Source organism: Alcanivorax sp., assembly GCF_019431375.1.
Taxonomy (GTDB): Bacteria; Pseudomonadota; Gammaproteobacteria; order Pseudomonadales; family Alcanivoracaceae; genus Alcanivorax; species Alcanivorax jadensis_A.
The window spans coordinates 3,464,068-3,521,252 of sequence record NZ_CP080267.1 but is presented as its reverse complement, the minus strand read 5'-3'; the positions used below and the strand labels follow the sequence as shown (position 1 = coordinate 3,521,252).

Below are 57,185 nucleotides of genomic sequence, written 5' to 3'. Positions count from 1 at the left end.
CCATCGCCCGCTCTCCGCTACTGTTCATTGCCCAGGCCGGGCAGGCCCAGCTGGCGGAACGCCTCAACGGCACCGCCAGCAAAGCAGCCTGGGAGGATGTCCCCATGATTCTTTCCGAGGAGGGGCTGGCCCGAGAAAGGGTGGACCGCTGGTTCCGACAACTGGGCGTCAAGCCGCATATCTACGCCCAAGTCGGCGGCAACGAAGCCATCGTCAGCATGGTCAGCCTGGGATTCGGGGTGGGTATCGTGCCGAAAATCGTGCTGGACAACAGTCCGCTGGCCGGCCGTACCCGCCCCCTGGATGTGCAGCCAGCACTGGCGCCCTATGAGGTGGGTCTGTTCACGCAGGAAAGGCGGCAGGAAGAGCCATTGATTCAGGCTTTCTGGTCGCAGTTGCCGGAATAGTTATTTCTGCAGGAGCGGAGCAACGACCACAGTCGGCCCGAAGGGTGAGCGAAGCGAATAATGCCGCCTGCGGCGCTCCTACAGATAAACCGGAGGCACAAAAAAGCCGCTCCGAAGAGCGGCTTTTCATATGGCGTCAGACATCGAGCGTTCTTACAGGCTCAACACCTTCTCGCCCCGGGAGATCCCGGACACGCCGGAACGCACCACTTCCAGTACCTGGGTTTCCCCGATGGCACCGATAAAGGCATCCAGCTTGTCGGAAGCACCGGTGAGCTGAACGGTATAGACGGTGCTGGTCACATCCACGATCTGGCCGCGGAAGATGTCCACACTGCGCTTCACCTCGGCACGCTGGGCACCGGTGGCTTTCACCTTGATCAGCATCAGCTCGCGCTCGATGTGCGCCCCCTCGGTGAGATCCACCAGCTTGACCACCTCGATCAGCTTGTTCAGGTGCTTGGTGATCTGCTCGATCTTCAGATCATTACCAAAAGTGGTCAGGGTCAGGCGCGACAGGGTGCTGTCTTCGGTGGGCGCCACCGACAGGCTTTCGATGTTGTAGCCCCGCTGGGAGAACAGACCGATCACCCGGCTCAGTGCGCCCGGCTCGTTTTCCATCAGAATAGAGATAATACGACGCATCAGGTCCGCTCCGTCTTGCTCAGCCACATATCGCGCATGGAACCGTCTGCAATCTGCATCGGGTACACGTGCTCGGTGGGGTCCACATAGATATCCATGAATACCAGGCGATCTTTCAGGGCAAAGGCTTCGTTCATGGCCCCTTCCAGGTCCTCAAACTTGGTCACCTTCATGCCCACATGACCGTAGGCTTCCGCCAGGGCCACAAAGTCCGGCAAGGACTCCATGTAGGACTGGCTGTGGCGGCCACCGTATTGCATGTCCTGCCACTGACGCACCATGCCCAGGGCCTGGTTATTGATGTTGATGATCTTCACCGGCAGGCCGTACTGCAGGCAGGTGGAGAGCTCCTGAATGTTCATCTGGATGGAGCCTTCACCAGTGACACAGGCCACGGTGGCGTCCGGGAACGCGAACTGCACGCCCATGGCCGCAGGCAAACCGAAGCCCATGGTCCCCAGGCCACCGGAGTTGATCCAGCGACGGGGCTTGTCGTACTTGTAGTACTGGGCGGCAAACATCTGGTGCTGGCCCACATCCGAGGTCACATAGGCGTCACCACCGGTGGCCTTGTAAAGGGCTTCCACCACCTGCTGGGGCTTCATGGGACCATTTTCATTGGTCTCATAGCGCATGCCGTGAACCTTGCGCCAGCCTTCGATCTCTTCCCACCAGCGCTCCAGCGCCTTCTGGTCCGGCTCGCCACCGTGCTCATCCAGAGCCGACAACATCTCTTCCAGCACCTGGTGCACCGGCCCCACGATGGGGATATGCGCCATAATGTTCTTGGAGATAGTCGCCGGGTCGATATCAATGTGGATGATCTTGGCACCCGGACAGAATTTCTTCACGTTGTTGGTCACCCGGTCGTCCAGGCGAGCCCCCACCGCGAGAATCACATCGGAGCTGTGCATAGTCATGTTGGCTTCATAGGTGCCATGCATGCCCAGCATGCCCACATTCTGCGGATCCGTACCCGGGAAACAGCCCAGCCCCATCAGGGTATTGGTTACCGGGAAGTTCAAGCGATGGGCCAGCTTGGTCAGCAGTTCGCTACCCTCGCCCTGGATCACGCCGCCACCCGCATAGATCACCGGGCGCTTGGCTTTCATCAGCTCTTCCACTGCCTTGCGGATCTGGCCAGAGTGGCCACGGCTGACCGGCGCATAGGAACGCATCTTGACCTTTTTCGGATACTCGTAAGGGTTCTTCACGTTCGGCGCGGTCTGATCCTTGGGAATATCGATCAGTACCGGGCCGGGACGGCCGGTGGTGGCAATGTAGAACGCCTTTTTCATGATCTCCGGAATGTCCTTGGCATCGCGGACCATGAAGCTGTGCTTCACCACCGGACGGGACACGCCGATCATGTCGGTTTCCTGGAAGGCGTCATCGCCAATCCAGTCGGAGCGCACCTGACCAGACAGAACGATCATGGGGATGGAATCCATGAACGCCGTCGCCAGACCGGTAATGGCATTGGTGGCACCGGGACCCGAGGTCACCATCACCACGCCGGGCTTGCCGGTGGCACGGGCATAACCGTCCGCCGCATGGGTGGCCGCCTGCTCGTGACGAACCAGAATGTGGCTGACCGTGTCCTGCTGGAACAATGCATCGTAAATGTGCAGTACGGACCCCCCGGGATACCCGAAGATGTACTCCACTCCCTCGTCTTGCAGCGCACGGACCACCATCTCCGCGCCGGATAACATTTCCACGGTTGCTACCTCAAATCAGAATGCATACAACCCACTGCCGTGCAGCGGGACGGGCTTTACAACTTGCTGCCTGCGGGTAAAACACCGTATTTGGGTGCTCTTGGGCCCTGTCGGAGGTGGCCGACACGAACGCAGGCTGGGAGGGCGACACGGAGGCACTGCAAACCTGAAGAGGGATTACTCCCGCTAAATAGGAATGAGAAACCTCCGGAGGCTCCCACAGCGGGACGAGAGTGCAGTGATACTGCTGGCAGGACATCGCGGTAACGGTGCCCCGGGTCCCGGCCTCACATTTACCGGTAAGCAAATGCGGGTCCCGATCTCCGGAAAGGCCCAATTTTGTCAGAAATGTGCGTCGATTCAAAGCCCTTGGTCGGGTTTGGGTTGCAGAAAATCCCCCTCAACAGTCATGCTAAAGTACGAGCCGAAAAGACAACCCGAAAAGAAGACCAACATTATGAACAAATTCAGCCTGTTGCTTGGCAGCGCTCTGCTCATCCTCGCCAGCGCCAGCTCGGCGGCCAAGTTCTACAAATGGGTCGACGATAATGGCGTCACCCACTATGGGGCCAACCCACCGCAGGGAGTGGTCTCCACGGAAGTGAATACTCGCGCCAATGCCAGCTCGGACCAGAACAAGGCACTCGAGTCCCTGCAGGAGAAACGGGACCAGGCCACCAAAGAGCGCGAACAGGCCGAACAGGCTGCGGAAGAGGCACGGCGGGAAAAAACCGACCCGGAGGCCGTCCAGCAGGAGCGTTGCGAGCAGTATCGCAAGAACCTGGACATCCTCATCAACAAGCCGACGGTTCGCCAGAAGAACCCGGAAACCGGCGAGATGGAAGTGATTGACCAGGACAAGCGGGAGGAAATTCTGGAAAAAACCCGCAAGGCGCTGGAGCAATGCGAAGCGTCCTAGCCCCATTCAGGTAAACACAAAAAAGCCGCAGATCACTCTGCGGCTTTTTTGTGGTAATGACAGCGGATCAACGATCAAACGTGAACCGGTCCTCGTTCACCCCGATCGAGATAGTGTCACCCTGCCCGAACTCTCCTCTGAGCAAGGACTGGGCCAACGGGTTTTCCAGCTGTTGCTGGATGGCCCGCTTCAGGGGCCGGGCACCATAGACCGGGTCGAAGCCAGCTTCCACCAGTTTATCCAGCGCCGCATCGCTAAGCTCGAGGCGGATATCCCGCTCAGCCAGCCGCTTGCGCAAGTAGTCCAGCTGAATACCGGCAATGCCCTTAAGCTGATCCTTGGCCAGCGGATGAAACACCACCGTTTCGTCCACCCGGTTGATGAATTCCGGGCGAAAATGGTTACCCACAACCTCCATGACCGCCGCTTTCATGGCCTCATAATCGTTCTCTCCGGCCAGTTTCTGGATCAGGTCGGAGCCCAGATTGGAGGTCATCACCACCACGGTGTTGCGGAAGTCCACAGTACGGCCCTGGCCATCGGTCAGGCGGCCATCGTCCAGCACCTGCAACAGGATGTTGAACACATCCGGATGCGCCTTTTCCACTTCATCCAGCAGCACCACGGAGTATGGCTTGCGGCGCACGGCTTCGGTCAGATAGCCACCTTCTTCGTAACCTACGTAGCCCGGAGGCGCACCCACCAGCCGCGCCACGGAGTGCTTCTCCATGAACTCGGACATGTCGATACGCACCATGGCCTCTTCGGTATCGAACAGGAAATTGGCCAGCGCCTTACACAGCTCGGTCTTACCCACCCCGGTCGGGCCGAGGAACAGGAAGCTGCCATTGGGACGGTTCGGATCGGACAACCCGGCCCGGGAACGCCGCACCGCGTTGGCCACCGCTTCCACCGCTTCTGCCTGGCCGACTACCCGCTGGTGCAAGGCCTCTTCCATTCGCAGCAGCTTGTCTTTCTCGCCTTCCAGCATCTTGGCGACGGGAATCCCGGTCCACTTGGACACCACCTCGGCGATTTCCTCGTCGGTCACCTTGTTGCGCAGCAACTGGTTTTCCGTCTGGGACTGCTGCTCTTCCTGGTCCTGGGCCGCCTGTACCTTTTTCTCCAGTTCCGGGATGACCCCATACTGTAGCTCGGACATACGGTTCAGGTCCCCGGCGCGGCGGGCCTGCTCCAGCTCAACTCGAGCCTGCTCCAGTTCAGCCTTGTATTCCTGGGCGCCCTGCAACGCGGCTTTTTCGGCTTGCCAGATTTCTTCCAGATCCGCGTACTGCTTTTCCAGCTCGTCGATATCCGCTTCCAGTTTTTCCAGCCGCTTTCTGCTGGCCTCGTCCTCTTCCTTGCGCAGCGCCTGACGCTCCATCTTCAGCTGGATCAGGCGACGGTCAAGACGGTCCATTTCTTCCGGCATGGAATCAATTTCCATGCGGATACGGCTACCGGCCTCATCAATCAGGTCAATAGCCTTGTCTGGCAACTGACGATCGGTGATATAGCGATGACTGAGCCTGGCCGCGGCAATGATGGCGCTGTCGGTGATATCCACACCATGATGCACCTCGTAACGCTCTTTCAGGCCGCGCAGAATGGCGATGGTGTCTTCCACCGTAGGCTCGTCCACCTGCACTTTCTGGAAGCGACGTTCCAGGGCCGCATCCTTTTCGATGTACTGGCGATATTCATCGAGCGTGGTGGCGCCGACACAGTGCAGCTCACCCCGGGCCAAGGCCGGTTTCAGCATGTTGCCGGCATCCATGGAACCTTCGCCCTTGCCGGCGCCGACCATGGTGTGCAACTCATCGATGAAGAGGATGATGCGCCCTTCCTGCTTGGCCAACTCATTGAGTACCGCCTTGAGACGCTCCTCGAACTCGCCGCGATACTTGGCACCAGCAATCAGGGCAGCCATATCCAGGGACAGTACCTGTTTGTCCTTCAGCCCTTCCGGAACTTCGCCGTTGACGATGCGCTGGGCCAGTCCTTCCACAATGGCAGTCTTGCCTACCCCGGGTTCGCCGATGAGAACGGGGTTGTTCTTGGTGCGACGCTGCAATACTTGAATGGTGCGCCGGATTTCATCGTCACGACCGATCACCGGGTCCAGCTTGCCGGACTCGGCTCGTTCGGTCAGGTTCACCGTGTACTTGTCCAGCGCTTCACGCTTGTCTTCCGCATTGGGATCGTTCACCGCTTCTCCCCCCCGCACCTGGGCAATCTTCTCTGCCAGCGTCTTCTTGGTGACACCGGCATTCTTCATCAGTTTGCCAAGCTCACCGTTATCGTCACAGGCCGCCAGCAACACCACCTCGGTGGACAGGTATTGATCACCACGTTGCTGGGCTTCCCGATCCGCCATGTTCAGTAAACGACCAGTGGCCTGCCCCATCTGCACATCGCCGGTGAAGTTGCTGACCGTGGGCAGCTTGTCCACCGCCATATTCAGGGCAGTAATCACATCCGCAACGTTGGCGCCGGCTTTCTCCAGCAACGGCTTGGCCGCCCCACCCTGCTGCTGCATCAGCGCCAGCATCAGGTGAACCGGCTCAATGGTGCTGTTGCCCTGCCCCACGGCCAGGGATTGCGCGTCTGACAGGGCTTCCTGCAGGCGTGCGGTGAGTTTGTCCATTCGCATTTGGGCTCTCCTTTCCGGTTGTGATCCGCGCTCCAGCTCCCTGTCGGCAAGCCAGCCACGATCACCGGTTATCAATCATCTGTCCCTTTAATGGGTCCGATTGAGCCAGATTCAAGAGCAGTGAATAGTTAATAGTGAACAGTTAACAGCGACGCGAGGCCGCTTGTCTGTTTCTGAAACGCAAGAAGCCGCGCCCAAACCATGAGCGCGGCCTCTTGCGTTTCAAAATCGATTCACCCCGGACGCGAACTATTCACTGTTCACTATTAACTATTCACTGCTCTTTTATTGGTCTAGCCAGATCATTGACGCAAACCGACCCGTGTCGCCTTCTTTTCGGTATGAATAGAAGCGCTTTAGGTCGCAAGCGGTGCAAAGCTCCCCCCCCTGGACGTCCTCCACGCCCAGACGAGCCAGCTCAATGATCGCGGCCTGGGCGACGGAAAATCGCCAATGATGAGGGGTGGCATCGGCGTGAAAGGCGGCTTTGAAATCTGCATGGGCATCCACAAAGGCCCGGTAGACCTCATCGCCGACCTGGTAGCATTTACCGCAGATCGCCGGACCCAGCCAGGCACTGACTGGCTCACCATTTGGAGCAATCCTGCTCACCCCTTCTGCAACGATGCCCGCTTGCAGACCACGCCAGCCCGCATGCACAGCTGCCACCGCACTGCCATCAGTTCGCGCCAGCAACACAGGCAAGCAGTCGGCGGTAAGCACCACACAGGGCCAGCGCTGCTGGTCGGTCCAGACCCCATCTGCCTCATTGTCAGAATCATCTGCCCGGATCACCCGTTTGCCGTGGACCTGCCGCAGCCAGGCCACCGGGTGGTCTGCTTGCAGCAGCTTCTCTACATGATGACGGGCCTGCTCCACCCGGGCGGGTTGGTCGCCGCAGTTCATGCCCAGATTGAAGCCATTCCAGGGTGGCGGGGAGTGACTACCGGCACGGGTTGTGACGGCCACACGCACAGACGGGTGCGGCTGCCACGCTGGCCAGATCCATTGGGAACGACTGGGTAAGGTCATGGGAGCAGCCCTGATTGGGTAACGCGGAAACCCCTTCTGCATCTCCGCCATTCACTGGTTCTGGCGGAGGTGCTATGCAGCTATTTCCACCCTACGAGTTGGCGTCTTCTTCCAGCACCTGAATCAACGCCTGCATATCTTCAGGCAGCGGCGCTTCGAATTCACAGTATTCACCCGTGGCAGGATGAATCAAGCCGAGTTTGCGTGCATGCAGGGCCTGACGAGGGAAACGTCGCAGGGCTTCACGCAAGGCCTCACTGGCACCGGCAGGCTGCTTGAGGCGCCCCCCGTAAAGCGGATCGCCCACCAGTGGGTAATTGCGATGGGCCATGTGTACGCGTATCTGGTGGGTACGTCCGGTTTCCAGCTGCACCTTGATGCGGGTGTGGGCTCGATAACGATCCAGAACACGGTAGTGAGTCACCGCTTCCTTGCCGCCGTGTTTCACCACCGCCTGCTTTTTACGATCCACCGGGTGACGCCCGATAGGGGCATCCACCTTGCCACCACCGGTCATCACCCCCACGGCAATGGCCTCGTACTGGCGAAACAGGCTCTTGTCCTGCAACTGCGCCACCAGGCTCTGGTGGGCTTCCAGCGAGCGAGCCACCACCATCAGGCCGGTGGTATCCCGATCCAACCGGTGGACGATGCCGGCCCGAGGCAGACTGTTCAGCCGTTCATCCAGGTGCAGCAGGCCATTGAGCAAGGTGCCATCCGCATGGCCCGCTGCCGGGTGTACCACCAGACCGGTGGGCTTGTTGATCACGATCAGATCGTCATCCTGATAGACCACATCCAGCTCAATGGACTGGGGCAGGTCATCCAGTTCCGGGGCGATTTCCACTTCCAGTGTCAGGCATTCATTGCCGATCAGTTTGTCCTTGGGCTTGGCTTTGCCGCCGTTGACGGTCAACACCCCATCCTTGATCCAGCCCTGCAGCCGTGATCGGGAAAACCCCTCGAACAGCTCGGCAGCAGCCTGGTCTACCCGCTGCCCCGCCTGATCTGCGCGCACCTGTTCGCTACGCTGAATTTTCTCGCCGCCAAGATGTCCCATAGTCCAACCTGTGTTTAAATGCCGTGTCTGAATTATTCAAAGGCTCGCCAGCCCGTCATTGTAACCGTTTAACGAGGGAAGAATGCCACGTATTTTATGGCCACTGCTGGGCCTGCTGCTGCTAGCTGGCTGCGCCAGCAACAAGGACCGCCCGGAATTGACCGAGGCAGACCAGTATCGGGAAGCCAGCGAGTCCCTGGAGTCCAAGAACTACCTGACCGCCATTGACCAGCTCAAGGAGCTGGAAGCTCGCTTCCCCTATGGGGATTTTGCCGAGCAGGCAGCTCTGGATCTGATCTACGCCCAGTATCGGGCGGTGGATTACCCGGCCACGGTGGTAGCCGCACAGCGCTTCATGCGCAATTATCCGGCCCATCCGCGCATGGACTACGCGCTGTATATGCGCGGGCTGGCCAACTTCAATATGGAGAAGGGCCTGTTCGACAACATGGTGAGCTCCGACAAGTCCAGCAAGGACATGGGAGCAGCCAAGGACGCGTTCCGGGATTTCGAGCGCCTGGTGAACCGCTTCCCGGACAGCGAGTACGCGCCGGATGCCCGGTCTCGGATGGTCCACATCCGTAACCAGCTGGCCCGCCAGGAACTCCATGTGGCCCGCTACTACGCTCGCCGCGGCGCCATCATCGCCTCCATTAATCGGGCTCAGTATGTGGTCAAGCATTTCCAGCAGACCCCTGCCGTCCCCGAGGCACTGGCTATCATGACCAAAGGCTACCAGCGCCTGAAGCAACCGGAACTGGCAGAGAAAAGCCGCAACGTACTGGCCCTGAACTGGCCGGACAGCAAGTTTCTGGACGATGACAAACAGGTCGCCCTGGCCTGGTGGCCGGACGAGGATGACGGGCTGCTGAGCCTGCTGACGTTTGACCTTCTGTAGCAGCTTCTAGCTTCTAGCTTCTAGCTTCTAGCTTCTAGCTTCTAGCTTCTAGCTTAAAAAGGTGGCATCGGATCTGTTCTGATGCCACCTTTTTTGTCTTCGCGCTTCCAACTTCTTATCGAGCCCTGTCTTGGAATAACTAGCAGCTAGTCGCTACCTCTAGTCCCCCGGCCGCCAGCCGTTAGTGATCGGGTAGCGGCGGTCCTTACCGAAGGCGCGGCGGCTGACGCGGGGGCCGACGGCGGCCTGGCGGCGTTTGTACTCGTTACGATCAGTGAGTTTTACTACCCGGTAGACGTTGTCACGGTCGAAGCCATCACGGATAACCGCTTCGGCGCTCATGTCCTGCTCTACATAGCGCTCGAGAATCGCATCCAGCTCGTCGTAATCCGGCAATGAATCACTGTCGACCTGGTCCGGGGCCAGCTCGGCCGACGGTGGGCGGGTAATGACTCGCTCCGGAATAATTTCCACACCCGCCTGCTGGTTTCGCCAATTGGCCAGACGGTAAACCATGGTCTTGAACACATCCTTGAGCACCGAGAAACCACCGGCCATATCCCCATAAAGAGTGGCATACCCCACGGCCATCTCACTCTTGTTACCGGTGGTCAGTACCACCGAGCCATTCTTGTTGGAGAGCGCCATGAGCAAGACGCCGCGACAACGGGCCTGCAGGTTTTCTTCGGTGGTGTCTTTCTCCTGCCCGGCAAATGCCTCGCTGAGAATATCCATAAAACCATTGAAGGCGGGCTCGATGGGCAGTACACGGTAATGCACCCGCAGGGTTTTGGCCTGCTTCTCTGCGTCCTCCAGGCTCATAGCAGAGGTATAGCGGAACGGCATCATCACCGCTTCGACCCGCTCCGGCCCCAGGGCATCCACCGCCACCGCCAGGGTCAGGGCCGAATCAATGCCTCCTGACAGACCCAGAAGCGCCCCCTTGAAGCCATTCTTGTTCACGTAATCCCGGGTTGCCAGCACCAGGGCCTGATAGAGGCTTTCTTCCAGGCCAGGCAGCGGAAGCTGCTCGCCCATGGGCTCGCAGTGTCCATCAGTACACTGCAGGTCTACCGGGATTAGCGCCTCGGTAAAGCTGGCGGCCTGGATACAGCGGTGTCCCTGGCTGTCGCAGACAAAGGACGCACCATCAAAAACCAGTTCATCCTGGCCGCCTACCAGGTTGCAATAAAGAATTGGCAAACCGGTTTCACGGCTGCGGGCTTGAACCTGTTCCAGGCGCTCCTGGAATTTGTTGGCCCGGAAGGGGGAGGCATTCAGATTCAACACCAGATCCACATCCTGCTGCTGCAGCTGGGCTGCCGGCCCGCTATGCCAGATGTCCTCGCAGATGGTCAGCCCCAGCATCCAGCCATCCAGTTCGAACGTGCAAGCCTCGGAACCGGGCTGAAAGTAACGTTTTTCGTCAAACACCCGGTAATTGGGCAAATGCTGCTTGAAATATTCATGGCGAGGGCGGCTTTCGCCGGGGAACATCACCCCGGCGGCATTGCGACGCTGGCCATTGCGCACCGCAGGATAGCCGATCACCACCGGCACACTAACCTGCTGGCCGATCATCGCCAGAGCCGCATCCACACGGCTGTTGAGACTGGGCCGCAACAGCAGATCCTCCGGTGGATAGCCGGTCAGCATCAATTCCGGGAACAGCACCAGATCCGCCCCCAGCAGACGGCGAGCCTCGTCCGCCGCATCAATCACCCGCTGGGCATTACCCTCAATGTCACCCACCAGCGCATTCTGCTGGGCCATAATAATCCGCATGGTTAACCGGCCTTTCCTCAAGTGAGCGCTGATTGTACTCTTTAGCCGGCGATCGATGAACGCATCCCGGCAAACAAGGAGAACAAGATGGGCCTGATTCGCCTGCTGATTATTGCCGCCCTGATCTATCTGGCCTGGCGAGTGGTGAAAAACCTGCTGTCACAGGCAAGCGGCCGCGACAACTCCAGCCCCGACCGCAGCAGTCAGGACGCCCAGGCCATGCTCAAATGCGCCCAGTGTGGCGTGCATGTTCCGGCCCCGGAAGCCTTCACTCATAACGGCCATCACTTCTGCTGCCAGGAGCACCAACGCCTGTATCTGGAGCACCATGACCGCTAGCCAGGGGTGGACGCCTGCCCGCATCTACAATGTCTACCGGATTGCCATCGCCTGCAGCCTGATGCTGCTGCACTTCGGCCCGGAACAAGCCCTGATCGGCAATCACTTACCGTTATTGTTTGAAACCACACTCTTTGTCTATCTGGGTCTGACGCTGGCATCCGTCACCCTGGACTTTCGGGCCGAGAAACGTGCCTATCCGGCCTGGGCACAGCCTGCCTCGCTGATTACCGATCTGACCATGCTGTCGCTCGTTGTCCATTCCAACGGGGGTCTGGAGGGCGGCCTGGCAGTACTGCTTCTGGTTACCGTGGCCGCCGGCAACATTCTGTTGCGCGGGCGCCTGGGCTTCCTGATTGCTGCTATGGCCACACTGGTCATGATGTTTGAGCAGTTTTACTTTTCCATGCAGTCCCTGTCGGACTCCTCTTTCCTGCTGACAGAATCCGGCCTGCTGGGCATCGCCTTTTTCATGGTATCGCTGATCATTCAGCAGATAACCCAGCGACTGCAGCAAACCGAGCGGATTGCACAGCGCCAGCGGGTGGCGATCGAGCGCCTGGAAGCCCTGAACCAGCAGATTGTGCAGCGCATGCGGACCGGCGTTGTGGTATTCGACGAATCCTTCCGCATTCTGATGGCCAACCAGGCAGCCAACAGCCTGTTTGGCACACCCATGCTCGGCAACCAGTTGCCCCAGCAACTGGTCAGCCGTTATCAACGCTGGCAGGACAATCCGTTACTGCCACTGGCCACCCTGAGAACCTCGGAACAATCACCGGTACTCAACCCCCGGTTTGCCCCCCTGGAAACCGACCACGAGCTGCTCACACTACTGTTTCTGGAAGACAGCGCCAGGGTCGCCCAGGAAGCCCAGCAGATGAATCTCGCCTCGCTGGGGCGCCTTTCCGCAACCCTGGCTCATGAGATACGCAACCCGTTAAGCGCCATCAATCATGCCACCGAGCTGTTGCTGGACGGCGATGCCAGCGAGGAAGACCAACATTTGCTTGGCATCATTCGCAACCATGTGGGCCGGGTGAATGGCATCATTCATGATGTTCTGGATCTGTCACGTCGAGGCAAAGGGCAAGCAGAACGCTTTGGTTTGGCGCCGTTTCTCAACGAGCTTTGTGAACAATGGAGCCTGCGAGGCTACTCCAGCGAGCGCCTTGGCAAGGCATGTCAATCGGACGTGGAAGTACGCTTTGATCGCAATCAACTGACCCAGGTGGTCGACAATCTGATTCGCAATGCCTTCCAGCATGGCGGGGAGAACTGCCGGGTTACACTGGAATGTGGCAGTCATGAACAAACCGGCCTGCCCTGGCTCAGAATCCGGGATAACGGCAGTGGCATTCCTCCCGAGACTGCCCGACACCTTTTTGAGCCCTTCTATACCACGGCCAGTGACGGCAATGGACTTGGCCTCTATCTAAGTCGGGAGCTTTGCCAGGCCAATCAGGCTGCGCTGAATCTGGAAGACACCCCGAACGGAGCCAGCTTTGTGATAACCTTTGCCCACCCGCACCGACAATTTCAATAACATGATCTGATTATGAGTGCTGATACCCCACACGTATTGGTTGTTGACGACGAAGCCGATCTACGCGAACTGCTGGTGATCACCCTTGGGCGCATGAAACTCAAGGCTACAGCAGCCGAATCACTTGGCGCAGCCAAAGCGGCACTTGGTGAAAGAACGTTTGACCTGTGCCTAACCGACATGAATCTGGGGGATGGCACCGGGCTGGAGTTGCTGCAGTTTATTTCCCGGCAATGTCCCGATATGCCTACCGCGGTCATTACCGCTTACGGCAGTATGGAAACCGCCACCGATGCGATGAAATTTGGTGCCTATGACTTTATTGCCAAGCCCGTGGCGCTGGATCGCCTGCGCCAATTGATTGAAGACGGGCTAGGCATCAGCGAGGTGGAAGACCATCACGAGGAAGAAGACAACCTGATCGGGCAGGCACCGAGCATGCGCGCCCTGAAGGCCCAGGTTCGCAAGCTGGCACGCAGCCAGGCACCGATCTACATCAGCGGCGAATCCGGCAGCGGCAAGGAGCGCATAGCCCGCCTGATTCACAACCTGGGCCCACGCAGGGAAAAACCCTTTGTCGCCGTCAACTGCGGCGCTATCCCATCGGAGTTGATGGAAAGCGAATTTTTCGGCCATCGTAAAGGCGCATTTACCGGTGCCGTGGAAGACTGTAAAGGCCTGTTTCGGGAAGCCGATGGTGGCACCCTGTTTCTGGATGAAGTGGCTGATCTGCCCTTGCACATGCAGGTCAAACTGCTCCGGGCCATTCAGGAAAAGAGTGTACGCCCGGTGGGTGAGGCTCGAGAGTTCCAGGTGAACCTGCGTATTCTCTGCGCTACCCACAAGGATCTGGCCAATGAAATGGCCGAAGGTCGCTTCCGGCAGGATCTGTTTTATCGTCTCAACGTTATCGAAGCTCACGTACCACCGCTTCGCGAACGACAGGAAGACATACCTGCACTGGTTGATCATATTCTTCAGCGCCTCAGCCAAGCCTGGGACACCAGAGCTCCCAAGGTCAGCGGCCAGGCCATGAAAGCTCTGTGTGATTACCCCTTCCCCGGTAATGTGCGAGAACTGGAAAACACGCTGGAAAGGGCGATGACCCTTTGCAATGGTATGGTTATCGAGACGGAGAGCCTGCATTTACAGTCGCCCTCTTCCCCTGCCCCAGCCAAAACAACCGATGGCGCCAGTCAGGTCTTGCCCAAGCGGGCCGCCGACCAACCGCTGGAAGACTTTCTGCAGGACATCGAGCGCCAGGAAATCCTCAAGGCACTGGATGCCACACACTGGAATCGGACTGCTGCCGCGAAAAAACTGGGCATGACATTTCGCTCCCTGCGCTATCGACTCAAGAAGCTAGAGTTAGACAGGGACGATGGCAGCGAGTGATCAGGGAGCTCCGTAGGGCGATGGATCGAACTCCAGTGGCTCCCCACACATCCATTGTGCCAGTAACCGAGCACTAGCAGGGGCTGCCACCAGCCCATTACGAAAGTGCCCCGTGTTGACCCACAGGCGTTGTTGCGAATCCACGGGAAAGATATACGGCTCGTCTCTCATGTTACCGGGCCTAAGTCCTGCCCATACAGCCAAAGGCGTTTTTCCCGCCAGCGATGGTTTCAGCCGCAAGGCGTTTTCGCATAGGCTCTCATACCCCTCCCTGGTAGGAAGACTTGTCTCGAAAGACGGCTCCATTGTAGAACCAAACAGACAGAGTCCCTCGCCACGGGGAATGAAATAACCGGAATCGCTGAGCCAGACCGTATCGGGGCAATCCTCACCCAGATCCCACAACAGCATTTGCCCTTTCACAGGAGTCACCGGCAACGTCACCCCCCAGGGAATCAACAGTGGAGCCGACCAAGCCCCCGCTGCAACTACAACCGCATCGAACGGGTGCTTGCTTGCCGCTGTCACCACATTCAATCCATCCCCGGCTTCTTCAAGGCCGGTGACCTTCTCAGCCGCTATGTTGACACCACGTTTCCCCAGCGCCTCCCTGAGCCGATCAATCAACCATGGATTACGCACAGAACCCAGTTCAGGCAAGAACCAACCAAGCGGGTGGCGCTCGCAAGTCACTTCGTGACGGCGACACCAGTCTGTGACTTGATGGGTTTCATCCGTCACCGCCAGCAATCCCTGTGGAACTACCTGGAAGTCCACCTCCAGCATACCGGCCAGCGCCTGATAATCCTGCACCGCATTCCGAGTCAGAAGGGTTAGCGCATCAGAATACCGCCAGGGGAAAAGTGGCGAAAGAATTCCGCCGCCAGCCCAAGAAGCTGGATTGCGAGCCGGCTCGTCGTGAAACACCGTGACCTGCCTGCCCCGACGATTCAACTCCAGGGCGGACAAAAGCCCCAGCACTCCTGCCCCGACCACTGCTACATCGGCTACATGCTTTGTCATAACTGCCCTACACCGTCTTGCGAAATTTATCTATGCCACCATGACAATGTGCTGTCTATGCTGCCTGTTCAGGCATCAGAGCATGAAGAATGAAAAGAGAAACCGGCACAACACTGATGGAGCTTATGGTCTCGCTGATCATAATGGGGCTAGTACTATCCCTCTCCCTGCCCTCACTGCAACAACTCGTCACCAATCAGCGGCTGGCCGCAGCCGCCAATGATACACTGGCATTAATGTTACAAGCCCGTAGCAGCAGCCTTGTGCAAGGCGACATCGTGATCTGCATCAAGAACAGTGACTGCAATGGCCATAGCCCGGGGCCGGGGCTGATGGCTTTCCACGACAGCAACAAGAATCTGAAACATGACACAGGGGAGAACATTGTCGCGGAAACCGGTGACACAAAACAAATTCAATGGCAGTGGAAAAGTTTCCGGGGCAAACCCTGGTTTCGATACAAAGCCACTGGCAAAGGGTACTACCAGAACGGGAGCTTTTACGTCTGCCTGAAGGATGTTGGCAAACGAGTGGTGGTTAACTGGGTGGGTCGGCCAAGAGTGGAAAGCAGTATACCGAAGGGGAGCTGCCCGGTTACTCCGTAACCGGGCAGGAAAAAACCATCGTCAGCGCTTGCTCCAGGGATCATCGGTGCCAATCGTGCAGCCACCCGTTCCGAAACAGGTATCACTATCCTGATTAATCTTGAATGACACCTCCCCCGCAACAATAGAACCGCTCTTTGGCGTCGCCAACGCTTCATAGGTCTGGTCGCCATTAGCCAAAGTAATCGTCACTGTGTACTTCTCGTCACTGGCCAGAGACGACCCCAATTTGGTGAGAGAGTTAGTGTATTTGAAGTTCTGGGATCGCCAGCGCTCCTGAGATGCAGCCAGATCCATCAGATCACCACGCACTTTGGCCTCAACCGTATTACGAACATGATTGGTGTATGACGGATAGGCAATCGCAGCCAGAATAGCCACTATCATCACTGTAATAAGCAACTCAATCAGGGTAAAACCTGTCTGTCTGTTTCTATTCTGCATATCAACCCCGAAGGGGGCTTTTGCCCCCAAGCGTATTTATTTTGTTTATGGCGTTGTCGGGCTGGGGTTCTCCGCCTGGATAACCGCATCCGCCTCCGCATCACTGTCTACCTGATACCAGCGGGTCTTCTTCAGACCACAGCCTTTCATAAAACCACCCGAACGGACGGAAGTACCCACCAGAATCGCGATCTGGGAACCACTCTCGCAGGCCGAATCATAGCCATCATCATCGGTTTCATCCGGATCAGTGGGCGGATCTTCCCCCCCCACAACGACCGTTGCACCCCCACCCAGACCAATGAGCGCACTCTCCTCAATACGGTCCGAGCCATCCACAGTTCCATCGTTATTTGCATCCCCTGCCGGCGACGCATCGTTCACATTGATAGTGTAAAGGCGGGTGCGCCCCTGCACCGGAGCACAATCCGAACGCGAGGAGAGGTCGGTAGGCACGTAGGCCGTGAGATAGATGACACCATCCAGAATAGCGGCAGCATCCAGCACCTTCTCCCCGTTCGCCTTGTCCAGGTTGATATACCAACCTCGTTTGGAGAGATCTCCTGCAGAGGGAGAGAGGTTACTGGTCACATCCACCAGGTCGGAAGAACCCACTGTTCCAGATGACGTATACCCGGATTTCTGCGCCTTGAAGATGTCCGTGTCCTCCACCATGAAGATACGATCCTGAGTCGCATTCTTTTCAAGAGGATGCGCCCGATAACCCGAACCAACCACCACCTGCAGGAAGGGGTTGTCGGAACTATCGTAAGCCAGCGAGGCAGTCACAGAGGCATAAAAACGTCGGTGATCACCATAGGAGGAGGACTCCGCGTACCCCAGGGAGGCAAGGGTCTCAACGCGACGCACCAGGCTACCCGCTCCGGTATTATCCATATTCAGATCTACCCGGAAGATTTGCCCACCCAGATCAGTGGCATAAAGGGCATCAATAAAGCCATCCACATCCAGATCCACTGCAGCCACGTCAGAAGGAATGCTCCACTTCATATTGCTTACAGTGTCGTGGGATGCAGCCCCGGAATTACTACTGGCATCCGAGGCGCTCCAGATAAGCTTGCCGTTGGTAGCATTCACCATATAGATGGCATTGCCCATGCTATCACCGGAGGATGACGTGCCCGCCGTATCGTGGCTTGCATCATCGTAACCACCACCGAAGATCAGTACCGGCACCGCTTTACCATTAATCTTGATCTGCGACAGCGTCGGGCTGGACCAGGTCTGCCCCAGGTCATCAAAACCGGATGTGGTTCCACCCTGGATTCGCCACAACAGACGAGGGTCGGGTGTCGCATCCGCATCCGTCACATCCAGAGCATACATGTTACGTCCACCGCGACGCTGCCCACCGAACATATAGACGTTCAGATTTGAACCTTCCACCCGGCGCCAGGGAGTCCAGGTCGCATCCAGTCCGTAAGTGGAACGGGGGTAGTCCATGGGCAACAGCTTCTCGTTCTCCATTCTCGCCCCGGTCTTGGCCAGCTCATCAGGAGGAATAAAAGAGAAGCGCTCACTGCCATCATCCGCATCCACAGCATGAAGAATGCCATCGTTTGTGCCGACGAAAACCACGTTGTCCTGAGTATTATTGGCAGTGTCCACTTCATAAGTCACCAAACGTGGCTCACTGTGCAGGGGGTCGCCCCATGAGAACTTGAGGAAGGTCAGCGCTTCCGGCTGGTCGGCGGCGTCTGCCAGGTTCATCTGGGCTGCAGAGGGCTGATTGGTATCATCCATCAGCGTTAGCCCCTCACCACTGCCGAATGAGGTTGCATCGATGCTGCCGGAAGGCTCAAGGTTGCTCTCGGTACCCGCAAAGTAATATAGCTTGCGAGTGGTACTACCGTTGTCGATCTCGCCCCGGGCACCACCCATTACCGCCAGATTGCCATCCACGGAATCAGACCAGAAACTCTTCGACTCATCCTTGAAGAAGCCTGTCGTGTCGTCGGTGGCCACGGCACCAGTTGCATCGACAATTCTAGGGCCAGAGCTGGCAAACTCGAGACGGTAACGCTTCAGGTTACCTTTCCACTGTGTCAGGAAATCCGGTTTGAATACGGAGTAGTACAGCTGATCCAGATGCTGGAAACGGTTCAACTGGTTAACTGCCACACCCGGCGCAGCCAAAGAGGCATTTTCCACCGTAATGCGGTCTATGATTTCGGAAAACGCCGTCTCGACCTCGTCCACATTCGACGCCGGCACATAGAAGCCCCCCGATGCTTCGGCAATACGGGAATAACCCTCAGTCTCAGTGTCTGTTAGCTGAAAACCGACAATGTGGGTCACCACCGGCACACGATCCGCCGGATCCACCGGGTTCGCCAGCCACTTGGCATACGTGGCAGAACAGGTGTAGTCGTCTGTTCCCGGGCAGTCAGGATCAGAGCCCTTGACGACGCCTTCGGTCGCCTTGGAAACGTTATCCTGCGCAGTCTTTCGATCGTTGGGGCTCTTGCCGGCCATCATGATGATATGACTGCGTGAGCACTGATCTGCAGCGCTGGGCGGCAATCGATAGCTGGTATACCGGGCATCGAAAATATCATCCGCATAGGTATCGGCCGGCTCGGTGCCCTCATTGCTTTTATAATAATCCGCCCCAGTGATGGGTACATGGCCATGCATGTAGGAACCCATGTCCAGCAGACTGGTGGCAGTATCAGGCTTACCCCCACCCTTGGCACTGGCCAGCAATGCCACCTGCTCCTTCAGCGCATCTCGAGAAGAAGGAAGGAAGCTGGAAGTACTGGCAGCGAGGGCATCAAATTTCATGTATGCGGCACTGGCGACACCGTCATCCATACCTCCCAGACGCACCGAGAAGGAATCCGGCGCAGAACTTTTCAGCACAAAGCCAAGATTGCTGCCTGCCGTCCACCCTGAGGTTGCCAGCACCTTGTTGACCATGTCGGTCACATCTACCTCAAAGTAACCCTGCTGGCCAGCCGTTAATGAATACTCAACGCTGGCACCCAGGGTGCCCTGAGCAGAAATACTGCCATCACTGTCAAACGGCTGGGCATCCCCATTGATCGCATCAATGACCAATTTACCATTGCCGGAAACCTCCATGGCATTGAGGTAGAGCCTGGCGTTGCTGATCACATCCCCGCTTTGAAGACCAAACTGGGGCATTCTCAACGCTGCCATATAAGAACCGGAAGAAACCGCTTCCTTACTGCCATTCGGGTTGGTGGCTTTCTTGGAGGTGGATACGGTATCCAGATTGCCTGCATCACCTACCAGGAAGGGACGGTCACTGAACAAGGTGCCGCCGGACAGTAACTCGATCGCATCATTATCGGTTTGGGAAGGATCGCGATGCTCGCCCCCCATACAGGACAATGCATCGTCACCAGACAGGCCAGCGCCCACCACCATGCTTGTGGGGTCCCACTCGACATGTAGGGAAGGCGCTTTCACTGGGGTCACGCCATCCGGAAGCAACTGTCCATTCGCCTCGGAGGCGTAGTAGGTAAAAGAGGAATCCGAGCGCATAAAGCCAAGGCCGATGGTTTCATTGCCACACCAGGCCGCCCGGCTGACCATATCCTGCATGACTGGGGTTAATGGAATACGAATGGTGTAGGTGTCAACTTTCTCGACTTTGGTATCCCACTCGGCACCCGTATTGTAGGTGCGGTTATCCTGGCCGGTTACCTTGGTAATGACCGACTCTGTCCAGCCAGCGGCAAACAGATCATTGCTGGCAGAAAAAGGCTGGGCCAGATCTACATCATCATGTAGCAGGCTCACTGCAGCGCCGCTGACCGGAAAGGAGGAGTGAAGTTCAATGTAGGCATTGGTAATGGAGGCATGGCGAGGCACCGCCACCGGATTGAAAACAAAACCGTGGCGGGTACTGCCATCGCCCCCCACAACCTTGACCTCCGCATCCCCAATAACAATGGCATCACTACTGCTTGCCTGGTAGGCATCACCATCCCCGGTAATAGCCAGACTGGTCAACTGGGTGCCTGCGGTATTAAGCAACGGGGTGACCGGATAGGCCACATAGGACCCTCCCGGCTGGCCGCCCGCATAGTAGCGGGATAACCCCATGTTAGTACTGGACGCAGTTCGGTCGATCACACGGTTCAGGGCAGCAGCAATGTTTTCGATGATATCGCCAGAGTTACCGGCGCCTGCAGTATCGATCATCATCATGATGTTATTACTGCTACCAGCAGGAATGCCCTGCAGATAAACTTCAGTGTCATCGGCATGCAAACCAGGCACACTGAGAAAAATGGCCGCGCCAAGGCCGAAGTAACAACCGGTTCGTTTAAAAATATTCATTTTTTGTCTCCCCACCCGCGCAACCTAGAAGTTGCCGCTCATGTATAGCCCCTTGCGGGAGAATTCCTGGACACTGTGACTTTCCACTTCCAGATCTTCCATGTCGCCCTTGGCTACCGTCACAAAGTCATACCAGACAACCGTGGTACCGCCCGCCCCCGTCGTGGTGATGGAGTTCCCAGCGATATTACGGATATTGTTTTTTGCCACCGTCCGAGACGAGGATTTCAGCAGGCTGCGCGAGTCCATGTAGTCTGATGCACCGCAGGCACCGCTCTGGTAAGGGTCATCCGCAGTCACACAGCGGTGCTGTATCTCGAATTTCCCCTCGGAGAAACGGCTAGTTAGTGCCCTGAGGATGACGTTATTCTGTCCACCCTCATCCGCATTCAGGGCCTCTTCAAACATGGACTGCAATGCAGTTTCACCTGCCTGAAATGTCATGGCGCTCACCTGAGACCCGGTGGTGATTCGAGCATTGAACAGCGACATACGCATGGCGGAGACACCCAGAATGGAAATCACCACCAACAGAAGCAGAGCGATGAATAACGCCATGCCATCCTGTTTTCTTCGATGTAAAAGTTGGGCTGCAGTTTTCATCTACACGGAATCCCATCTGTAATTACGAAGTTTGATTGTGCGAATAAACAACCGTCGTACCGCCTGCACATCCAGAGGCGCTGCACCACCGCTCAACTCATTGTCCAGCACGGTAAAGCCTCTTGGCGTTTCGCTCTGAACATCACTGTCGCGGGATGCCCTTACCAGCAAACCGATCCGCACACTAACAATCAGATCCCCTGCGGCAACCTGGTCGGCTCTGCGATAGTTGCCGGCATAGGGCACACCATCGTCTGCCGTGGCCCCTGCGGTCATTGCCCTGTCCACACCGTACTGAACCTGAAAACTGTCCACATTACTGACCAGAGTGACGCCATCGGTATCCACTTCACCGCCACTAAAAGCCAGATCATCATTGGCATCGATTAGACCCACACAAACCAGGTCGCCGTCTGCGTTAACGGAATAGCGATTCTCTATCAGGGCATCATCATTTGCCCCCGTGTAAAGATCACCTTCACAATCCATGGTGCCGAAGAAGCGAAAACGCAGCTCATCGTTGTCAGTAGCTCCCGTGCCGCCTTCATAGCTACTGGCGACGATGACACCTCCAGATTCCGTACCATCAGCTCGAGTCAGGCCCGCCATGCGCAATTCTTTAGACATCAACTCAGCGGCAAAACGGCCGGTTTCCTGCACTTCACTCATGGTTTGCTGCAGGCGAAAAGAGCGCTGATTAGTGATAAACATCTGCACTGCTGCTGCGGTGATCAACGTACCGAGCAGCAATGCGACCATCAGCTCGACAAGACTGAACCCTTGCTGTTTCGAACGCATCATGTGCGCACCTCCAGGACCACACAGTCAGCTTCGCTGACAACCTGATTTGCATCCTGGCAGTTATCCAGAGATTCGCCGCCCCAGGCCACCAGCACACACTGAGCAGAACTGCCCTTGCAGTCTTCAACACGAACCACACCTTGCGAGAGGAGGTCATTGGCATACCATTTGAGCTGAGCTATATCCCAGGTCGCCATGGCACTGGCAGTACAATCACTGTTCCAGCATGTATCGGGTAACGTGGCAGCCGGATCGCCGCTCCAGTTGGACTCGGTCTGGTAAACCGTGGATGAACCGGGGTTCGCCATCATCCTTTCAACCGCATCCTGGGCAATCGCCATTGCCTGGGAGCGCATATAGGTTTCGTCCGTAGAATCCAGCGCCCGGAGCTGGAGACCGGCGTAACCAAGCACCCCGATACTCAGCACCAGAAGCGCCACAAGCACTTCCAACATCCCCACGCCAGCCTGGCGAATCTGCATTGACTTCACTTTCGTCATCAGCTGCACCCGTCAAAATCTTCATTTTTCAACAAGCCGGTGCGCCCTACCCCAATCTGGCGCCCCGTCACTTCCCCTTTCGCATGACAAACCTGAAAAGTCAGTGCAGCCGGGGTCCGCCCCTGAAGATCAAACGTCACCGTCGTGGTGCCATCCGCTTCTGTCAGCGTAGCGTTCTCACAGGGATCAAAAGTTTTTGATTCTGTGGATCCCGCATACTCAAGGGTCCAACCACCAGCTCCCCACTCATTTCCTGTAGTGGTTCCATCCACGGCTTCCACACTGACAGTACGGCGCAGATTCACTGCATCCGCACGGGCAGTGTTAAGTGCCGCGACCAGATCCATGGTGCAGGAGCGAACCGCAGAGTCCGCAGTCAGCATCCGGAAAGACGGAGCGACCATCGCGATCAGGACCCCCATAATGACAATCGCCACCATCGCCTCGACAATCGTAAAGCCCCGTTGTTTTTGATTTATGCTCTTCATGGAGACATGCAACCCAATATTGTGTGAATTAACTCTAGCAAGCCGGTGAAGGGCATCAATGAGGGAGTGATAAACGGGCCGCCAGTGGCACCAAGCGGTATAAGTTGCTGAAATTTAATGAATTTTGGTACTTTCGGGTGTGAATTAAATCACACTATAGTCGTAGATCTTCATAATCTACGCACACTAAAGAACCAATCATGGAATTACACAGGCAGCGACACCTGAAGGGGAGCAGGCGTTACGTGCGCAGCGCCTTGGGCATGGAGAAGCGGATATTCTCCTCCCGGCCGGGGATCTCCTCGGCGTCGGAGCCACCCAGGGATTTGAGGGTGGTGATAACCTGCTGGACCAGCTCTTCCGGGGCGCTGGCGCCGGCGGTGACGCCGACAGCAGATTTTCCCTTGAGCCAGGCAGGGTCGATCTGGGAGGGGTCGTCGAGCAGGTGAGCTTCGGCGCCGCAGCGCTCGGCCAGTTCCCGCAGGCGGTTGGAGTTGGAGCTGTTCACCGAGCCAACAACCAGCACCAGGCCGCATTCCAGGGCCAGCTGACGCACGGCATCCTGGCGATTGGTGGTGGCGTAGCAGATATCCTCGCGTTTGGGACCGAGGATATTGGGAAACCGCTGGCGCAGGGCATCGATGACCCGGGCGGTGTCATCCACGCTGAGGGTGGTCTGGGTGACAAAGGCCAGGGTGTCCGGATCGCGAACCTGCAGCTTGGCCACATCCGCCTCGTCTTCGACCAGATAAATGTCGCCGCCATGGGCCTTGTCGTACTGGCCCATGGTGCCTTCTACTTCCGGGTGACCTGCATGGCCAATGAGAATGCTCTCGCGGCCTTCGCGGGCGTAGCGGATCACTTCCATATGGACCTTGGTGACCAGCGGGCAGGTGGCATCAAATACCTTCAGCTGGCGGCGTTCCGCTTCCTGCTGCACGGCTTTCGACACGCCGTGGGCGCTGAAAATGACGATGGCGTCATCCGGCACTTCGTGGAGCTCTTCCACAAACACCGCGCCGCGCTGGCGCAGATCATCAACCACATAGCGGTTGTGCACCACTTCGTGACGCACATAAATGGGCGGTCCGAACACTTCCAGGGCCCGGTTGACGATGTCGATGGCGCGATCCACCCCGGCGCAGAAACCGCGGGGGTTGGCGAGTCGGATTTGCATAAGAAGGCAGCGAACAGTTAACAGTGAATAGTTAACAGCGAAAGGCTGTTCCGGGCATTCTAACTGTTAACTGTTCACTATTCACTGTTAACTGAATTTCACCGTCTGCTCCGGCGCATAGCGTTCCACAGCGATGATCTCCACCTCGAAGGTCAGATCCCGCCCGGCCAGGGGGTGATTGAAGTCCACATAGACCCACTCATCCTCCACCTTGCTGATCACCCCCGGCAACTCGCCACCGGCGGCATCGGCAAAGCTGAGCACCATGCCCGGCTCCAGGGTGTCATACTGGGCAAAGGTATCCCGGGTAAAGTGCTGCACATTCTCGTCGTTGTAGTCGCCGAAGGCCTTTTTCGCCTCCAGGAACACACTGCGACGATCGCCGGCCTTCAGCCCGCGCAGGGCACTTTCGAAGCCCGGCAGCAAGGATTCGTCACCCCAGACAAAGGCTGCCGGCTCACCATCGAAGGTAGAATCCATCTCGGTACCGTCCATCAAACGCACGGCGAAATGCAGGGTGATGCGGGTATCCGGGCCCGCGCGAAGAATCTCAGTCATGCTTTTTGCGAGCTCCCAGGAACATGTCCAGTACTATCAGGCCGGCACCGATAGTGATGGCGCTGTCGGCGATGTTGAAGGCCGGGAAGTGGCTGTTACCCCAGTAGAAATCCAGAAAATCCACCACATGGCCCAGCACCAGCCGGTCGTAGAAATTGCCCAGCGCCCCGCCCAGAATCAGGGCCAATGCCACGCCCTGCAGTTTCTCGTCAGCGGTGAGCCGGGCCAACCAGACCAGAATCAATACCGAGGCACCCAGTGCAATGGCAGTGAAGAACCAGCGCTGCCAGCCACCCGCATCCGCCAGAAAGCTGAAGGCGGCACCGGGGTTGTAGGCCAGGGTCAGATTGAAGAACGGCATCACTTCCAGCCGCTCGTAGAGATCGAACCGGGCCACCACCATATGTTTGGTGATCTGATCCAGCGCAATCACCACACCGGTTAGCCACAACCAGATCAGCTGACCCGGCAGCAGTCGTTTCCGGCTTTCAGAGGATGCGCTATCCATGGCCTCACGCATAGCGTCGCACCTCGCCATCACCGTCCACATTGGTGACGCAACGGCCACACAGCTCCGGGTGCTCGGCATGGCTGCCCACATCCGGCTGGTGATGCCAGCAACGCACACACTTGGTGTGTTCGCTGGGCACCACCTGCACCTTGAGGCCGGCCACCGACGTCGCTTCCATATCTACCGGCGCCTCGGCCAGAGGCTTGAGAGTCGCGGCAGAGGTAATGGTGACAAAACGCAGCTCATCACCAAGACGATCCAGCAGGGCCTGCTGGTCGCCATCCACATAAAGCACCACCTCGGCACCGAGCCCGCCCTTGATCAGCTTGTCGCGGCGCGCATTTTCGATGGCCTTGTTCACCGCCTGTTTCACGTCCTGCACCTGCTGCCAGAAGGCGCGATCCATGTCCGCATCGGTAAGCGCGAAAAGCCCCGTATACCATTCCGCCAGGAACACGGAATCGAGCCGCTCACCGGGCAGGTTCTCGTAGATTTCCTCGGCGGTGAAGCTGAGCACCGGCGCCATCCAGCGCACCAGCGCCTGGGCAATATGATAGAGCGCAGTCTGGCAGGAGCGCCGCGCCACGGAATCTGCCTGGGTGGTGTACTGGCGATCCTTGATGATATCCAGATAGAAGCCACCCAGATCCAGGGCACAGAAGTTGTGCAGCTTCTGGTAGACCTGATGGAAATGGTAGCCGTCGTACAGCCCCTGAATCTCTTCCTGCAATTGCAGGGCACGATCAACAATGTAGCGATCCAGCGCCAGCATCTGCTCCGGCTGCAGGGCATCAGCCGCCGGGTCGAAGCCACTGAGATTGGAGAGCAGGAAACGGCTGGTGTTGCGGATACGGCGATAGCTGTCGCCCATCTGCTTGAGGATGTCCTTGGACACGGACATCTCGCCACGGTAATCGGTGGCTGCCACCCACAGGCGCAGGATGTCGGCGCCCAGGTCGTTCCACACTTCCTGGGGAGCAATCACATTGCCGATGGATTTGGACATCTTGCGGCCCTGCTCATCCACGGTGAAACCGTGGGTCAGCACCGTCTTGTAGGGCGCCGCATCACGGATCGCCAGGCTGGTCAGCAGGGAAGACTGGAACCAGCCACGGTGCTGGTCTGACCCTTCCAGATACAGATCCGCAGGGCTTCCCAGTTGCTCGCGCTGATCCAGCACACAGTAATGGGTGACGCCGGAATCGAACCACACATCCAGGGTATCGGTGACCTTGCTGTACTGGTCCGTCTGCTCGCCAAGCAACTCGGCGGGCTCCAGATCGAACCAGGCATCGATGCCTTCTTTTTCCACCCGCTGGGCCACCTGCTCGATCAGGGCCGGGGTATCCGGGTGCAGCTCACCGGTTTCCTTGTTCACGAACAGGGCGATAGGTACACCCCAGGTACGCTGGCGGGAGATACACCAGTCCGGGCGATCGGTAAGCATGCCTTCGATGCGGGCCTTGCCCCACTCCGGCAACCACTGCACCTGGTCCACTTCCTGGCGAGCGCGGGGCAGCAGCCCGGCCTTGTCCATGGACACAAACCACTGGGCGGTGGCACGGAAGATCAGCGGCGTCTTGTGACGCCAGCAGTGCGGGTAGCTATGCTCGATTTTCGCCAGCTTCACCAGGGCACCGCTTTCTTTCAGTGCCTCAATCACCGGCTCGTTGGCTTTGCTCACATGCACGCCACCCACCACCGGCAGGTCGTCACGGAACAGGCCGCTGTCCAGCACCGGGCTGATCGGGTCCAGATCGTATTGCTGACCCACCACAAAGTCGTCGGCACCATGACCGGGCGCCGTATGCACCAGGCCGGTACCGGCGTCGGTGGTCACATGATCACCAAGAATCACCGGCACCTGGGCGTCCAGGAACGGATGCTGCAGGACCAGTCGTTCCAGCTTGTTGCCTTTCACGGCAGCAGAGCGGGACACATTTTCCATACTCCAGCGCTCGACAAGATCGTCTGCCAGCGCCTCGGCCACCAGCAACTCTCGCCGCTGCCCCTCCACGTCACCGGACAGCAGCACATAATCCAGTTCCGGATGCACGGCCACGGCCCGGTTGGCGGGCAGGGTCCAGGGGGTGGTGGTCCAGATCACCAGCGCCGGGGCGCTGGCCTCGATGCCGGATCGGGCGGCGAAGTCCGCCACGTCCACCACGCTGAACGCCACATCAATGGCCGGGGAGGTCTTGTCGTAGTATTCCACTTCCGCTTCCGCCAGGGCGGAGGCGCAATCCAGGCACCAGTGCACCGGCTTGAAGCCCTGCTGCAGATGGCCATTGTCGACGATCTTGCCCAGGGAACGGATGATGTTCGCCTCGAAGGCGTAATCCATGGTCAGGTAGGGATTGTCCCAGTCGCCGAACACGCCCAAGCGCTGAAAATCGGACTTCTGTCCGGCCACCTGCTTGCTGGCGTATTCGCGACATTTCTTGCGGAAAGTGCCGGCATCCACCTTGTGGCCGGCCTTGCCCACCTTCTTTTCCACCATCAGTTCGATGGGCAGACCATGGCAGTCCCAGCCCGGCACATAGGGGGCATCAAAGCCTGCCAGGGTGCGGGACTTGACGATCATGTCCTTGAGGATCTTGTTCACCGCATGGCCAATATGAATGTCGCCGTTGGCGTACGGCGGGCCATCGTGAAGAATGAACTTGGGACGGCCGGCAAAGGCCTCACGGATCTTCTGGTAGAGCTGCTTTTGCTGCCACTCTTTCAGCCGCGCCGGTTCGCGCTGGGACAGACCGGCCTTCATGGGGAAGTCGGTTTGGGGAAGATTAAGCGTTGCCTTGTAGTCCGTCATAGTCCCGTCTTGAATAGTCCCGTCTTTTCGAAGTAGTCCCGGACCGCTTGCACGTCCTGCCAGATGGCAGTCTTGAGCTGGTCCAGATCCGCGAATTTCTCTTCCGCCCGCACATAATGGCGGAAGGCAACCGTCAAATGCTTGCCGTACAGGCTGTCCTTGCCGACACCTGCATCGCTGTAGTCCAGCAGATGCACTTCCAGGCGATTTTCCGTGCCGTTCACCGTGGGCCGATCGCCCATGTTGGCGGCGCCGATCTGCCCCTCCAGCTCGGCGCCACTGACCGTAACCGCAAACACCCCCGCCAGCGGCGAGTGCAAGCGTTTCAGCGCCAGGTTCACCGTGGGCAAATCCAGGGTGCGTCCGATCTTGTCACCGTGGCGCACCCGACCACTGATGGCAAAGGGCCGCCCCAACAGGGTTTCCGCCAGGGCAAAATCACCGGCACTGAGCGCCGCGCGTACCCGGGTGCTGGATACCCGCTCGCCGTAGATTTCGCAGGTGGCGGTGTCGGTCACAGCGAAACCGAACTGCTCGCCGGCCTGCTGCAGATAGGCGAAATCCCCGTCGCGGCCACAGCCGAAACGGAAATCATCGCCCACCACCAGGTATTCCACCCCCAGCCCGTCCACCAGCAGGGATTTCACAAAGGCCTCGGCGGTCAGGGAGCGGAATCGCTCGTCGAACCGCACACACAACACCTGATCCATCCCGGCGTCACGCAGGGCAATCAGCTTGTCGCGCAGGGACATGAGCCGGGCCGGCGCCTGCTGCGGCGCAAAAAATTCCTGAGGTTGCGGCTCGAACAGCATCACCGTGGCCTTCAAGCCACGGCGGCGGGCTTCTGCGATCACCTGATCCAGAATCCGCTGATGCCCCTGATGCACCCCATCGAAATTGCCGATGGTGGCCACGCAGCCGCGATGCCTGTCGCGCAGATTGTGAATGCCGCGAATCAGTCGCATCTCATCCTCGTCTCAAAAGACGCCCGATTATACAGGCTCGCCGATGGTTTTGTATGCGCCCGTGACGGCGACCGGCGGGAAAAATGGTTGACCATCACAGACATGGCGCTCACGCAGAGCGAAGACAACCCACTGGATGTCAGCGACGTAAATGCCGCGGGCGCAGCCCCAGGATCAGCAGGCTAACCCCATAGATCGCCAGCCCGGAGGCCACAATCAGGCTGAGCCAGCCAACCCTGCTCCACATGTCGGCCTCGGTCCAGGCCTGGGTCTGCAACGACAGCCAGTAAGTAGCCGCTGCCATCGCACCACCAGCAAACACCATCCGCCCCCAATGAAACAACCAGCCCTTGAGCGGCTGATAGACCCCGGCCCGGCGCAACCCCAGATACAACAACCCGGCGTTGAGCCAGGCGGACAGGGCCATGGCCGTGGCTAGCCCCACATGGCGCCACTCCCACACCAGCATGGCACCAAACGCCATATTCGCCAGCATGGCGATCACGCCGATCTTCACCGGGGTACGGGTGTCCTGGCGGGCATAGAAGCCCGGCGCCAGTACCTTGATCAGCATGGCCGCCAGCAGGCCGGCGCTGTAGGCACGCAGGGATTCTGCGGTTTTCGTCACATCAAAAGCGGTGAACTCGCCGTACTGGAACAGCGTGGAGAGCAGCGGCTCAGCCAATACCGCCAACGCCAGCGCCGCCGGCAGACCAATCAACAGCACCATGCGAATGGCCCAGTCCAGGGTGCGGGAAAACGCTTCGCTGGACGCACTCACATGCTTGCTGGACAGGCTGGGCAGGATCACCGTGCCGATGGCCACCGCAAAAATACCCAGCGGCAGCTCGATCAGCCGGTCCGTATAGTAAAGCCAGGTCACCGAGCCGGTTTCCAGCAGTGATGCCAGAACGGTGTTGACCAGGGAGTTGAGCTGATAGACCGAGGCCCCGAACAGGGCCGGCACCATCAATGTCATGATCTTGCGCACCCCCGGGTCGGACCACCCCATGCGCGGCACCGGCATCAGGTTCAGCCGGGCCAGGAATGGCAACTGGAACAGCAGCTGCGCCACCCCGGCGATCAACACCCCCCAGGCCAGCGCCACCGCCATGCGGTCCTCGGCAAACTGCGGCGCCAGAAACAGGGCGCAGCCGATCAGGCTCAGGTTCAACAGCACCGGGGTAAAGGCCGGCACCGCAAAGCGGTTCCAGGAATTGAGAATGCCGCCAGCAAAGGCGGTCAGGGAAATAAAGAACAAGTAAGGAAAGGTCAGCCGCAGCATTTCCACGGTCAGGGCCCGTTTCACCGGATCATCGCCAAAACCCGGCGCAAACAACCACACCACGCCGGCTGCCGCCAGCATCCCTACGAGAGTAATCAACGCCACCACGGTGCCCAGAGTCCCGGCCACCCGGTCCACCAGCAGCTTGGTGGCCGCCATGCTGCCCTGACTGCGGTACTCGCTCAGCACCGGCACAAACGCCTGGTTAAAGGCCCCTTCGGCAAACAGACGACGGAAAAAATTGGGAATTTTCAGGGCCACGAAGAAGGCATCTGCCCCGGCGGAAGCCCCCAGCATGCGGGCGATCACCACATCCCGAACCAGCCCGAGCACCCGCGATAGCATGGTCATGGTCGCCACCACGGCGGTGGAGGCCATTAAACCGGCTTTTTTCGGGGTCTTTTCTGTGGATTCGGTCATGATGCCTCCAGCAAACCGGGCAAGAGTAAACAAAGGCCACCCAAACCGCCAGAATGATGATTTCCGCCACCGCAGCCCATTGACATCAGGCCGTCGGATCGGCATAGTTGCGCGTCTTTAGACCGTGGCCCGCGTGTTTTTTGATCACAACAGGCAGGGTCGGCCCATAGCGGCCAGTGTCACAACCCGATTTGACCTTCGAATTTAAGTATAGGAGCAGGACCTTGGCTAACTCACCGCAAGCACGCAAGCGTGCGCGTCAGGCGGAAAACCGCCGTCAGCACAACGCAGCGATGCGCTCCATGGTGCGCACATACCTGAAAAAGGTGAACGCGGCTATTGCGTCCGGCGACCAAGGCAGCGCTCAGGAAGCTTATAACCAGGCGGTGTCTGTGCTGGACAAAGCCACCCGCAAGGGCAAGTTTCACCCCAACAAGGCTGCTCGCCACAAGAGCCGCCTGAACGCCAAGATCAAGGCCATGGCTGCCTGAGTCTGACGCGTTCGCGTTAAAAAACCGGCCATTGGCCGGTTTTTTTATGTCTGGGAATCAGTGACCCGCTTCCCACATCAGCCAACTTCGAACACCACCATATTGTCCCGGTGGATCAGCTCTTCCTCGTTCATGTAGCCCAGCACATCGGCAATCTCAGTGCTTTTCTTGCCACAGATCCGGCGCGCGTCGGCAGCGTCATAATTGACCAGGCCACAGCCGATGCGCTCGCCCTGCTCGCTTTCACAGGCCACCATTTCCCCGCGGGAGAACTGACCGAACACATCCATCACACCCACCGGCAGCAGGCTGGAGCCACCATCACGAATACGGCGCACCGCTCCGGCATCCAGCACCACCCGGCCACGCATCTGCAGATGCCCGGCCAACCACTGCTTGCGGGCATTCATGGGCGAGGTATCCGGCAGCAGCGTAGTGCCGGGCCCCTGCCCCTGTGCCAGCTCCGCCAGCACCTGCGGGCTGCGCCCGGACGCAATGGTGGTGGAAGCCCCGGAGCGAGCAGCCAGCTTGGCAGCGCGCACCTTGGTGGCCATGCCACCGCGACCCAGCAGACCACCACCGCCAGCGACGCGGGCGATATCCGGGTCCGATGCCCGCGCTTCGCGGATCAATTTGGCATCGGGATTGCTACGGGGATCAGCGTCAAAAAGCCCCTCCTGATCAGTGAGAATCACCAACCGGTCGGCTTCGATCAGATTGGCCACCAGCGCCGCCAGGGTGTCGTTATCGCCAAAGCGGATTTCATCGGTGACCACGGTGTCGTTCTCGTTGACCACCGGCACCACCGAAAAACCCAGCAGAGTCAGCAACGTGGAGCGGGCGTTAAGGTAGCGCTTGCGGTCAGACAGATCGTCATGGGTGAGCAACACCTGGGCGGTGTGAAGATTGTGCTTCTGGAAGCGCGACTCCCAGGCCTGCACCAGCCCCATCTGGCCCACCGCAGCGGCGGCCTGCAGCTCGTGCACGGAATCCGGACGGGAGGCCCAGCCCAGCCGGGTCATCCCTTCTGCCACCGCACCGGACGACACGATGACCACCTCGATGCCCTGCTCGCGCAGCGCCACCATGCGATCCACCCAGGACTGCATCAAGGCACAGTCGAGACCCTTGCCGTCATTGGTCAGCAGGGCACTGCCTATCTTGATTACCCAACGCTGGCGGTCCGCCACGCTCACTCCTTCATTGCGCTCGATCAAGGTTCGTAAATGATTTCCACATCGTGGTCATCATCATCGTCGTCATCGTCATTCTGGCGAGCCCGGCGCGCGTCAGCCTTGAGCTCCTGCACCTTTTCACGGGCCTCTTCTTCCAGGCGGGCGCGAAGATCCTGCTGGGCAGCGGCATAGTCCGGGTCTTCCTGTTCCAGCCGGCGACGATCCTCGATGGCATTCATCAGGGCGTAGACCAGATCTTCGCAGCCCACGCCCGCCGCAGCGGAAATCTTGAACACCGGCCCCTGCCAGCCCAACTCTTCGACAATGGCACCCGCCTGCGTCTGCGCTTCATCATCCGCCAGCAGGTCAATCTTGTTGAACACCAGCCAGCGCTCCTGCTCGGCCAGAGCCGGAGAGAAACGATCCAGTTCGTCGGCAATGGCATCAATATGATCCGCCGGGCTGCTGCCATCCATGGGCGCCAGATCCACCACATGCAGCAACAGGCGGGTGCGCGCCAGATGCTTGAGGAAACGAATCCCCAGACCCGCCCCTTCTGCGGCACCCTCGATCAGGCCGGGAATATCGGCCACCACAAAACTGCGATGGCGATCTGCTTTCACCACACCGAGATTGGGCACCAGGGTGGTAAACGGATAATCCGCCACCTTGGGCTTGGCGGCGGAAATCGCCCGGATCAGGGTGCTCTTGCCGGCATTGGGCATGCCCAGCAGCCCTACATCCGCCAGCACCTTCAATTCCAGACGCAGGCGACGGGATTCACCGGGCTTGCCCTTGGTGATCTTGCGCGGCGCCTGATTGGTGCTGCTCTTGAAGTGAATATTGCCCAGGCCACCGCGACCGCCCAGAGCAATCATCACCGGCTTTTCCGGGTCGGTCAGATCCGCCAGCACCTCATCGGTATCCACATCGACAATAGTGGTGCCCACCGGCACCAGCAGCACCACATCGTCAGCGGATTTGCCGGTCATCTGGCGCCCCTTGCCGGGCTCACCGTTGCGGGCCTTGAAAATGCGCTCGTAGCGGTAGTCCACCAGGGTGTTCAGGTTGGTATCCGCCTGCACCATCACACTGCCACCGGCACCGCCGTCGCCACCATCCGGGCCACCGAATTCCACGTATTTCTCGCGCCGGAAACTCAGGCAGCCATCACCGCCCTTACCGGCGTGCACTTCAATGGTGGCTTCATCGACAAATTGCATTGGGAGGACACTCTTTACTGGATGGATGCCATTGTAGAGCAGCACGCAGGCCGCTCACCACAACGTCTCAGATCTGTTTCCTGTGGCGTGATGCATATCGCTTGCAAGCAGCCTGACACAAAAAAGCCCCGCGGGCAGGAGCCTCGCGGGGCTTTTTCTGACCCTTTCGGATCAGGCCACGGGCTCGATCACCACAAACTTGCGGCTCAGCGGACCCTTGGTTTCAAACTTAACGCGACCGGTCTCTTTGGCAAAGATAGTATGGTCTTTGCCCATGCCGGCGTTCACACCAGCGTGGAACTTGGTGCCGCGCTGGCGAACAATGATTTCGCCTGCGCTGACAACCTGACCGCCAAAGCGCTTAACGCCAAGGCGTTTACTTTCCGAATCGCGACCGTTACGAGTACTACCACCGGCTTTTTTATGTGCCATGTCTCAATCCTCTCTTCAATGTCTTAAGGATCAGCCCTGGATCCCGGTGATTTTCACCGCCGTGTACCACTGGCGATGACCTTGTTGCTTGCGGGAGTGCTTACGACGACGGAACTTCACAATCTTGATTTTCTTGTGACGGCCCTGCTCCAGCACTTCAGCGGTTACCTTGGCGCCATCCAGCAGCGGCTGGCCGACTTTCACGTCATCGCCGTTGGCAACCAGCAGCACCTGGTCGAAATCCACGGATTCGCCAGTGGCCACTTCAATTTTTTCGATGCGAACAACATCGCCTTCTTCAACGCGATACTGTTTGCCACCGGTTTTGATTACTGCGTACATGTATGTGCTCCAGCACAACTCCACTCAGGCGGGTAACACCCTGTTTTCAGGCATTGCCACTTGCAGGCCAGGCAGAGGATGAAATTGGGTCGCGAAGTGTACGTGAAACACTGCCCCCGAACAAGCCCTGATTGCGCCTCGTGCCGCCGCCTTCACGGGGGATGGGCTTTCCTTGACTAGCTGCCAGCCACTGCTAGCATTGCCCGCTGTTGCGCCCACCTTCTGTCTGGACACAAGTGCATGGATTTCAAGGCCATTTATGCTGTCGTTGAGGATGACTTCACGGCGGTGAACCAGTTTATCAATCACCACCTGGATTCCAATGTCCCACTGATCCGTGAGGTAGGTGACTATATTGTCCAGTCCGGCGGCAAGCGCCTGCGCCCGCTGGTGTCCATCCTCTGTGCCCGGGCGTCCGGCTACAGCGGCGAGCGCCATGTGGATGTAGCCGCCATCATCGAATTCTTGCACACCGCCACCCTGCTCCACGACGATGTGGTGGATGAATCCAACCTGCGCCGCGGCCGACCCACCGTCAACGCCGTGTGGGGCAATGCCGCCAGCGTGCTGGTGGGCGACTTCCTGATTTCCCGGGCCCTGCAACTGATGGTGGGGCTCAAGCACCCGCGCCTGCTGGATATCTTCTCCCAGAGCACCAACACCATCTCCGAAGGCGAAGTGCTGCAGCTGATCAATGTGCGCGACCCGAATACCAGCGAAGACAACTACATGCGGGTGATCCACCACAAGACCGCCAAGATGTTCGAGTCCGCTGCAGAAACCGGCGCGGTGTTGGGGGCCGATGACAACACCGACTTCGTGGATGCCTTCGCCGCCTATGGTCGCCACCTGGGCATTGCCTTCCAGCTGATCGACGATGTGCTGGATTACCAGGGCGAAGCCAGCGAACTGGGCAAGAATGTGGGTGACGACCTGGCCGAGGGCAAACCCACCCTGCCGCTGATCTACACCATTGCCAACGGCAGCCCGGAGCAGGCCAAACTGATCAAGGACGCCATTCGCAACGGCGGTCTGGACCATCTGCAGCACATTATTGAAACCGTTCAGGCCAGCGGAGGTCTGCAATATACGGTGGACAAGGCCGCCGAGCATACGCGCCTGGCCCTGGACGCCATCGCCGCGGTGCCGGCCTCCCCTTACAAGGAGACCCTGTTCACCCTGGCAGAAGAATCCCTCAAGCGGACCTATTAATACAAGGAGCCACCATGTTACGTGCTGCGCTAGTGCTTGCCCTGACTGCCACTTTCGCCGGCTGCGCCCTCAGCCCGCAGGTCATCGATGTGAAACCGGTTGCCAACGTGGACGCCACCAACATTGGCCGCAACCAGCCGGTACAGGTTCTGGCCGTGGATTCCCGGGACCAGGACGCATTCGGCACCCGCGGTGGCGTCTACAAGGATACCGCCCTGGTACGCCCCGCCAATGACGTGAAAGACGCCATTGAGGACGCCGTTCGCAAGGGACTGCAGACCCAGGGTTTCAACGCCTTCAATCCCGGCGATGACGCCACCCGCCTGGAGGTGCGCCTGGAGCAGCTGGACTATGTGCCAGAGGAAGGCTCGGTGATTAATCAGGTCACCCTGACACTGACCCTGCTGGCCGAAGCCAGCCGAGGCGATGTGATCCACACCGGCACCTACAAAAGCAGCGTGGAACACGACCTGCCAATGACACCGTCGGCAAGCCGCAACCAACAGATGGTCAACGATATCCTCAGCGGTGCCATCACTCGCCTACTCAAGGACCCGGAAATGTTGTCATTCCTGGCAGGTAACGATCAGCCCTGATGCCCACAAACCGCGTTGCCATCCACTACTGCAGCCAGTGCAACTGGCTGCTGCGCAGCGCCTGGTACGCCCAGGAGCTGCTGACCACCTTCAGCGATGAACTGGACGAAGTGGCCCTGCAACCAGGCACCGGCGGCGTGTTCCGAATAGAGGCCAATGGCAAGCCGATCTGGGAGCGCAAAACCGACGGCGGCTTTCCGGAAATCACCGAGCTGAAAAGGCGGGTGCGGGATGTGGTCTGCCCGGAGCGGGAGCTGGGGCATATTGATCGCAAGGGCTGAGCTGCAAGTTTCAAGTTGCAAGCTTCAACGCGAGGGCATGCAGTGCCATCCGGAGCGGATGTCATTCCACGCCCCGACTCGTGGTGCAGTGGGGCGCGGGGCACAACCTGACAAGATACCATCAGCCTTTGCGCGAGCTTTGAAACTTGCAACTTGAAACTTGCAACTACTCATTCTCAGGCCGCACATCCACCTGCGGCTCTTCGCTGTCAAACGGCACCGCCACGGTAAACAGCAGTGGCTGGCAGCACACCTGACAGTCTTCCACATATTCCTGCTCCGCCACCGAGGTATCAATCAGCACCTCAATGGGCTCCCAGCAATGGGGACATTGCACGGTCACCGGCACCAGCCCTGCCATAACTAGATCGGCTCCGGATCGGCCAGCGCTTTCAGCCACGCCGGGCGCTCGCCCTCTGCCCAGGGCTCAGGCTGGCCCTGCCCCCAGACCGGACCCGGCCAGCAGGGATCACCCTCGAAACGGGCGATGATGTGAATGTGCAATTGCGGCACCAGATTGCCCAGCGCGCCGATGTTGATCTTGTCCGCCCCGGTCACCCGCTCCAGACGCGCAGCCAGGCCGTTAACCTGCTCCAGCAGCGCCTGCTGCTCCGCCACCGGCAGGTGATGCCATTCACGCAGGCCGTCCCGTTTGGGTACCACGATCAACCAGGCAAAGCGCTGGTCATTCATCCAGCGCAGCCAGCACAGCTCCGTTTCACCCAAAGCACGGGTGTCAGCAGCAAGACGGGGGTGGAGCGTGGCCATGGTATCTCCTTGAATAATTGAACATCGGAGCGAGTGACGAGATGCGAGTTTCGACATTCAAAACCTGAAAGCCTTTCGCTTCGCTTAACTCGCATCCTGTCACTGACCGATAGCGGTCACCTCAAATCAGCGACGGCTATCACCGATAATCGGAAGGACTGCGTAACGTCCAGCGCCGAAACGCCCGGGCAAAGTTGGAGGCATCGGAATACCCCAGACTCATGGCGATCTCATCCACCGTCTTGTCCGTCTGTGTCAGGTATTCCACCGCAAGCCCCTTGCGCAGGCCGTCCAACACCTCCTGGTAGCTGGTACCCAGTTGCTGCAACTTCCGCTTCAGGGTCCGGGAAGACATATGCAGTTCGCTGGCCACCTCTTCCACGCCGGGAAAGCGTCCACCACCGCCCAGGATGATCCGGCGCACCTGACCAAGCAACGCCGGCGGCGCCTTGATGGAAGCCATTTCCTGTTCGCACTGGTCCGCTGCCATGCGAGCCAGTCGCGGATCGGCAAATTGCAATTCATAATCCAGGCGCTCCACCGGAAAGCGCATCTGGTTATAGGCACAATCGAAATACACCGGTACCGGCATCACCGGTCGCATGCGAGCAAAATACTCCGGCTCCGGGTAGGTAAAGCGCAGCTCACCGATAATTTCCATATCCGGCAGCAATTTCTGCCCCATGAAATGAAAACTGGAAAACAGGCTTTCCATCATCACCGGCGCCAGATCGCCCAACGCCAGCAATTCGCTGATCTGCATCACCGCCATATCACCGTCGGTGAAGATTTCCAGCTGCACCAGGGTGCTACGGGTGCGGAAATATTTCACCGCCATCTCCATGGCCTCACCCAATGTGGCGCTACTCATGGCCGCGTAACCGAGAAAGCCGTGGGAGGAAATGGTCATGGCAGCGCCCAGCTCCCAGCCCAGCCAGGGCTCCCCGCTGAGCTCAAGCCCCCTTGCCACCACCTTCTCGAAGTCCTGGGCAGTCACCCGGGCCTTCGGATCCCGCCAGCAGCCCGGCTCGATAGCGGTGCCGGACAGCATTACTTCATTGGAAATACCCCGCCTGGACAACACATCCAGAAACAGAGCCAAGTATTCGGCGGAGACCGAGTACTCCGCAGGGTCCATTTTTAGTATTGTCATGGCTATATCCTGCTTGAGCCGTCCATGGCCCCAAATGACCGAAAAAAGCAACCATAACGCCACCTATCGCTGCTGACAAGTAACTCTCGTTCACTTGTTATCGCCAACCCCGGGAGAGCACCATGTCCACCGCCAACCTGAAAGGCAAAACCCTGTTTATCACCGGCGCCAGCCGCGGCATCGGCAAGGCCATCGCCCTGCGCGCCGCCCGTGACGGCGCCAACATCGTTCTGTTCGCCAAAACCACCGAGCCCCACCCCAAACTGCCTGGCACCATCTATAGCGCCGCCGAGGAAATCCGCGAGGCCGGAGGTGCCGCCCTGCCCTGCGTGGGAGATATTCGCTACGAGGAGCAACTCCAGGCCGCCGTGGACCAGGCCGTGGAAACCTTTGGCGGCATCGATATTCTGGTCAACAATGCCAGCGCCATCTCCCTCACCGGTACCGAAGCCACCACCATGAAGTCCTACGACCTGATGCATCAGATCAACAGTCGCGGCACCTTCATGGCCAGCAAGCTGTGCCTTCCCCACCTGAAGAAAGCGGCCAACCCGCACATCCTCAACCTGGCCCCGCCACTGAACATGGCGCCCCACTGGTTTGGCCGCCACGTGGCCTACACCATGGCCAAGTACGGCATGAGCCTGTGTGTGCTGGGTATGGCCGACGAATATGCCGGCAAGGTGGCGGTGAATGCCCTGTGGCCGAAAACCGTCATCAATACGGCGGCGGTACAGAACCAGCTCGGCGGCGCCCCCACCGTCAAGGCTGCCCGCCAGCCATCCATCATGGCCGATGCGGCCTGGACCATTCTCACCCGGCCGGTGGACGCGGCCTCCGGGCGCTTCTTTATTGATGAAGAGGTATTGCGCGACGCCGGCATCAGCGACCTGAGCGGCTATCGGGTGGACCCGGATCTGGACGACGACAAGTTGTTGCCGGATTTCTTTCTGGACTGAGAGAGAGAAGGGGTTACCAAAATTGTCACTTGCTGCCGGGCTCCGCCAATTTCACAGTGATTTTTTTCACATTGCCTCCGTAACCCACTGAGCAAAAACAATAAAAATATTTTCACAACGCTGGCACGGTTCTCGCTTTACTAACGTCAAGCAAGAGAGAACATGCCATGAGCAAGATTCTGAGATTACGAAAACTGCGCCCGACAGCAGCACTGGAAAACCTGAACCGGCTCACCGGCCTGGATTTCCAGAGCCTGCCAGAATCCCTGGTGAACCGTGACAACGCGGTTACCGGGGAACAGGATCAGGTGGAGAACAGACTGGATTTTCCGCAGCGCGTCAGCCGTCAGGGCTGACGCGTTTATTTTTTTGGCCATAGCCAAAACACCGCCAGGCCGCCACAACAGTCTGACCGAGGCCGCCGATTTAGCTATCTTCCTGTCTGATCAGTAGTTGGAGATCAGCTTGTCAGATGATTTCAGTGCCGCACCGCGGCGCTGCATGAACAACTCTTCCACCACATGGCTCATGGCCGGATCACTCAGCCGCAGGGAGATTTGTACCTGCTCCACTTCGGCAGTCAGTTTCAGGCGAATGCTGCCAGATAGCAGGGCGCTGCCCTCCCCGCCTACATCAGCGGTATCCACCAGCACGGCCCGGTCGGCCTTGCTATCCATGTAACGCACTACCAACTGCACCTTCCCCGCCGACCCGGCGATGCGAACCCAAGAGGCCACGTTGAATTCCGCCTCCCACTGGCGAGCACGAGCCGGTCGACCATCTGCCCAGATCCGTGAGGGCACTTTGGCGATGAATTTTTCTATCATTATGTTCTCTCTAGCCGGTACAGTCTTTTTAGCCAGTGTACGCATGAGTATAAATAACGACCATGCGGGGTTTGGCTTACTGACTTTGACGGATATCACATCCTGAGGCTTCAATGCCTCCCGACAGATGTCCAATTGTTGGACAGTTCCCCGCCCTCACTTCCCTCCAAATCCTTACTCTTTGTCACACGCAGCGTACTTAGCCGCTGCAACAAATTCTGTTTTTCACCGGACAACGTAAAGGAATTATTGATCATGGGCGAGCTGAAAGATCTGCGCGAACAAAGTGAATCTCTGGTAAACCGTGCCAAAGAACTGGGCAACAAGCTGTACCTGGCTGGCCTGGGCGCATACGACAAAGCGGAAGAGAATTCTGAAGAGCTGCTGAACAAGTATGTGGAAGCCGGTACCGAAGCGTTTGGTGAAGAAGCCGAAGGCAAGCCCAAGGCCCTGCTGGCCGGTCGTGGCGCCCTGCTGGCAGCCCGTCAGCTGCTGGACACCGCTCCGGAAAAGCGTCAGGCCCTCTACGAGAAACTGGTAGAAGCCGGCAAGAAAGAGCGCGGCGAGAAAGCCGAAGAAACCAACGAATTCGTGCTGGCCGGCCTGGGTGCTGTTGCCTCTGCACGTGAAGAAGGCGAGAAACTGTTCAACGAACTGGTTTCTGCCGGGGAAAAACGTAGCTGATTCTGTTTCCCTGATTCTGTTGTACTCTCCTTTGGGGCCTGATTTGGGCCCCTTTCTTTTGCCTGCCGTTTAACAAAAAACCATCCATCACCCCTCCCTTTCTGGCTTCATCCCACCATGTACACCCCGCCGCACAAGCGCTAGAGTCTGGTAGCACCTGCTGACTCGGTCACAACGAGCCGAGAATGACCATCCCATCGCGTTACCCGAGGACTCCATGGCTGACGACCGTCGTCGCAAACGCCCCACCACTGCCACCAGCCGCCTGTTCAGGCTGACAGGCATGACTACCTCCATTGCGACCCGGGTGGCCGGCCATCAGGTCAAGGGGTGGTTCCAGTCGGATACCGCCAAGGCCGCAGACCGGGAAAAGCTGCTCCAGCATATCGGCCGGGAGGTGGCCGCCACCCTGGGAGAGATGAAAGGCGCGGTCATGAAGGTGGGACAGATCGCCTCACAAATGCAGGACATTCTGCCCAAGGAAATCAGCGATCAGCTCAAGGTGCTACAGAACGCCTCGGCCCCCATGCCCTTCCACGTGATCCGCCGACAACTGGAACGCGAACTGGGAGGCACCCTGGACTCGCTGTTTGCCGACTTTGAAGAAACACCGTTCGCCGCAGCCTCCATCGGCCAGGTACACCGTGCCACCACCCATGACGGCGACAGCGTAGTCGTCAAGGTTCAGTACCCGGCGGTAAAGGAATCCATTGATTCCGATATGAAACATCTGCGTCGCATCCTGCGCCTGGGCAGCCTGCTAAAAGTGGACGAGGCGGCCCTCGATGCCGTATTCAGGGAAATCCGCAACCAGCTCCACGAAGAGCTGGACTACCGGCAGGAAGCGGGCAATCTGAAACACTTCCGCGATTTCCATAATGACCAGCCCTGGCTGGTCATCCCGCGTGTATTCGACGAACTGTCCAGCGAAAAAGTACTGACCCTTAGCCAGGAAACCGGCATTGCGCTGGATCAGGCGGATGACGATCACGGCTTTGATCAGGCTACCCGCAACCTGCTTGGCGAGCGCCTTTTCGACGCCCTTGGCCAGCAGATTTTCCAGTTACGGGCGGTCCACTGTGATCCGCACCCGGGCAACTTTGCCTTTCGCCCGGACGGCACCATCGTGATTTATGATTTCGGCGCGGTAAAACGGTTGCCGCCCCAGGATGCTGACCTGCTACGGAATATTGTGCGCAGCGCACTGAATGAACAGTGGGATCAGCTGGACAGCCAGTTGCTGCAGCTGGGAGCTCGCAAGAAAGACACCCAGGTGAACGGCCAGTTCTATGCCACCTGGATTGCCTTGTTGCTACGCGCCTTCGATGACAAGCCCTACGATTTTGGCCGCTCGGAACTGCATACCGACATCCTCCGCCAGGTAAAACGTACTCCCCTGGAGCAGATGCTGAAGTTCCAGCCCTCCTCGCGCAGCCTGCTGATTGAACGAGTGGTCAGCGGCCACTACTGGACGATGATGAAACTGGGCGTCAATACCGCTTTCCGGCCCAACCTGGAAAGGGCATTGGAAGTGACGCCGGACAACTGACGTCCGGCGCCCGGCTCCACATTAAAATGCGGAGCGCAGCCCAACGCTGACACCGGAAATTTCTTCCTCATCGGTGTCCACATAACGCATGTATTCCAGATTCCCGTCCAAGGTGTCGGTCAGATTGAGATCCAGCCCGGCCCCCAGGATTCATCCTCGAAGGTTTCCGTCTCACTGAAGGAATCGTTCACTCCCACCACCGAACCACTGGCGGAGACTTCACCTCTTACCCTGCTGTAACCACCAACCACATAGGGGCGAAGGGTCTCGCCCACCGGCACCCCAGTTTTGGTTAACCGCCGTAACGATGATCCATCTCGAAATCCAAAATGCCACGGGTCTCCTTGTCGAAGCCCGTGCCACCCGGAACTTCCAGGGCAAGAAAATCGGTGAAATCAAAACCAGCACGGATGGTAGCGGCATCCATTTTCAGGGGATCGCTGTCAATTTGCTCGTTGTCATGCTGGATCTGGCTGTAGTTACCACCGATGCAGGGACCAGCAGAAAAAGCGCCCGAGGCCACCACCAGAGAACAGGACATCACCAGAACATGCGCATCATCACTTTCATACAGCCCTCCTTTTCCGCTTAGTCACTATTTTCGAGACGCTGTCCGACGCACGGTTCCGGCCAGTCAGGTAAATTCTGTAAAATGCGTCCGAATGCCGCATCCGGATAACAGCGATAACAGGATCGGGAATGACAAAGGGAACCGTCTCCGCAGGGCGACTGGCAGCGCTTATCTGCGCGCTTTTTCTATCACTGAACAGCAACGCACTGACTCTGACGGATCACCGCGACAGCTATCAGGCCGCGGCAGGCATGCAATGGCTAGCAGATCAGGACCATTCCCTCAGCCCGACCATGGCATTGCAGGCCTTGCGCGCCGGCAAGGGCCAGCCTCTGGACACCGCCTATCCTTCTCTGGGGTTTCGCAACGGGTTCCAGTGGTTCCTCATCGCTGTAGAGAACAACAGCACGATGCCCTACTGGTTTCTCCGTGTGGGGCGCCCCCACCTTGATTACCTGGACATCTACGTCTTTGATAAAGACGGCAACCGGATCAAACATTCCCGCATGGGCGACCGGGTTCCCTTCCCCAGTCGCGAACTGTCCCACTATCATCTGGTGACACCACTGACACTGCCCGCAGACAGCAAGCACTACCTGTTGTTACGCGCCCAGGGCAATAATGTGATTGAGCTACCTGCCACCCTGATGACGCCGGCAGCCTTCAACGCCCATGACAACCGGCTTTCCCTTTTCTATGGCCTCTATTTTGGCGCGATCGTTGCCATGTGCCTGTTTAATCTGCTGATTTTCCTGTCTATCCGCGATCCAAGTTATCTACTCTATGTGCTTTACCTCGGCACTTTTGGCCTTAACCTGTTTACCCGGGAAGGCCTGAGCTACCAGTGGCTATGGCCTGACGCCACTCTGTGGAACCATTATTCCCTGCCTGTACTGAACCTGGTCACACTGGCATTCTCTATGCTGTTTGCCAGCCAGTTTCTGGAGCTGAAAAAACGGGCTCCGCGCATTCACCGTATACTGCTGCTTAGCGCTATCACCCTGTTGGTCGTCACCCCGCTGACGCTGCTCAACTTTCATTTTTCCATTCAGGCGTCAACCGCCATCGTATTGCCCTGGCCTTTTGTTGCCATCGCCCTGTCCCTGTGGCTGATCATCAAGGGCTATAGTCCAGCACGTTATTTCCTGCTCGCCTTCACCGCCGTGGCCACCGCCACGGTGCTCTACGTACTGAAAACCTTCCAGCTGATGGAAGGAGGCTGGCTGCTGGAAAATGCCATGCAGCTGGGCACCTTCACTGAAGCCGTACTGCTGTCTTTCGCTCTGGCTCACAGGATGACGGTGCTGAAAAGCGAGAACGCCCGCATTCAACGCGAAGCCAACGAAGTATTGGAGCAACGTGTGGATGAGCGCACCCGGGAACTGAACAGTGCACTGAGTGCACGCAGTGAATTCCTGGCAGTCATGAGCCATGAAATCCGCACCCCTCTCAACGGCATCATCGGTACCGTGGATATGCTCAAGGGAACTCCCCTGGATGAAGATCAGCAGCACAACCTGAATGTGATCGAGCAGTCCGGTAACAGCCTGCTCAATCTGATCAACGACATTCTCGATTATTCCCGTATCGAAGCAGGCAAGATGCCCATTGAACAGACCAGCTTCAGCCTGGCGGATCTGGTCAGCGAATCCCTGGCGCTGTTTCAGCACAAGGCCCATGTGCATTCCAATACCCTGCAGACCGAGCTTGACCACAACCTGGGGGAACGGTGCCTGGGCGACCCGGTACGGCTACGACAAATTCTGGTGAATCTGATTGGCAATGCGGTGAAATTCACCAGTAACGGCATCATCACGGTCAGGGCCGAACGGGATGAGCACAACCCAGACTATGTCTATTTCGAAGTCTCGGATTCAGGCATCGGCATTGCCCCGGAGCAGCTCAAGCACCTGTTTGATCATTTCCACCAGGGCGACAGCTCCACCAGCCGACGCTACGGTGGCACAGGCCTCGGGCTGGCAATCTGTCGGCAGCTGGTGGAAATCATGGGGGGCGAGATTGGCGTCTTCAGCCGCCAGAATGAAGGCTCTCGATTCTGGTTTCGGCTGCCCCTGCCCGGCACACAGAGCGATAGCGGTTACCTGCCGCAAAACGAGGACAGCGATTTACCCAGCCTCTCCGGCGGCCGACTGCTTATCGTCGATGACAACCATATCAACCTGATGGTGGCCGAAGGTCTGTGTCAGAAACTGGGCTATGAAACGGAAGTGGCGGAAAGTGGCATGGAGGCCATAGCGGTGCTGATGTCCACCCAGCAGTCGTTCGATCTGATTCTGATGGACTGCGAGATGCCAGACATGGATGGCTTCGAAACCTCCCGCTCGATCATCAAGCTGCAACAGGAAGGCCGGCTGCCCTGGATACCCATTGTGGCTCTGACGGCCCACGCGGTACCGGACAAGATCCACGCCTGCCACGACGCCGGCATGGTGGCCCACCTGGCCAAACCCATCAACAAGGCTCGCCTGATGGCCACACTGAAACAAGTGCTGCGTGATCCTGGCAAGGGCTCCCGCAATAGCGCCTGACGCCAGTTATCCAGCGTCAGACGTTTAATCCAGTGCCCCCAGCAAACTGTCCACCACCCGCTCCAGATCGTTGAGTGTGGCACACTGGCGGGCCAGGCGGCAGTGGGGCAAGTAACGATCCATTACCGCATCACCACTGTTCCAGCGACTCCGGGACTCCGGGTTCAGCCACCAGACCTGTTTGACTCGACGACGGATCGCCTGCAACGTTTCCGCGCCATCCGGCAGGTAATTATTGCGGGCATCGCCAAGAATGATCACCGTGGTATGGGCGTCCAGCTCTCTTTCACAGCGCGCCTGAAACGCCCGAAACATTTCAGCGTAGTCAGTACCGCTACCAGAGAGCCGATCCAGCACCTGACCCACCGCCACCTCAGGAGAATATCGAGAAAAATCCTCGGTGATTTCATCAAACCGCGAGGCAAAGGCGAAGCTGCGCACCCGGGGCAGCACGTCGTTCATGGCATAGAGAAACTGCAGCAGAAATCGAGCCGCATCGCTCACCGAACTGGACACATCACAGATCACCATGAGCCGGGTCTTGCGGGGCGGACGGCGACGCCAGAACAGTTTGGCCGGCACACCATCATGACGAATGCTCGCCACCATGGTGCGGCGGGCATCGAGCATGCCTCGCCGACTGGTTTTTGTGCGTCGCTGATGCAGGCTGGCCAATCGCCGGGCCATCCTGCGCACCAGCGCCTGCACGTCACGGAACTCCCTCAGATCCCGGAATGGCACCGCCCGCAGGGTCTGCTCACGAAGCGCTCGCCCTTTACCCACTCCATGCAACAGAAACTGACGCCGCACCTGAGCCGCAGCCTGCTCACGGACCCGGGTTCGCCACTGCCGTAACTGCTCCGCCCGGGCCTGCTGAGGCGGACTGCCCTGATCAAGCTGCAGCACCCGGTCATCCACCGCCCCCATGCCCATATTCATCAGCAGGCGACGAGTATAAATCCCCTGCTGAGTAATCACTTCCATCTGCGTGAAGTCCATCTCGGCGGCGGCTTCCGCCATCCGCTGCTGCAACTGATCCGGGGTGCTGGCCAACAGGGCTTCCGCCTGTTGCTGCTCGGGAGTCTGCGCGGACGAGAGGTCGGCGGCGGGTGCCGGCATGGGCGATTCGGCACCTTGCGGGGAATCGGAACGGGGGTCTTCCGCCTCAAAAAAACGGGCAAAGGTTTCTTCGAACGCAGGCTTGTCCTGTTGCTGTTTGACCAGAGTCAGGGCCAGAGCATCATGGAAACGCTGGCGCTGCGCATAGCCCACCAGCGCCGCCGCATCCATGGCCTGACTGGCTTCATCCGGCGAAATCCGCAGCCCGGCCCCACGCAGGGCCTGAACAAACTCGGACAAGCGACGAGTTGGCATTAGCGCTTGCCGAGCTTGCGCAGCCAGGCGGGTAACAGCTCCCGGGCCAGGGTGACATCCTGCTCGGTCTTCAGCACAAGATTGAGGGTATCCGCCACCTGGGCATGTTCCAGGCTGTCTGCGTGCAGTAATACCAGCGCACGGGCCCAATCCAGGGTTTCAGAAATAGCCGGCAACTTTTTCATGTCCTGTTCGCGCAGGTGCTGAATAAACGCCACCAGCTGCTCTCGCAGTCGGGCATCCAGATCCGGCACCCGGGTAGCAACAATCTGCGCTTCCAGCTCCGCCGCCGGGTAAGGAATATAGAGATGCAGGCAACGACGCTTGAGCGCATCAGACAGTTCTCGCTGGTCGTTACTGGTTAGCAACACCAGCGGCTGATGCTTTGCTTTCACCGTGCCCAGTTCGGGAATGGAAATCTGGAAATCGGACAACAGCTCTAACAGGAAGGCTTCAAACTCCTGGTCCGCCTTGTCGATTTCATCAATGAGCAGTACCGTCGGCTCGTCACTGCGCAGGGCATGCAACAGCGGTCGCGGCTCCAGAAAGGTATCGCTGTAGAAGGCTTCGCCCAGATCCCCCAGCCGCTCCATGCTGGCTTCCAGACTGTCGGTATCAGCAAGCATGCCCCCCAGCTTGTCACGCAACAACTGGGTGTAGAGTAGCTGCTTGCCATACTTCCATTCGTACAAGGCCCGGCTTTCATCCAGGCCTTCGTAGCACTGCAGGCGGATCAGCGGCGCCTCAAGAAAAGCCGCCGCCGCTTTGGCCAGTTCGGTCTTTCCTACCCCGGGGGGGCCTTCCACCAGAACCGGCTTGTGCAACTGCGCAGCCAGGTAGATCGCCAGGGCAATCTGCTCGCTGCAGATATAGCCCTGCCCGGCAAAACTGCGGGTAATCTCTTCGACGGAGTCGATACGGGTCTTCATGAAAGCTCCTGCTTCGCTTGGCTACAAGAGTAACCCAGCCTTGCAGGGTGACGCATTGGCCGGTTACGACACCAGCCGATCGGGAAACGGCAGATCAGTGCAGGGTAATATTGTCCGCCAGCACCAGCGGCGCGATTTCGGCCACTTCTTCGACGATGGGTTCGCCGTCCAGGCTGGTGACATCAAAGCGGGCGGATGTCACTTCACCATCAATCATGTCGGGGATAGCATCCAGAAAAGCATCCACATGCTCGGAGCCGAAGTGGATTTCCAGCGCATCCAGATCGGTCCATTGTTGCCACACCACAATTACCCGCGGCTCATCTGCCTGCAGGTACACCTCGTAGGCCAGACAGCCGTGCTCCCCCCGAGAGGATTTCGCCAACGCCTGCACCAGCGCCAGCGCCTCGGGTTGCTGGTCTTGTTTCACGGGGAAAGAGCCTTTGACGATGATCATTGGGTTCCATTGCGCCGGTAAAACAATAATGGTACCACAATTCAGCCTCTACTGTCCGCTCAGGCGTCGCCACAGAAGCGCACCGAGTCCCCCAGGGGCACTCGCCCGACCCGGGTGCGGTTGGCCGCTACATCCGTGTTTTCGTAGCCAAAACTGATACCCAGCACGATGGCGATGCTGTCCGGAATCCCCAGCAGTTCGCGTACATCATCCGGGTAGTAGCGCATGCTGCCCTGGGCGCAGGCACCCACTCCGTGGGCAGTCATGGCCAGTAACAGGGATTGCACGTACATGCCCACGTCCAGAGCCACGGTAACGCCGAAATCCCGCTCCATGCCGATAAAGGCCACATGGGGCGCATCGAACAGTTCGAAGTTGCGCAGCTCCGCCCGGCGACGACCTTCCCGGTCTTCACGGGCGATGCCCATGTTGCCGTAGAGGGCCATCGCACAATCCACCTGTCGCTCTCTGTATATGCCCTGGAAACGGGGCAGGCTCTCATAGTCCGGCGCAAAGGGGGTGCCCCGGCTAACCTTGTCCACCAGACGCTCGCGTAAAGCGTTACGGGTTTCGCCGCTGGCCACCCATACCTGCCAGGGCTGGATATTGCAGTTTGAAGGAGCATGCTGGGCCAGTGAGAAAATGGCCTCAAGCTCTGATTGCGATACTGGCTTGTCGAGAAAACCGCGCACGGAACGGCGTTCGGTAAGCGCATGAGAAAGGGACATGGAATCGGCGTTCATGGGTAACTCCTCTGAATTACCCGCCAGTCTAACCAGCCATGCATAAGGGGACGATGACAGAAACGCTCAGGCTGCCTCGCCAGAAGCCTCACGCATGGCCTGACAGATCTCGTCAATCACCGGGGCTGCAAGTTCCATGTGACCATCACAGCCAGCCACACCAAGACGTTGCGCGCAGGCCGGGCAAAGCACGTTGAAAACCAGCTCATTCCCTTTACTGCGTGCAGGCAGCACAATCCAATTGTCCTGGCGCGCCTGCTGGCCAATGCGGTGATAGTAGTCCAGATTGATGTCACCACCGGGCTCGAAATCAAAGGTGGCCGGACAGCGACTGCAATTGAGCCACATGTCGTACAAGGCTGCGGCGTCGTAGGGATCCCTGGGATCAAAGGGCATCGCCACCTCCTGTGGCAAGCGGACAAGTGTTAGTGCGTATTTTTAGTGCATTTTTTGTCAAAAACCCACGAATTACGTCACATTTGCCCGTTTTTTGTACTCGCCAGAAGGCCAGTGATGGCAACGCCGGGCAGTTAAAGGCGCATACCCTGGGCCATCATTCGCCCCCCCAGGGCCATCATTTCCAGCTGCAGGCAGGCATGATCCGCCAGCACTCTGCGAGCACTTGCCGTGTTGTCGAGCATGGAAATGCCGGCGCCAAACATGATGGCAATGGCCGCCTCCGCCTCCTGCTCCGCCGGCACCGGCTCGCGTCCCTGGGCCGCCACCGCCTGGCGAACATCCTCAGCCAGCTCATCCACCAGCAATTGCAGCTCCCGCTGGATACGCATCCGGTAGCGGTCATGGCTGCCCAGGCGCTGTTGCACCAGCAGCCGAAAATCATTTTCATAGTCGTTCAGGTAACGGACAAAACGGCCCACCAGCTCTTTCACCGCCTGGGCCGGGCCGATTTCGATCATGCTGCGCCGCTCGTATTCCATGGCTGAACGCAACCGGAAACAGCAGGAGTCGATCAACGCCAGTCCCAGGGCATCCATGTCCGGGAAGTGGTTGTACAGAGAGGTGGCGGCAAGCCCGGATTCCCGGGCGACTTCCCGCAGCCCCAGACTATCCAGGCCACGGCCCCCGGCCATAAGGGTGCGGGCGGCTTCCAGAATGCGCTCCCGGGTTTGTCGCTTCTGCCGCTGTCGTGTTGTTTCAGCCATAACATTACCACTAACGAGTGTTAGTTAAATATTCCCATGAATCCCGCTCATCGCGCAACTACATACTGGTTACATAATAACCTTTGACAAACAAGTGTTAGCTGAAAGAGAATTCGCCTTACAGTTGTAAGGCAAGAAATTTGGCTCTTACCGATCTCACGGCGCATCATCAACTAGCGCTACAACACAGACTGCCTGCCTACAGCGGGCAGCAGGGAAGCAAAAGGGGAAAGCAATGAACTACTTCGTCACCGGTGCCACCGGCTTTATTGGTCGTTTTCTGGTTGGTCGTCTGCTCAAACGTGAGAACAGCCGGGTTTTTGCCCTGGTGCGCTCCGGCTCCGAATACAAGCTGGACGCCCTGCGTCGTCGGCTGGGTGTGGACGCCGATCGTCTGGTGGCCATCCAGGGCGATATCAACGAAAAACTGCTGGGTGTCAGCAAGCGGGACCAGGATGACCTGACCGGTCAGGTGGATCACTTCTTTCATCTGGCGGCCATCTATGACCTGACCGCCGACGAGAACACCCAGCGCTACACCAACATCGAAGGCACCCGGCAAACCCTGAAACTGGCTGAAAAGCTGGAGGCAGGTTGTTTTCACCATGTTTCTTCCATTGCCGCTGCCGGCCTCTACAACGGCACCTTTACCGAAGACATGTTCGAAGAGGCCACCGGCCTGGATGACCCCTACCTACTCACCAAGCATGAGTCCGAGGCCCTGGTGCGCCAGGAAAGCAAACTGCCCTGGCGCATCTACCGGCCGTCCATGGTGGTCGGTCACTCCGAGACCGGCGAGATGGACAAGGTCGACGGCCCCTACTACATGTTCAAGCTGATCCAGAAACTCAAGGATGTGCTACCCAACTGGATGCCATTGATTGGCGTAGAAGGCGGCCACTTCAATGTGGTGCCGGTGGACTTCGTGGCCGACGCCCTGGATCACATTGCCCACCAGCCGGACCATGATGGCCAGTGTTTCCACCTCACCGCCGATCGCAGCTACAACCTGGGCGAGCTGATGGACATCATTGCCGGTGCCGCCCAGGCCCCCCGTTGGCCGGTGAAACTGGATAACAGTCTGTTCAACGCCGTCCCCGGCTTCGTCAAGAAAGGCGTCAGCGCCATGACGCCGAAGCTGGTGGTCAACACGGTACTGGAGAACCTGGACATTCCGCCATCAGCCCTGCAATTTCTCACCTTCCCCACCGAGTACGACAACCAGCGTGCCAGGGAAGCGCTGGCCGGCAGCAACATCGAGGTGCCGGACCTGGAAGGCTATATCCAGCAACTGTGGGACTTCTGGGAAAACCATCTGGACCCGGATCGCGGCGACCGCAAGGATGAGTTGCAACCTTTGCCCACCCTGCCCGAGCGCGTGGAGGGCAAGGTAGTCATGGTCACCGGCGCCACCTCCGGCATCGGCAAGGCAACCGCCCTGAAACTGGCCCGGGCCGGCGCCACCGTACTGGTGATTGCGCGCACCGCGGAAAAACTGGAAGAGACCCTGCACGAAATCGACCAGCTGGGCGGCACTGCCCAGGCCTACAGCTGCGACGTGTCGGACCTGAACAGCGTGGATGATCTGATCCAGCAGGTGATCGCCGACCACGGCCACGTGGATGTGCTGGTCAACAACGCCGGCCGCTCCATCCGCCGTTCCGTGGTGCATTCCTTTGATCGTTTCCACGATTACGAGCGCACCATGCAGCTCAACTACTTCGGCGCGCTGCGCCTGATCATGCAATTGATGCCAGGGATGATCGAGCGTGGCGGCGGTCATGTGATCAATATTTCCAGTATCGGGGTACTCACCAATGCACCCCGCTTCTCCGCCTATGTGGCGTCCAAAGCAGCGCTGGACGCGTTCACCCGCTGCGCCTCAAGCGAACTGGCCCATGAGGGCATTCGTTTCACCACTATCAATATGCCGCTGGTGCGTACCCCGATGATTGCGCCCACCAAGATCTATAACCATGTGCCCACCATCAGCCCGGCCCAGGCGGCAGACATGATCTGCGACGCCATCGTGCGCCAGCCCAAGCGCATCGCCACCAACCTGGGCGTGATGGGCCAGGTAATGCACTTCCTGACCCCCAAGGTCACCGAGACCATCATGAATACCGGCTACAAGCTGTTCTCGGATTCCTCCGCCGCCCTGGGTGACAAGGAAAGCTCCCCGAAGAAGATTCGCCGCGAACAGGCGGCCTTCTCACGCCTCTTCAAAGGCATTCACTGGTAAGCACGCCCTCCGGCCACCGGCTTCTGCCGGTGGCCCTCTTTCTCTGTGCACTGCATAGCCGCGCTATTCTTTCTTGTTCACTGCCAAAATGTACGCTTTTTTCACTAATGAAAAAGCCATACAAAATAGCCAGCCCGCTCGCAGAAAACACTGAGAAAAAAATTCAGCCCCGCGCCGGACTCTCACGCCCCGTTCACGGTGCTAGATTTTGTGATGCACCTCACAAAAAAGGTTGTTTATCCCCTATGTCTATCCCAACGGTTTACTGACCCAGTCACGCAGTTGAGCCAGTAACCGCGACCCAGTAAGGAGTCTGGTCATGGTTACCCACCCCAAATCCCTGTTCACGGCCTTTTGGCTATTTGTGTTTTCCGCCCTGCTGGCAAGTTGTGGCGGTGGCGGCAGTTCCGGTAACGGCCTCACCGCCGACGCACGATCGGCAACCAGTAAGATTGACCCCAGCGAACCCTGCCGCACCCTGTTCGCCGGGCAAACCATTGATGTGGGCACCGTCTGTCTGGAAACCGATGCCCATTTCCTCTACATCACCTATGAAACCACCGGCGGCTGGCTGCTCAATGAAGTCCACCTGTTTGTCGGCGAGTCCCTGGATGACATGCCGCAAACCAATAACGGCAGCCCGATTCCCGGCCAGTTCCCCTATGTCGCCGAGGACCTGGAAACCGACACCTTCCAGTTCAAGATACCCCTGGATGATCTGACCGCCGAATGTGGCGATCTGGTTGCTCTGGCTGCCCATGCAGTCGTCAGCAAGACCGACGGCGATAGCACCCAGGAGGAAACCGCCTGGGCCGATGGTGACAACATCGTGCGCAGAGGCAACTGGGCTACCTGGAGCGAGTACCTGATTGACTGCGAGGACGACGATCCGCCCCCGCCGGTATGCCCGGGTGCTGAAACCGCCTATGGCGTTGGTGACAAGACCTTCGAGGAACTTGGCTTCGGCAACTGGGGCTGGCAAATCACCGTGCTGCCCGGTGACGACAGCAGCGTGGATCTGTATGCAGGCGCAGGCCAGCATGATCTCAGCAAGGGCACCCATGTGGGCACCGTCAGCTACACGTACGACGGCAGCTTCCTGCATCTGACCTATGAAACCTTCGAAGGCTTCGGCCTGCTGGAGGCCCATGTCTACGCCGGGGCAGAAGAACTGCCCACCAATGCACCGGGGCTGTTCGGCAACACCCAGGAACCACTGGAACCCACCAGCATGCTGAACTTCACCATCCCGGTGGAAGCCGACCCACTTTATGTGGCCGCCCATGCGGTGGTCGTGGGTACCGACTGTGAACCGGAAGAAGATCCACCTGCAGAGGAGACCGAGCAATAACCGGAAAGTCGCTGCCCCGTTGCTTGCCGGCGGGGCAGCCATCAATCTGAAGAGACATAAAGAAAGGCCCCGTAGACCGGGGCCAAAGAGTTTCCGGAGACAACCGGAAGCATACGCAGCGGGATCATATCCCGCTGCTATCCTCTCTCCTTACCGCCCCCCTCGCCTTGATCGACATCAAGGTTTTTGTCCGCAGCCACAATGGGTGGCTGTCACTGAGGACAAGCACGCTTTCTTGTGCCAGCTACACTGAAGCCATGGGACAATTCACACTTCGCCAACACCCCACCGCCATCGCCCTGTGCCGCGCCCTGTTTCCGGCCGGGAAGACATTGCCGGCGGCAAATACCGACGCCCTGCTCGGCAAGATGGATGCGCAACTGGCCGGTCACCCGGCCCTGCAGCGCAGCCTGAAAGCCGGCTTGCTGTGGCTCGACAACCGTCACCGCCTGGTGCGGGGGCGCGCCTTTCGCCGCGCCAGCCTCAAACAGCAACAACGCTTTCTCGACAAACTGGCCGCCACCCCGGTATCCGGCAAACTTCTGCGCCTGCTGGCTCTCCCCTTCAAGGCCGCCTATGTGCTGGATGAGAAGGTGGAGCAGGCCACCGGCTGCCGGGAACCTGTGCAGCTGCCCGCCCAGATTGAAACCTTCCGCTGGCAGCAGCAGATCACCGCTGCCAGGGACTGCGAAGAGGATATGACCCTGGAGGCGGACGTGGTGATCCTGGGCAGCGGCGCTGGTGGTGCCGCTGCGGCCTACGAACTGGCCTGCCGAGGCCTGGCCGTGGTGATCATCGAGGAAGGCGAGTACTACGATCGTAGCCACTTCAACGGCAAACTCACCGAGGTGATCCCGAAGCTCTACCGCAGCTGGGGGGCCACCGTGGCCACCGGCAACGCCATTATCCCGGTGCCGGTGGGCTGCAACGTGGGCGGTACCACCACCATCAATTCCGGCACCTGCATGCGCACCCCGGCCTCGGTGCTGGCCCGCTGGCGGGAACAGGGGCTGCAGGATTTCACCGAACAGGCCATGGCTCCCTGGTTCGAGGGCGTGGAGCGCATGCTCTGTGTTCAGCGAGCCACCACAGAGACCGTCGGCCCGATTGGCGACCTCATCGACCGGGGGGCCGCCGCCAACGGCTTCTTGCAGCGCCAGCCGCTGATGCGCAACGCCCAGGGCTGTGACGGCCAGGGACTGTGCCAGTTTGGATGTCCCACGGACGCCAAACAGTCCACCAATGTGAGCTACATTCCGCGCGCACTGGAACGAGGCGCCTTCCTGTTTAGCGGTTTCCGGGCCGAGCGGCTGCAGCGACAGGGAAAACGTATTACCGGCGTCACCGCCCGCGGCATCAACGCCGCCGGGCACCCGATCACCCTGAACCTGACCTGCCAGCGAACCATTGTTGCCATGGGCAGCCTGTTCACCCCCCTGTTCCTGCAACAACAGGGAGTACGTAACCCACACCTGGGCCGCCACCTGACCCTGCACCCGGCAGGAGTAGTCAACGCCCTGTTTCCGGACAGGGATCTTGCCAACAGCCGCAGCATCCCCCAGGGCTATGGTGTATCCGACTGGGAAGAACAGGGCCTGATGTTCGAGGGCGGCACCATTCCCCTGGCCGGCCACAGCCTGCTCAACCCCTTGGTCGGCCAGGACTGGGTGCACTATACCGAAGACTATCCGCACACCGCCTATTTCGGCTTCATGATCCGCGATACTAGCGAGGGGCGGGTTCGTCGGGGCCCACACCGGGGCCTGCCACTGATCCGCTACCATATGAACCGAAAGGACTTCGTCCTGTTCAAACGCGGCATCCATGCCCTGGCCTGCTGGTATCTGGATGCCGGCGCCGAACAGGTTCTGATTCCCGGCCTGAATCGCATCGTTCGCATCCATAACCACACCGAGCTGGAACGCTTTCTGCGCTCGCCACTGAAACCCACGGATTTCCTGATCAGCGCCTATCACCCGCTGGGTACCGCCCGTATTGCTGCCTCTCCCCGGGATGGCGTCTGCGACAGCGATCACCGGGTATTCGGCCATCCGGGCCTGTACGTGATGGACGGCGCCAGCGTACCCACCAGCCTGGGTGCCAACCCCCAGGTGACCATCATGGCCATGGCCAGCCGGGCCGCCGACACCCTGGCCGGGGAACTGCTCAACGATATGAACTCCAGCCACACACAACCACAAGGAGAATGCGCATGACTCTGGGCCTGTTACTCAAGGAACGCATGAGCGGCTGGCTGCAACTGGATACTCAGGGCCGCCAGCAACCCTTTTCTTTCCAGATCCGTGCCTTTACTACCCGCATCTTCAACGTCAGTGCTCCTCGGTACTTTCGCGGCACCGTCAGCCTGGACGGGCAGAACTTCGACTGCGAAGGGGAGCTGACCATCCACCTGAACGGCCCCCACTACTGGCTGACCTTCAACCACCCGGAACTGGGCCCGCTGCGCGTGGAGGGCAAGAAGCAGTACGGTCGTAACGGCCTGCTGGCCTCGCTGATCACCTGCCCGATGACGGTCTACCGGAACCGGCAGGCCATCGGCCAGGCGGAAGTGGCCTACCGGGAAAGCATGCTGGCCTTTCCGTTCACCGCCCTGCGCCTGGTGGACGAACAGCAGGCTTACCAGCAAGATCAGAGCGTCGGCTCATCCCGCTGATCGGCCATACCAAGGAGCCCCGCATGATTCCCTACTACGGCCTGCAGGCCCCCTCCAAAGGCGGCCACTACGAATCCTGGTTTGTGCGCGCCAATCACCCGCACAAACCCCAGGCCATCTGGATTCGCTACACTCTATTCCGCGCCCGGGATCAACGCCCGGCCCTCGGGGAAGTGTGGGCGGTGTGGAGCGACGGCGTCCGGCAGCAGACTCGTGCGTTCAAGGAAGAATTTCCCCTGGAGCAGTGCCGCTTCAGCACCTCACAGATGCAGGTGGACGCTGGCGACAACCACCTGCAACCTGGTGCTCTGCAGGGGCTGCTGCAGGGGCGGAACGGCCAACTGAGCTGGGATCTGCACTATGATGACGGCGAGTCACCATTGCTGTTTCTGCCGGAGAGTTTCTACAGACGCCCCCTGCCCAAGGCCAAGTCTCTGGTCAGCCGCCCCCATATTCACCTCAGCGGTAGCCTTATCCTGAACGGCGAAACGTTCGTACTGGACCGGTGGCCAGGCA

Annotated in this window: 56 protein-coding genes (2 of these 56 only partly in view); 21 read left to right on the top strand and 35 right to left on the bottom strand. The window is 58.8% G+C overall.

Going from position 1 to position 57,185, the window contains the following annotated elements; all coding sequences use genetic code 11:
• Positions 1–407: the 3' portion of an HTH-type transcriptional activator IlvY gene (gene ilvY / locus KZ772_RS16560; RefSeq protein ID WP_290537557.1), read on the top strand. Its footprint begins 478 nt before the window's first position; 407 of the gene's 885 nt are visible here — the last part of the coding sequence; its start codon lies off the left edge, out of view; it ends in the stop codon at positions 405–407.
• A 153-nt stretch (positions 408–560) separates the two neighbouring features.
• Here the strand turns inward: ilvY and ilvN are convergent, their stop codons facing one another.
• Both ilvN and KZ772_RS16550 read right to left on the bottom strand, forming a co-directional pair.
• Complete coding sequence (gene ilvN / locus KZ772_RS16555; RefSeq protein WP_035250069.1) at positions 561–1,052, bottom strand: acetolactate synthase small subunit; 492 nt, start codon at positions 1,050–1,052, stop codon at positions 561–563.
• On the bottom strand, positions 1,052–2,773 hold the full coding sequence (locus KZ772_RS16550) for an acetolactate synthase 3 large subunit (RefSeq protein ID WP_290537556.1): 1,722 nt from the start codon (positions 2,771–2,773) through the stop codon (positions 1,052–1,054). The genes ilvN and KZ772_RS16550 overlap by 1 nt, the downstream gene beginning before the upstream one ends.
• 457 nt (positions 2,774–3,230) lie before the next feature.
• Here KZ772_RS16550 and KZ772_RS16545 point away from each other — a divergent pair, with 457 nt between their 5' ends.
• Positions 3,231–3,692, top strand: coding sequence for a DUF4124 domain-containing protein (locus KZ772_RS16545; protein WP_290537555.1), 462 nt, complete (start codon positions 3,231–3,233; stop codon positions 3,690–3,692).
• A gap of 67 nt (positions 3,693–3,759) precedes the next feature.
• Here KZ772_RS16545 and clpB read toward each other — a convergent pair whose 3' ends face one another.
• From clpB to rluD, 3 genes are all read right to left on the bottom strand, one after another.
• On the bottom strand, positions 3,760–6,345 hold the full coding sequence (clpB, locus tag KZ772_RS16540; RefSeq protein ID WP_290537554.1) for an ATP-dependent chaperone ClpB: 2,586 nt from the start codon (positions 6,343–6,345) through the stop codon (positions 3,760–3,762).
• A gap of 285 nt (positions 6,346–6,630) precedes the next feature.
• The gene (gene pgeF, locus KZ772_RS16535) at positions 6,631–7,377 is read right to left on the bottom strand and encodes a peptidoglycan editing factor PgeF (RefSeq protein WP_290537553.1); all 747 of its coding nucleotides are present in this window, start codon (positions 7,375–7,377) and stop codon (positions 6,631–6,633) included.
• A gap of 91 nt (positions 7,378–7,468) precedes the next feature.
• Positions 7,469–8,437, bottom strand: coding sequence for a 23S rRNA pseudouridine(1911/1915/1917) synthase RluD (gene rluD, locus KZ772_RS16530; protein WP_290537552.1), 969 nt, complete (start codon positions 8,435–8,437; stop codon positions 7,469–7,471).
• Positions 8,438–8,519: 82 nt separating this feature from the next.
• Here rluD and KZ772_RS16525 point away from each other — a divergent pair, with 82 nt between their 5' ends.
• Positions 8,520–9,335, top strand: a complete 816-nt coding sequence (locus KZ772_RS16525) for an outer membrane protein assembly factor BamD (RefSeq protein WP_290537551.1) — start codon at positions 8,520–8,522, stop codon at positions 9,333–9,335.
• A 159-nt stretch (positions 9,336–9,494) separates the two neighbouring features.
• On the opposite strand, the gene KZ772_RS16520 is transcribed toward KZ772_RS16525, so the two are convergent.
• Entirely contained in the window at positions 9,495–11,120 is a 1,626-nt protein-coding gene (locus KZ772_RS16520) for an NAD+ synthase (RefSeq protein WP_290537550.1), read from the bottom strand.
• Between the two features lie 87 nt (positions 11,121–11,207).
• On the opposite strand from KZ772_RS16520, the gene KZ772_RS16515 reads away from it, so the two are divergent.
• Genes KZ772_RS16515 through KZ772_RS16505 form a run of 3 tightly spaced genes read left to right on the top strand, consistent with a single transcriptional unit; the run spans position 11,208 to position 14,400 of the window.
• Positions 11,208–11,459: a PP0621 family protein gene (locus KZ772_RS16515; protein WP_290537549.1), complete on the top strand. Its 252-nt coding sequence runs from the start codon at positions 11,208–11,210 to the stop codon at positions 11,457–11,459.
• Positions 11,449–13,005 carry an ATP-binding protein gene (locus KZ772_RS16510; protein WP_290537548.1) on the top strand — a complete coding sequence of 519 codons (1,557 nt, stop codon included), beginning with the start codon at positions 11,449–11,451 and terminating at the stop codon, positions 13,003–13,005. The genes KZ772_RS16515 and KZ772_RS16510 overlap by 11 nt, the downstream gene beginning before the upstream one ends.
• Positions 13,006–13,017: 12 nt before the next feature.
• Positions 13,018–14,400 carry a sigma-54 dependent transcriptional regulator gene (locus KZ772_RS16505; protein WP_290537547.1) on the top strand — a complete coding sequence of 461 codons (1,383 nt, stop codon included), beginning with the start codon at positions 13,018–13,020 and terminating at the stop codon, positions 14,398–14,400.
• Here the strand turns inward: KZ772_RS16505 and KZ772_RS16500 are convergent, their stop codons facing one another.
• Complete coding sequence (locus tag KZ772_RS16500; protein WP_290537546.1) at positions 14,401–15,423, bottom strand: FAD-dependent oxidoreductase; 1,023 nt, start codon at positions 15,421–15,423, stop codon at positions 14,401–14,403.
• A gap of 89 nt (positions 15,424–15,512) precedes the next feature.
• Between KZ772_RS16500 and KZ772_RS16495 the strand changes: the two genes are divergently transcribed.
• On the top strand, positions 15,513–16,028 hold the full coding sequence (locus KZ772_RS16495) for a GspH/FimT family pseudopilin (protein WP_290537545.1): 516 nt from the start codon (positions 15,513–15,515) through the stop codon (positions 16,026–16,028).
• 21 nt (positions 16,029–16,049) lie between these two features.
• Here KZ772_RS16495 and KZ772_RS16490 read toward each other — a convergent pair whose 3' ends face one another.
• The 12 genes from KZ772_RS16490 to murJ form a co-directional block, all read right to left on the bottom strand.
• Positions 16,050–16,472 carry a type IV pilin protein gene (locus tag KZ772_RS16490; RefSeq protein WP_290537544.1) on the bottom strand — a complete coding sequence of 141 codons (423 nt, stop codon included), beginning with the start codon at positions 16,470–16,472 and terminating at the stop codon, positions 16,050–16,052.
• A gap of 45 nt (positions 16,473–16,517) precedes the next feature.
• Positions 16,518–20,804: a PilC/PilY family type IV pilus protein gene (locus tag KZ772_RS16485; RefSeq protein ID WP_290537543.1), complete on the bottom strand. Its 4,287-nt coding sequence runs from the start codon at positions 20,802–20,804 to the stop codon at positions 16,518–16,520.
• 24 nt (positions 20,805–20,828) lie between these two features.
• A complete protein-coding gene (locus KZ772_RS16480; protein WP_290537542.1) occupies positions 20,829–21,362 on the bottom strand; it encodes a PilX N-terminal domain-containing pilus assembly protein in 534 nt (177 codons plus the stop codon).
• 45 nt (positions 21,363–21,407) lie between these two features.
• On the bottom strand, positions 21,408–22,208 hold the full coding sequence (locus KZ772_RS16475; protein WP_290537541.1) for a PilW family protein: 801 nt from the start codon (positions 22,206–22,208) through the stop codon (positions 21,408–21,410).
• Positions 22,205–22,708, bottom strand: a complete 504-nt coding sequence (pilV, locus tag KZ772_RS16470) for a type IV pilus modification protein PilV (protein WP_290537540.1) — start codon at positions 22,706–22,708, stop codon at positions 22,205–22,207. Before pilV ends, KZ772_RS16475 begins: the two co-directional genes overlap by 4 nt.
• The gene (locus tag KZ772_RS16465; RefSeq protein WP_290537539.1) at positions 22,708–23,196 is read right to left on the bottom strand and encodes a GspH/FimT family pseudopilin; all 489 of its coding nucleotides are present in this window, start codon (positions 23,194–23,196) and stop codon (positions 22,708–22,710) included. Before KZ772_RS16465 ends, pilV begins: the two co-directional genes overlap by 1 nt.
• A 241-nt stretch (positions 23,197–23,437) precedes the next feature.
• Positions 23,438–24,373 carry a 4-hydroxy-3-methylbut-2-enyl diphosphate reductase gene (ispH, locus tag KZ772_RS16460; protein WP_290537538.1) on the bottom strand — a complete coding sequence of 312 codons (936 nt, stop codon included), beginning with the start codon at positions 24,371–24,373 and terminating at the stop codon, positions 23,438–23,440.
• Between the two features lie 87 nt (positions 24,374–24,460).
• Positions 24,461–24,931 carry a peptidylprolyl isomerase gene (locus KZ772_RS16455; protein WP_290537537.1) on the bottom strand — a complete coding sequence of 157 codons (471 nt, stop codon included), beginning with the start codon at positions 24,929–24,931 and terminating at the stop codon, positions 24,461–24,463.
• On the bottom strand, positions 24,924–25,439 hold the full coding sequence (lspA, locus tag KZ772_RS16450) for a signal peptidase II (RefSeq protein ID WP_290537536.1): 516 nt from the start codon (positions 25,437–25,439) through the stop codon (positions 24,924–24,926). The genes KZ772_RS16455 and lspA overlap by 8 nt, the downstream gene beginning before the upstream one ends.
• A 4-nt stretch (positions 25,440–25,443) precedes the next feature.
• Complete coding sequence (gene ileS / locus KZ772_RS16445; protein ID WP_290537535.1) at positions 25,444–28,254, bottom strand: isoleucine--tRNA ligase; 2,811 nt, start codon at positions 28,252–28,254, stop codon at positions 25,444–25,446.
• A complete protein-coding gene (gene ribF, locus KZ772_RS16440) occupies positions 28,251–29,219 on the bottom strand; it encodes a bifunctional riboflavin kinase/FAD synthetase (protein WP_290537534.1) in 969 nt (322 codons plus the stop codon). The genes ileS and ribF overlap by 4 nt, the downstream gene beginning before the upstream one ends.
• A gap of 139 nt (positions 29,220–29,358) precedes the next feature.
• Complete coding sequence (gene murJ / locus KZ772_RS16435; protein ID WP_290537533.1) at positions 29,359–30,924, bottom strand: murein biosynthesis integral membrane protein MurJ; 1,566 nt, start codon at positions 30,922–30,924, stop codon at positions 29,359–29,361.
• Positions 30,925–31,148: 224 nt separating this feature from the next.
• Here murJ and rpsT point away from each other — a divergent pair, with 224 nt between their 5' ends.
• Entirely contained in the window at positions 31,149–31,415 is a 267-nt protein-coding gene (gene rpsT, locus KZ772_RS16430) for a 30S ribosomal protein S20 (RefSeq protein WP_290511147.1), read from the top strand.
• 77 nt (positions 31,416–31,492) lie between these two features.
• Here the strand turns inward: rpsT and proB are convergent, their stop codons facing one another.
• The 4 genes from proB to rplU form a co-directional block, all read right to left on the bottom strand.
• Positions 31,493–32,605, bottom strand: coding sequence for a glutamate 5-kinase (gene proB / locus KZ772_RS16425; protein WP_290537532.1), 1,113 nt, complete (start codon positions 32,603–32,605; stop codon positions 31,493–31,495).
• A gap of 23 nt (positions 32,606–32,628) precedes the next feature.
• Positions 32,629–33,813, bottom strand: a complete 1,185-nt coding sequence (gene cgtA / locus KZ772_RS16420) for an Obg family GTPase CgtA (RefSeq protein ID WP_290537531.1) — start codon at positions 33,811–33,813, stop codon at positions 32,629–32,631.
• Positions 33,814–33,984: 171 nt separating this feature from the next.
• Positions 33,985–34,245, bottom strand: a complete 261-nt coding sequence (gene rpmA / locus KZ772_RS16415; protein WP_062817615.1) for a 50S ribosomal protein L27 — start codon at positions 34,243–34,245, stop codon at positions 33,985–33,987.
• A gap of 30 nt (positions 34,246–34,275) precedes the next feature.
• A complete protein-coding gene (gene rplU, locus KZ772_RS16410) occupies positions 34,276–34,587 on the bottom strand; it encodes a 50S ribosomal protein L21 (protein WP_290537530.1) in 312 nt (103 codons plus the stop codon).
• A 240-nt stretch (positions 34,588–34,827) separates the two neighbouring features.
• Here rplU and KZ772_RS16405 point away from each other — a divergent pair, with 240 nt between their 5' ends.
• Genes KZ772_RS16405 through KZ772_RS16395 form a run of 3 tightly spaced genes read left to right on the top strand, consistent with a single transcriptional unit; the run spans position 34,828 to position 36,676 of the window.
• Positions 34,828–35,799, top strand: a complete 972-nt coding sequence (locus KZ772_RS16405; protein ID WP_290537529.1) for a polyprenyl synthetase family protein — start codon at positions 34,828–34,830, stop codon at positions 35,797–35,799.
• Positions 35,800–35,813: 14 nt separating this feature from the next.
• Entirely contained in the window at positions 35,814–36,395 is a 582-nt protein-coding gene (locus KZ772_RS16400) for a YajG family lipoprotein (protein WP_290537528.1), read from the top strand.
• A complete protein-coding gene (locus tag KZ772_RS16395; protein WP_290537527.1) occupies positions 36,395–36,676 on the top strand; it encodes a SelT/SelW/SelH family protein in 282 nt (93 codons plus the stop codon). Before KZ772_RS16400 ends, KZ772_RS16395 begins: the two co-directional genes overlap by 1 nt.
• A 166-nt stretch (positions 36,677–36,842) precedes the next feature.
• Here the strand turns inward: KZ772_RS16395 and KZ772_RS16390 are convergent, their stop codons facing one another.
• From KZ772_RS16390 to KZ772_RS16380, 3 genes are all read right to left on the bottom strand, one after another.
• Positions 36,843–37,037, bottom strand: a complete 195-nt coding sequence (locus tag KZ772_RS16390) for a CPXCG motif-containing cysteine-rich protein (RefSeq protein WP_035250019.1) — start codon at positions 37,035–37,037, stop codon at positions 36,843–36,845.
• 2 nt (positions 37,038–37,039) lie between these two features.
• Positions 37,040–37,444 carry an HIT family protein gene (locus tag KZ772_RS16385; protein ID WP_290537526.1) on the bottom strand — a complete coding sequence of 135 codons (405 nt, stop codon included), beginning with the start codon at positions 37,442–37,444 and terminating at the stop codon, positions 37,040–37,042.
• Positions 37,445–37,583: 139 nt separating this feature from the next.
• A complete protein-coding gene (locus tag KZ772_RS16380; RefSeq protein WP_290537525.1) occupies positions 37,584–38,597 on the bottom strand; it encodes an AraC family transcriptional regulator in 1,014 nt (337 codons plus the stop codon).
• A gap of 122 nt (positions 38,598–38,719) precedes the next feature.
• Here KZ772_RS16380 and KZ772_RS16375 point away from each other — a divergent pair, with 122 nt between their 5' ends.
• Complete coding sequence (locus KZ772_RS16375; protein WP_290537524.1) at positions 38,720–39,556, top strand: NAD(P)-dependent oxidoreductase; 837 nt, start codon at positions 38,720–38,722, stop codon at positions 39,554–39,556.
• 167 nt (positions 39,557–39,723) lie between these two features.
• Positions 39,724–39,912: a hypothetical protein gene (locus tag KZ772_RS16370; protein WP_290537523.1), complete on the top strand. Its 189-nt coding sequence runs from the start codon at positions 39,724–39,726 to the stop codon at positions 39,910–39,912.
• Positions 39,913–40,002: 90 nt separating this feature from the next.
• Here KZ772_RS16370 and KZ772_RS16365 read toward each other — a convergent pair whose 3' ends face one another.
• On the bottom strand, positions 40,003–40,383 hold the full coding sequence (locus tag KZ772_RS16365) for a hypothetical protein (protein ID WP_290537522.1): 381 nt from the start codon (positions 40,381–40,383) through the stop codon (positions 40,003–40,005).
• A gap of 255 nt (positions 40,384–40,638) precedes the next feature.
• On the opposite strand from KZ772_RS16365, the gene KZ772_RS16360 reads away from it, so the two are divergent.
• Both KZ772_RS16360 and KZ772_RS16355 read left to right on the top strand, forming a co-directional pair.
• Entirely contained in the window at positions 40,639–41,067 is a 429-nt protein-coding gene (locus KZ772_RS16360; RefSeq protein WP_290537521.1) for a hypothetical protein, read from the top strand.
• Positions 41,068–41,284: 217 nt separating this feature from the next.
• Complete coding sequence (locus KZ772_RS16355) at positions 41,285–42,616, top strand: AarF/ABC1/UbiB kinase family protein (RefSeq protein ID WP_290537520.1); 1,332 nt, start codon at positions 41,285–41,287, stop codon at positions 42,614–42,616.
• 119 nt (positions 42,617–42,735) lie between these two features.
• On the opposite strand, the gene KZ772_RS16350 is transcribed toward KZ772_RS16355, so the two are convergent.
• Together KZ772_RS16350 and KZ772_RS16345 are read right to left on the bottom strand one after the other, a co-directional pair.
• Positions 42,736–42,891 (bottom strand): hypothetical protein, encoded by a 156-nt coding sequence (locus tag KZ772_RS16350; protein WP_290537519.1) that lies wholly within the window; start codon positions 42,889–42,891, stop codon positions 42,736–42,738.
• 17 nt (positions 42,892–42,908) lie between these two features.
• Complete coding sequence (locus KZ772_RS16345; RefSeq protein WP_290537518.1) at positions 42,909–43,157, bottom strand: hypothetical protein; 249 nt, start codon at positions 43,155–43,157, stop codon at positions 42,909–42,911.
• Positions 43,158–43,315: 158 nt separating this feature from the next.
• Between KZ772_RS16345 and KZ772_RS16340 the strand changes: the two genes are divergently transcribed.
• A complete protein-coding gene (locus KZ772_RS16340; protein ID WP_290537517.1) occupies positions 43,316–45,736 on the top strand; it encodes a hybrid sensor histidine kinase/response regulator in 2,421 nt (806 codons plus the stop codon).
• A gap of 24 nt (positions 45,737–45,760) precedes the next feature.
• Here KZ772_RS16340 and KZ772_RS16335 read toward each other — a convergent pair whose 3' ends face one another.
• The 6 genes from KZ772_RS16335 to KZ772_RS16310 form a co-directional block, all read right to left on the bottom strand.
• Complete coding sequence (locus tag KZ772_RS16335; RefSeq protein ID WP_290537516.1) at positions 45,761–47,110, bottom strand: VWA domain-containing protein; 1,350 nt, start codon at positions 47,108–47,110, stop codon at positions 45,761–45,763.
• Positions 47,110–48,039, bottom strand: a complete 930-nt coding sequence (locus KZ772_RS16330) for a MoxR family ATPase (RefSeq protein ID WP_290537515.1) — start codon at positions 48,037–48,039, stop codon at positions 47,110–47,112. The genes KZ772_RS16335 and KZ772_RS16330 overlap by 1 nt, the downstream gene beginning before the upstream one ends.
• A gap of 94 nt (positions 48,040–48,133) precedes the next feature.
• Complete coding sequence (locus KZ772_RS16325; RefSeq protein ID WP_290537514.1) at positions 48,134–48,496, bottom strand: putative quinol monooxygenase; 363 nt, start codon at positions 48,494–48,496, stop codon at positions 48,134–48,136.
• A gap of 59 nt (positions 48,497–48,555) precedes the next feature.
• Positions 48,556–49,239, bottom strand: coding sequence for a nitroreductase (locus KZ772_RS16320; protein WP_290537513.1), 684 nt, complete (start codon positions 49,237–49,239; stop codon positions 48,556–48,558).
• A gap of 66 nt (positions 49,240–49,305) precedes the next feature.
• Complete coding sequence (locus KZ772_RS16315) at positions 49,306–49,635, bottom strand: hypothetical protein (protein WP_290537512.1); 330 nt, start codon at positions 49,633–49,635, stop codon at positions 49,306–49,308.
• Between the two features lie 134 nt (positions 49,636–49,769).
• A complete protein-coding gene (locus KZ772_RS16310) occupies positions 49,770–50,402 on the bottom strand; it encodes a TetR family transcriptional regulator (RefSeq protein WP_290537511.1) in 633 nt (210 codons plus the stop codon).
• 235 nt (positions 50,403–50,637) lie between these two features.
• Here KZ772_RS16310 and KZ772_RS16305 point away from each other — a divergent pair, with 235 nt between their 5' ends.
• The 5 genes from KZ772_RS16305 to KZ772_RS16285 all read left to right on the top strand — a co-directional run.
• Positions 50,638–52,644, top strand: a complete 2,007-nt coding sequence (locus KZ772_RS16305) for an SDR family oxidoreductase (protein WP_290537510.1) — start codon at positions 50,638–50,640, stop codon at positions 52,642–52,644.
• A 319-nt stretch (positions 52,645–52,963) separates the two neighbouring features.
• Positions 52,964–53,995: a hypothetical protein gene (locus KZ772_RS16300; protein WP_290537509.1), complete on the top strand. Its 1,032-nt coding sequence runs from the start codon at positions 52,964–52,966 to the stop codon at positions 53,993–53,995.
• 257 nt (positions 53,996–54,252) lie between these two features.
• A complete protein-coding gene (locus KZ772_RS16295) occupies positions 54,253–56,211 on the top strand; it encodes a GMC family oxidoreductase (protein WP_290537508.1) in 1,959 nt (652 codons plus the stop codon).
• Positions 56,208–56,669, top strand: a complete 462-nt coding sequence (locus KZ772_RS16290; protein ID WP_290537507.1) for a hypothetical protein — start codon at positions 56,208–56,210, stop codon at positions 56,667–56,669. Before KZ772_RS16295 ends, KZ772_RS16290 begins: the two co-directional genes overlap by 4 nt.
• A 23-nt stretch (positions 56,670–56,692) precedes the next feature.
• Positions 56,693–57,185, top strand: partial view of a hypothetical protein gene (locus KZ772_RS16285; RefSeq protein WP_290537506.1) — the 5' portion only. It continues 485 nt past the right edge of the window; the window shows 493 of its 978 coding nt (coding positions 1–493); the start codon lies at positions 56,693–56,695; its stop codon lies off the right edge, out of view.

Bases quoted from the DNA above. Each gene is read 5' to 3' on its own strand.
- ilvN (WP_035250069.1), bottom strand. From the start codon at position 1,052: ATGCGTCGTATTATCTCTATTCTGATGGAAAACGAGCCGGGCGCACTG.
- KZ772_RS16545 (WP_290537555.1), top strand. From the start codon at position 3,231: ATGAACAAATTCAGCCTGTTGCTTGGCAGCGCTCTGCTCATCCTCGCC.
- clpB (WP_290537554.1), bottom strand. From the start codon at position 6,345: ATGCGAATGGACAAACTCACCGCACGCCTGCAGGAAGCCCTGTCAGAC.
- pgeF (WP_290537553.1), bottom strand. From the start codon at position 7,377: ATGACCTTACCCAGTCGTTCCCAATGGATCTGGCCAGCGTGGCAGCCG.
- rluD (WP_290537552.1), bottom strand. From the start codon at position 8,437: ATGGGACATCTTGGCGGCGAGAAAATTCAGCGTAGCGAACAGGTGCGC.
- KZ772_RS16525 (WP_290537551.1), top strand. From the start codon at position 8,520: ATGCCACGTATTTTATGGCCACTGCTGGGCCTGCTGCTGCTAGCTGGC.
- KZ772_RS16520 (WP_290537550.1), bottom strand. From the start codon at position 11,120: ATGCGGATTATTATGGCCCAGCAGAATGCGCTGGTGGGTGACATTGAG.
- KZ772_RS16515 (WP_290537549.1), top strand. From the start codon at position 11,208: ATGGGCCTGATTCGCCTGCTGATTATTGCCGCCCTGATCTATCTGGCC.
- KZ772_RS16510 (WP_290537548.1), top strand. From the start codon at position 11,449: ATGACCGCTAGCCAGGGGTGGACGCCTGCCCGCATCTACAATGTCTAC.
- KZ772_RS16505 (WP_290537547.1), top strand. From the start codon at position 13,018: ATGAGTGCTGATACCCCACACGTATTGGTTGTTGACGACGAAGCCGAT.
- KZ772_RS16500 (WP_290537546.1), bottom strand. From the start codon at position 15,423: ATGACAAAGCATGTAGCCGATGTAGCAGTGGTCGGGGCAGGAGTGCTG.
- KZ772_RS16495 (WP_290537545.1), top strand. From the start codon at position 15,513: ATGAAAAGAGAAACCGGCACAACACTGATGGAGCTTATGGTCTCGCTG.
- KZ772_RS16490 (WP_290537544.1), bottom strand. From the start codon at position 16,472: ATGCAGAATAGAAACAGACAGACAGGTTTTACCCTGATTGAGTTGCTT.
- KZ772_RS16485 (WP_290537543.1), bottom strand. From the start codon at position 20,804: ATGAATATTTTTAAACGAACCGGTTGTTACTTCGGCCTTGGCGCGGCC.
- KZ772_RS16480 (WP_290537542.1), bottom strand. From the start codon at position 21,362: ATGGCGTTATTCATCGCTCTGCTTCTGTTGGTGGTGATTTCCATTCTG.
- KZ772_RS16475 (WP_290537541.1), bottom strand. From the start codon at position 22,208: ATGATGCGTTCGAAACAGCAAGGGTTCAGTCTTGTCGAGCTGATGGTC.
- pilV (WP_290537540.1), bottom strand. From the start codon at position 22,708: ATGACGAAAGTGAAGTCAATGCAGATTCGCCAGGCTGGCGTGGGGATG.
- KZ772_RS16465 (WP_290537539.1), bottom strand. From the start codon at position 23,196: ATGAAGAGCATAAATCAAAAACAACGGGGCTTTACGATTGTCGAGGCG.
- ispH (WP_290537538.1), bottom strand. From the start codon at position 24,373: ATGCAAATCCGACTCGCCAACCCCCGCGGTTTCTGCGCCGGGGTGGAT.
- KZ772_RS16455 (WP_290537537.1), bottom strand. From the start codon at position 24,931: ATGACTGAGATTCTTCGCGCGGGCCCGGATACCCGCATCACCCTGCAT.
- lspA (WP_290537536.1), bottom strand. From the start codon at position 25,439: ATGGATAGCGCATCCTCTGAAAGCCGGAAACGACTGCTGCCGGGTCAG.
- ileS (WP_290537535.1), bottom strand. From the start codon at position 28,254: ATGACGGACTACAAGGCAACGCTTAATCTTCCCCAAACCGACTTCCCC.
- ribF (WP_290537534.1), bottom strand. From the start codon at position 29,219: ATGCGACTGATTCGCGGCATTCACAATCTGCGCGACAGGCATCGCGGC.
- murJ (WP_290537533.1), bottom strand. From the start codon at position 30,924: ATGACCGAATCCACAGAAAAGACCCCGAAAAAAGCCGGTTTAATGGCC.
- cgtA (WP_290537531.1), bottom strand. From the start codon at position 33,813: ATGCAATTTGTCGATGAAGCCACCATTGAAGTGCACGCCGGTAAGGGC.
- rpmA (WP_062817615.1), bottom strand. From the start codon at position 34,245: ATGGCACATAAAAAAGCCGGTGGTAGTACTCGTAACGGTCGCGATTCG.
- rplU (WP_290537530.1), bottom strand. From the start codon at position 34,587: ATGTACGCAGTAATCAAAACCGGTGGCAAACAGTATCGCGTTGAAGAA.
- KZ772_RS16405 (WP_290537529.1), top strand. From the start codon at position 34,828: ATGGATTTCAAGGCCATTTATGCTGTCGTTGAGGATGACTTCACGGCG.
- KZ772_RS16400 (WP_290537528.1), top strand. From the start codon at position 35,814: ATGTTACGTGCTGCGCTAGTGCTTGCCCTGACTGCCACTTTCGCCGGC.
- KZ772_RS16395 (WP_290537527.1), top strand. From the start codon at position 36,395: ATGCCCACAAACCGCGTTGCCATCCACTACTGCAGCCAGTGCAACTGG.
- KZ772_RS16390 (WP_035250019.1), bottom strand. From the start codon at position 37,037: ATGGCAGGGCTGGTGCCGGTGACCGTGCAATGTCCCCATTGCTGGGAG.
- KZ772_RS16385 (WP_290537526.1), bottom strand. From the start codon at position 37,444: ATGGCCACGCTCCACCCCCGTCTTGCTGCTGACACCCGTGCTTTGGGT.
- KZ772_RS16380 (WP_290537525.1), bottom strand. From the start codon at position 38,597: ATGACAATACTAAAAATGGACCCTGCGGAGTACTCGGTCTCCGCCGAA.
- KZ772_RS16375 (WP_290537524.1), top strand. From the start codon at position 38,720: ATGTCCACCGCCAACCTGAAAGGCAAAACCCTGTTTATCACCGGCGCC.
- KZ772_RS16370 (WP_290537523.1), top strand. From the start codon at position 39,724: ATGAGCAAGATTCTGAGATTACGAAAACTGCGCCCGACAGCAGCACTG.
- KZ772_RS16365 (WP_290537522.1), bottom strand. From the start codon at position 40,383: ATGATAGAAAAATTCATCGCCAAAGTGCCCTCACGGATCTGGGCAGAT.
- KZ772_RS16360 (WP_290537521.1), top strand. From the start codon at position 40,639: ATGGGCGAGCTGAAAGATCTGCGCGAACAAAGTGAATCTCTGGTAAAC.
- KZ772_RS16355 (WP_290537520.1), top strand. From the start codon at position 41,285: ATGGCTGACGACCGTCGTCGCAAACGCCCCACCACTGCCACCAGCCGC.
- KZ772_RS16345 (WP_290537518.1), bottom strand. From the start codon at position 43,157: ATGTCCTGTTCTCTGGTGGTGGCCTCGGGCGCTTTTTCTGCTGGTCCC.
- KZ772_RS16340 (WP_290537517.1), top strand. From the start codon at position 43,316: ATGACAAAGGGAACCGTCTCCGCAGGGCGACTGGCAGCGCTTATCTGC.
- KZ772_RS16335 (WP_290537516.1), bottom strand. From the start codon at position 47,110: ATGCCAACTCGTCGCTTGTCCGAGTTTGTTCAGGCCCTGCGTGGGGCC.
- KZ772_RS16330 (WP_290537515.1), bottom strand. From the start codon at position 48,039: ATGAAGACCCGTATCGACTCCGTCGAAGAGATTACCCGCAGTTTTGCC.
- KZ772_RS16325 (WP_290537514.1), bottom strand. From the start codon at position 48,496: ATGATCATCGTCAAAGGCTCTTTCCCCGTGAAACAAGACCAGCAACCC.
- KZ772_RS16320 (WP_290537513.1), bottom strand. From the start codon at position 49,239: ATGAACGCCGATTCCATGTCCCTTTCTCATGCGCTTACCGAACGCCGT.
- KZ772_RS16315 (WP_290537512.1), bottom strand. From the start codon at position 49,635: ATGCCCTTTGATCCCAGGGATCCCTACGACGCCGCAGCCTTGTACGAC.
- KZ772_RS16310 (WP_290537511.1), bottom strand. From the start codon at position 50,402: ATGGCTGAAACAACACGACAGCGGCAGAAGCGACAAACCCGGGAGCGC.
- KZ772_RS16305 (WP_290537510.1), top strand. From the start codon at position 50,638: ATGAACTACTTCGTCACCGGTGCCACCGGCTTTATTGGTCGTTTTCTG.
- KZ772_RS16300 (WP_290537509.1), top strand. From the start codon at position 52,964: ATGGTTACCCACCCCAAATCCCTGTTCACGGCCTTTTGGCTATTTGTG.
- KZ772_RS16295 (WP_290537508.1), top strand. From the start codon at position 54,253: ATGGGACAATTCACACTTCGCCAACACCCCACCGCCATCGCCCTGTGC.
- KZ772_RS16290 (WP_290537507.1), top strand. From the start codon at position 56,208: ATGACTCTGGGCCTGTTACTCAAGGAACGCATGAGCGGCTGGCTGCAA.